Origin of the sequence: Prevotella sp. E15-22, assembly GCF_023204875.1 — a bacterium.
Lineage (GTDB): Bacteria > Bacteroidota > Bacteroidia > Bacteroidales > Bacteroidaceae > Prevotella.
In genome coordinates this window covers 3227948-3285618 of sequence record NZ_CP096247.1, presented here as the reverse complement: position 1 = coordinate 3285618, position 57671 = coordinate 3227948, and the positions used below count along the sequence as shown (strand labels likewise).

General features: G+C 49.3%; 44 protein-coding genes (2 of these 44 running past the window's edge). 22 read left to right on the top strand and 22 right to left on the bottom strand.

Annotated elements, in window-relative coordinates; translation table 11 throughout:
* On the bottom strand, positions 1-619 hold the 5' portion of the coding sequence (locus M1D30_RS13525; protein WP_248504860.1) for a YitT family protein. 383 nt of this gene lie to the left of the window's left edge; the window shows 619 of its 1002 coding nt (coding positions 1-619); the start codon lies at positions 617-619; its stop codon lies off the left edge, out of view.
* Positions 620-3466, bottom strand: a complete 2847-nt coding sequence (leuS, locus tag M1D30_RS13520) for a leucine--tRNA ligase (RefSeq protein ID WP_248504858.1) — start codon at positions 3464-3466, stop codon at positions 620-622. It abuts the gene before it with no gap.
* Positions 3467-3704: 238 nt separating this feature from the next.
* Between leuS and M1D30_RS13515 the strand changes: the two genes are divergently transcribed.
* Positions 3705-4961 carry an Ig-like domain-containing protein gene (locus M1D30_RS13515; protein WP_248504856.1) on the top strand — a complete coding sequence of 419 codons (1257 nt, stop codon included), beginning with the start codon at positions 3705-3707 and terminating at the stop codon, positions 4959-4961.
* 93 nt (positions 4962-5054) lie between these two features.
* Positions 5055-7676 carry a DNA mismatch repair protein MutS gene (mutS, locus tag M1D30_RS13510; protein ID WP_248504854.1) on the top strand — a complete coding sequence of 874 codons (2622 nt, stop codon included), beginning with the start codon at positions 5055-5057 and terminating at the stop codon, positions 7674-7676.
* A 15-nt stretch (positions 7677-7691) separates the two neighbouring features.
* Here the strand turns inward: mutS and lgt are convergent, their stop codons facing one another.
* Together lgt and ychF are read right to left on the bottom strand one after the other, a co-directional pair.
* Positions 7692-8540, bottom strand: coding sequence for a prolipoprotein diacylglyceryl transferase (gene lgt / locus M1D30_RS13505; protein WP_248504852.1), 849 nt, complete (start codon positions 8538-8540; stop codon positions 7692-7694).
* Positions 8541-8554: 14 nt separating this feature from the next.
* Positions 8555-9655: a redox-regulated ATPase YchF gene (gene ychF, locus M1D30_RS13500; protein WP_248504850.1), complete on the bottom strand. Its 1101-nt coding sequence runs from the start codon at positions 9653-9655 to the stop codon at positions 8555-8557.
* Between the two features lie 282 nt (positions 9656-9937).
* On the opposite strand from ychF, the gene M1D30_RS13495 reads away from it, so the two are divergent.
* Positions 9938-10660 carry a hypothetical protein gene (locus M1D30_RS13495; RefSeq protein WP_248504842.1) on the top strand — a complete coding sequence of 241 codons (723 nt, stop codon included), beginning with the start codon at positions 9938-9940 and terminating at the stop codon, positions 10658-10660.
* Between the two features lie 46 nt (positions 10661-10706).
* On the opposite strand, the gene polA is transcribed toward M1D30_RS13495, so the two are convergent.
* Positions 10707-13475 (bottom strand): DNA polymerase I, encoded by a 2769-nt coding sequence (gene polA / locus M1D30_RS13490; RefSeq protein WP_248504840.1) that lies wholly within the window; start codon positions 13473-13475, stop codon positions 10707-10709.
* A gap of 87 nt (positions 13476-13562) precedes the next feature.
* Between polA and M1D30_RS13485 the strand changes: the two genes are divergently transcribed.
* Entirely contained in the window at positions 13563-14543 is a 981-nt protein-coding gene (locus M1D30_RS13485; RefSeq protein ID WP_248504838.1) for a polyprenyl synthetase family protein, read from the top strand.
* Positions 14544-14546: 3 nt separating this feature from the next.
* Here the strand turns inward: M1D30_RS13485 and deoC are convergent, their stop codons facing one another.
* The 6 genes from deoC to mnmG form a co-directional block, all read right to left on the bottom strand.
* A complete protein-coding gene (deoC, locus tag M1D30_RS13480) occupies positions 14547-15437 on the bottom strand; it encodes a deoxyribose-phosphate aldolase (RefSeq protein WP_248504836.1) in 891 nt (296 codons plus the stop codon).
* A gap of 12 nt (positions 15438-15449) precedes the next feature.
* The gene (locus M1D30_RS13475) at positions 15450-15800 is read right to left on the bottom strand and encodes a nucleotide pyrophosphohydrolase (RefSeq protein WP_248504834.1); all 351 of its coding nucleotides are present in this window, start codon (positions 15798-15800) and stop codon (positions 15450-15452) included.
* 184 nt (positions 15801-15984) lie between these two features.
* Positions 15985-16437: a D-aminoacyl-tRNA deacylase gene (gene dtd / locus M1D30_RS13470; protein ID WP_248504833.1), complete on the bottom strand. Its 453-nt coding sequence runs from the start codon at positions 16435-16437 to the stop codon at positions 15985-15987.
* An 835-nt stretch (positions 16438-17272) separates the two neighbouring features.
* Positions 17273-19117, bottom strand: coding sequence for an excinuclease ABC subunit UvrC (gene uvrC / locus M1D30_RS13465; RefSeq protein ID WP_248504831.1), 1845 nt, complete (start codon positions 19115-19117; stop codon positions 17273-17275).
* A 65-nt stretch (positions 19118-19182) separates the two neighbouring features.
* The gene (locus M1D30_RS13460) at positions 19183-19710 is read right to left on the bottom strand and encodes an adenine phosphoribosyltransferase (RefSeq protein WP_248504829.1); all 528 of its coding nucleotides are present in this window, start codon (positions 19708-19710) and stop codon (positions 19183-19185) included.
* A gap of 104 nt (positions 19711-19814) precedes the next feature.
* Entirely contained in the window at positions 19815-21758 is a 1944-nt protein-coding gene (gene mnmG, locus M1D30_RS13455; RefSeq protein WP_248504828.1) for a tRNA uridine-5-carboxymethylaminomethyl(34) synthesis enzyme MnmG, read from the bottom strand.
* 117 nt (positions 21759-21875) lie between these two features.
* On the opposite strand from mnmG, the gene M1D30_RS13450 reads away from it, so the two are divergent.
* From M1D30_RS13450 to M1D30_RS13435, 4 genes are all read left to right on the top strand, one after another.
* A complete protein-coding gene (locus M1D30_RS13450) occupies positions 21876-23288 on the top strand; it encodes a leucine-rich repeat domain-containing protein (RefSeq protein WP_248504825.1) in 1413 nt (470 codons plus the stop codon).
* 209 nt (positions 23289-23497) lie between these two features.
* A complete protein-coding gene (locus M1D30_RS13445) occupies positions 23498-24211 on the top strand; it encodes a succinate dehydrogenase/fumarate reductase cytochrome b subunit (RefSeq protein ID WP_248504823.1) in 714 nt (237 codons plus the stop codon).
* Positions 24212-24250: 39 nt separating this feature from the next.
* The gene (locus M1D30_RS13440; protein ID WP_248504821.1) at positions 24251-26230 is read left to right on the top strand and encodes a fumarate reductase/succinate dehydrogenase flavoprotein subunit; all 1980 of its coding nucleotides are present in this window, start codon (positions 24251-24253) and stop codon (positions 26228-26230) included.
* Positions 26231-26235: 5 nt separating this feature from the next.
* On the top strand, positions 26236-26994 hold the full coding sequence (locus M1D30_RS13435; protein WP_248504812.1) for a succinate dehydrogenase/fumarate reductase iron-sulfur subunit: 759 nt from the start codon (positions 26236-26238) through the stop codon (positions 26992-26994).
* A gap of 132 nt (positions 26995-27126) precedes the next feature.
* Here M1D30_RS13435 and M1D30_RS13430 read toward each other — a convergent pair whose 3' ends face one another.
* A complete protein-coding gene (locus M1D30_RS13430) occupies positions 27127-27810 on the bottom strand; it encodes a four helix bundle suffix domain-containing protein (protein ID WP_248504811.1) in 684 nt (227 codons plus the stop codon).
* Between the two features lie 127 nt (positions 27811-27937).
* Here M1D30_RS13430 and M1D30_RS13425 point away from each other — a divergent pair, with 127 nt between their 5' ends.
* Entirely contained in the window at positions 27938-29278 is a 1341-nt protein-coding gene (locus tag M1D30_RS13425; RefSeq protein ID WP_248504809.1) for a fibronectin type III domain-containing protein, read from the top strand.
* 260 nt (positions 29279-29538) lie between these two features.
* Positions 29539-31530 (top strand): sensor histidine kinase KdpD, encoded by a 1992-nt coding sequence (locus M1D30_RS13420; RefSeq protein ID WP_248504807.1) that lies wholly within the window; start codon positions 29539-29541, stop codon positions 31528-31530.
* Here the strand turns inward: M1D30_RS13420 and pgeF are convergent.
* Entirely contained in the window at positions 31519-32316 is a 798-nt protein-coding gene (pgeF, locus tag M1D30_RS13415) for a peptidoglycan editing factor PgeF (protein WP_248504805.1), read from the bottom strand. The two genes, M1D30_RS13420 and pgeF, sit on opposite strands and share 12 nt — an antisense overlap.
* A 59-nt stretch (positions 32317-32375) precedes the next feature.
* On the opposite strand from pgeF, the gene M1D30_RS13410 reads away from it, so the two are divergent.
* Entirely contained in the window at positions 32376-33221 is an 846-nt protein-coding gene (locus M1D30_RS13410; protein WP_371874107.1) for a family 16 glycosylhydrolase, read from the top strand.
* Positions 33222-33227: 6 nt separating this feature from the next.
* Entirely contained in the window at positions 33228-34031 is an 804-nt protein-coding gene (gene murQ / locus M1D30_RS13405) for an N-acetylmuramic acid 6-phosphate etherase (protein ID WP_256466172.1), read from the top strand.
* A gap of 6 nt (positions 34032-34037) precedes the next feature.
* Here the strand turns inward: murQ and M1D30_RS13400 are convergent, their stop codons facing one another.
* The 3 genes from M1D30_RS13400 to M1D30_RS13390 are packed head-to-tail and all read right to left on the bottom strand — an operon-like array spanning position 34038 to position 36642.
* Positions 34038-35423 (bottom strand): hypothetical protein, encoded by a 1386-nt coding sequence (locus M1D30_RS13400; RefSeq protein WP_248504803.1) that lies wholly within the window; start codon positions 35421-35423, stop codon positions 34038-34040.
* A gap of 11 nt (positions 35424-35434) precedes the next feature.
* Positions 35435-36094, bottom strand: coding sequence for a hypothetical protein (locus tag M1D30_RS13395; RefSeq protein WP_248504801.1), 660 nt, complete (start codon positions 36092-36094; stop codon positions 35435-35437).
* Positions 36091-36642 (bottom strand): RNA polymerase sigma factor, encoded by a 552-nt coding sequence (locus tag M1D30_RS13390; RefSeq protein ID WP_248504799.1) that lies wholly within the window; start codon positions 36640-36642, stop codon positions 36091-36093. The genes M1D30_RS13395 and M1D30_RS13390 overlap by 4 nt, the downstream gene beginning before the upstream one ends.
* A 188-nt stretch (positions 36643-36830) precedes the next feature.
* Here M1D30_RS13390 and M1D30_RS13385 point away from each other — a divergent pair, with 188 nt between their 5' ends.
* Both M1D30_RS13385 and M1D30_RS13380 read left to right on the top strand, forming a co-directional pair.
* Positions 36831-37748, top strand: a complete 918-nt coding sequence (locus M1D30_RS13385) for a DMT family transporter (RefSeq protein WP_248504797.1) — start codon at positions 36831-36833, stop codon at positions 37746-37748.
* A gap of 66 nt (positions 37749-37814) precedes the next feature.
* Entirely contained in the window at positions 37815-38711 is an 897-nt protein-coding gene (locus M1D30_RS13380; protein ID WP_248504795.1) for a prohibitin family protein, read from the top strand.
* Positions 38712-38780: 69 nt separating this feature from the next.
* On the opposite strand, the gene M1D30_RS13375 is transcribed toward M1D30_RS13380, so the two are convergent.
* Positions 38781-39863, bottom strand: a complete 1083-nt coding sequence (locus M1D30_RS13375) for an AraC family transcriptional regulator (protein ID WP_248504793.1) — start codon at positions 39861-39863, stop codon at positions 38781-38783.
* Between the two features lie 191 nt (positions 39864-40054).
* On the opposite strand from M1D30_RS13375, the gene M1D30_RS13370 reads away from it, so the two are divergent.
* The gene (locus M1D30_RS13370; RefSeq protein ID WP_248504791.1) at positions 40055-41251 is read left to right on the top strand and encodes a GH3 auxin-responsive promoter family protein; all 1197 of its coding nucleotides are present in this window, start codon (positions 40055-40057) and stop codon (positions 41249-41251) included.
* Between the two features lie 130 nt (positions 41252-41381).
* On the opposite strand, the gene M1D30_RS13365 is transcribed toward M1D30_RS13370, so the two are convergent.
* From M1D30_RS13365 to M1D30_RS13350, 4 genes are all read right to left on the bottom strand, one after another.
* Positions 41382-41927 (bottom strand): hypothetical protein, encoded by a 546-nt coding sequence (locus M1D30_RS13365; RefSeq protein WP_248504789.1) that lies wholly within the window; start codon positions 41925-41927, stop codon positions 41382-41384.
* Between the two features lie 170 nt (positions 41928-42097).
* Positions 42098-42616 carry a DUF3237 domain-containing protein gene (locus tag M1D30_RS13360; RefSeq protein ID WP_248504787.1) on the bottom strand — a complete coding sequence of 173 codons (519 nt, stop codon included), beginning with the start codon at positions 42614-42616 and terminating at the stop codon, positions 42098-42100.
* A gap of 57 nt (positions 42617-42673) precedes the next feature.
* Positions 42674-44113 carry a pyruvate kinase gene (pyk, locus tag M1D30_RS13355; protein ID WP_248504785.1) on the bottom strand — a complete coding sequence of 480 codons (1440 nt, stop codon included), beginning with the start codon at positions 44111-44113 and terminating at the stop codon, positions 42674-42676.
* 154 nt (positions 44114-44267) lie between these two features.
* Positions 44268-46889 carry an endo-1,4-beta-xylanase gene (locus M1D30_RS13350; RefSeq protein WP_248504783.1) on the bottom strand — a complete coding sequence of 874 codons (2622 nt, stop codon included), beginning with the start codon at positions 46887-46889 and terminating at the stop codon, positions 44268-44270.
* A 160-nt stretch (positions 46890-47049) separates the two neighbouring features.
* Here M1D30_RS13350 and M1D30_RS13345 point away from each other — a divergent pair, with 160 nt between their 5' ends.
* The 7 genes from M1D30_RS13345 (at position 47050) to M1D30_RS13315 (ending at position 57249) form a co-directional block, all read left to right on the top strand.
* Positions 47050-48705 (top strand): endonuclease, encoded by a 1656-nt coding sequence (locus M1D30_RS13345; protein WP_248504780.1) that lies wholly within the window; start codon positions 47050-47052, stop codon positions 48703-48705.
* The gene (locus M1D30_RS13340; RefSeq protein ID WP_248504778.1) at positions 48706-49893 is read left to right on the top strand and encodes an SAM-dependent methyltransferase; all 1188 of its coding nucleotides are present in this window, start codon (positions 48706-48708) and stop codon (positions 49891-49893) included.
* Positions 49894-50008: 115 nt separating this feature from the next.
* Entirely contained in the window at positions 50009-51163 is a 1155-nt protein-coding gene (locus M1D30_RS13335) for an N-acetyltransferase (protein WP_248504777.1), read from the top strand.
* Entirely contained in the window at positions 51163-53145 is a 1983-nt protein-coding gene (locus tag M1D30_RS13330; protein ID WP_248504775.1) for a DNA topoisomerase IV subunit B, read from the top strand. The genes M1D30_RS13335 and M1D30_RS13330 overlap by 1 nt, the downstream gene beginning before the upstream one ends.
* Before the next feature lie 12 nt (positions 53146-53157).
* Positions 53158-54747 carry a S41 family peptidase gene (locus M1D30_RS13325; protein WP_371874106.1) on the top strand — a complete coding sequence of 530 codons (1590 nt, stop codon included), beginning with the start codon at positions 53158-53160 and terminating at the stop codon, positions 54745-54747.
* 202 nt (positions 54748-54949) lie between these two features.
* Positions 54950-55666, top strand: coding sequence for a phosphatase PAP2 family protein (locus M1D30_RS13320; protein ID WP_248504773.1), 717 nt, complete (start codon positions 54950-54952; stop codon positions 55664-55666).
* Positions 55663-57249 (top strand): sulfatase-like hydrolase/transferase, encoded by a 1587-nt coding sequence (locus M1D30_RS13315; protein WP_248504771.1) that lies wholly within the window; start codon positions 55663-55665, stop codon positions 57247-57249. The genes M1D30_RS13320 and M1D30_RS13315 overlap by 4 nt, the downstream gene beginning before the upstream one ends.
* A gap of 25 nt (positions 57250-57274) precedes the next feature.
* On the opposite strand, the gene ybeY is transcribed toward M1D30_RS13315, so the two are convergent.
* Positions 57275-57671: the 3' portion of an rRNA maturation RNase YbeY gene (gene ybeY, locus M1D30_RS13310; RefSeq protein WP_248504769.1), read on the bottom strand. It continues 14 nt past the right edge of the window; the window shows 397 of its 411 coding nt (coding positions 15-411); its start codon lies beyond the right edge, outside the window; the stop codon is at positions 57275-57277.

Genomic DNA, 57671 nt, shown 5'->3' with positions numbered 1-57671 from the left:
CGAAGTTCTCCAGCGCCATCACGCAGAAACCAAACATCACTTTGTGGGCTCGCTCAATATAGTCGCCAAACTGTGGGAAGAACATACACGAGCCGATGATGCAGAAGTCGACACTGATGAGCACAGAGCCCAGCGACACGTTGTGATACTTGTTCACAGAGGCCGCAATGATATCTGTACCACCCGTTGAGCCATTGTGAAGGAAGACCGTGGCCAGCGCAATACCTGTGATAACGCAGCCAATGATCATCGACATGAAGTCCTGACCATCGCCCAGAATCTTGATGGGCAACCCGTTATCTTGCTTTGGAATAATCTCCTGAGCAAACACCAGCAGGAAATAGAGGGCAAAGATGGCATAGATGGTCTTCATCATGAACTTAAAGCCCAGGATCTTCAGCGCCACCAACAGCAGGATGCCGTTGATGATGATGTAAGTGTTCTCCAAGTGGAAGCCTGTGGCATAATAGATGATGGCCGACAGACCCGTGACGCCGCCTGCCACAATCTGGTAGGGCATCAGGAACACGGTGAAGGCGATGGTGTAGAGCACCAGGCCGAGGGTGATGAAGAAATAGTCTTCTACCTCTTTGAGGATGAGTTTGTGATCTATTGTCATTTATTTGATAACGATGTTCACCATACGCTTCGGGACGATGATAACCTTTACTATCTGCTTGTCTTCCACATACTTAGCTGTACGCTCGTCACCACGAACCATTGCTTCGATTGAGGCGTTGTCGGCATCGGCAGCCACCTGGATCTCGAAGCGGGTCTTGCCGTTGAAAGCCACACCCATCTTCACGTTGCTCTCAACGAGGTACTGCTCATCCCATGTGGGCCACTGAGCGTCGCATACACTACCCTGCTCGCCCAGCATCTCCCACAGCTCTTCAGCGATATGGGGAGCGAAGGGAGCGATGAGGATAACGAGGTTCTTGATCATCTCCTTATTCTTGCACTTCTGCTGACCCAGTTCGTTCACGCAGATCATGAAGGCCGAGATAGAGGTGTTGTAAGAGAACTGCTCGATGTCCTGCGACACCTTCTTGATGAGCTTATGAACACTCTTCAGGTTTTCAGGTGTTGCGTCTGTTGCGATGCCATCGCAGCATACTGAACTGCAGAGGTTCCAGAACTTCTTGAGGAAGCGGTGACAGCCATCGATACCATTGGTATCCCAGGGCTTCGACTGCTCCACAGGGCCGAGGAACATCTCGTAGAGACGCAGGGTGTCGGCACCGTACTTCTCGACAATCATATCAGGGTTCACCACATTGAACATCGACTTCGACATCTTCTCGATAGCCCAGCCGCAGATGTACTTGCCGTCTTCAAGGATAAACTCAGCATTGTTATACTCAGGACGCCAAGCCTTGAAGGCCTCGATATCGAGCACATCGGCCGAAACAATGTTCACGTCGACGTGGATAGGTGTTGTCTCCTTATAGTCCTTACGCAGGTTCAGACTCACGAACTTACCCTTGTCGGCACCCTCGTCCTCAATACGATAGACGAAGTTTGAACGTCCCTGAATCATGCCTTGGTTAACGAGCTTCTTGAAGGGCTCGTCCTCGCAGGTATAGCCTGAGTCGAAGAGGAACTTATTCCAGAAACGAGAGTAGATCAGGTGACCAGTGGCGTGCTCAGAACCACCCACGTAGAGGTCTACATTACGCCAGTATTCATTGGCCTCCTTGCCCACGAGGGCCTTGTCGTTCTGGGGATCCATATAGCGCAGGTAGTAGGCTGAAGAACCAGCGAAGCCAGGCATTGTGTTGAGCTCCAGTGGGAAGACGGTCTTGTTGTCAACCAGGTCTTTGCTCACCACCTTGTTGGCTGTGGTGTCCCATGCCCACATCTTGGCACGTCCCAATGGGGGCTCGCCCGTCTCAGTGGGCTTATACTCGTTGATCTCAGGCAACTGCAGAGGCAGACACTCCTTGGGAATCATATAAGGCATATCGTCCTTGTAGTAGACAGGGAACGGCTCGCCCCAGTAGCGCTGACGACTGAAGATGGCGTCGCGCAGGCGATAGTTCACCTTGACACGTCCGAGGTTGTGCTCAGTAACAAACTTCTTCGTGGCAGCAATAGCCTCCTTCACGCTCAGTCCGTTGAGAGAGAAACCATCGAGTGTGGTCTTACCAGCTGCAGGCGAGTTCATCACCCTACCCTCCTTCGCATCGAAGCTCTCCTCAGACACGTCGGCACCCTCGATCAATGGGATGATGGGCAGATTGAAGTGCTTAGCGAAAGCATAGTCACGACTGTCGTGAGCAGGAACAGCCATGATGGCGCCTGTGCCGTAGCCAGCCAGCACATATTCAGAGATCCACACAGGAATCTTGTCGCCTGTGAAAGGATTAACGGCATAAGAACCAGAGAACACACCAGTAACGCTGTGGTCCATCTGACGCTCGCGCTCAGTACGCTTCTTCACGTAAGCCAGATATTCGTCAACGGCAGCCTTCTGGTCGGCCGTGGTCAACTCAGCCACGAGCTCGCTCTCAGGAGCCAGCACCATGAAGGTAACGCCGAAGATGGTATCGGCACGAGTGGTGAAGATGGTAAAGTGCTTCTCAGAGTCGGCCACCTGGAACTCCATCTCAGTACCCTCAGAGCGACCAATCCAGTTGCGCTGAGCTTCTTTGAGTGAGTCGGTCCAGTCGATGGTCTCCAGTCCGTCGAGCAGACGCTGTGCATAGGCCGAGGTACGCAAGCACCACTGGCGCATCTTCTTCTGCTCCACAGGATAGCCACCACGCTCAGACACACCATTGATCACCTCGTCGTTGGCCAGCACAGTGCCCAGCGCAGGACACCAGTTCACCATCGTCTCGGCCAGGTAGGCAATACGATAGTTCATCAGCACCTCCTGCTTCTTCTTCTCAGAGAAGGCGTTCCATTCGGCAGCAGTGAAGTGCAGCTCCTCAGAACCAAGTGCGTGACAGTCCTCAGTACCCATCAGTTCGAAGTGCTCAATCAGTTTGATAGTGGGCTGAGCCTTATGTGAAGCAGTGCTATAGTAGCTGTTGAACATCTGCTGGAAGGCCCACTGTGTCCAATGATAGTAGCCAGGCTCGCAGGTGCGCACTTCCCTACTCCAGTCGAAAGAGAAACCAATCTTGTCCAACTGCTCGCGATAGCGGTTGATATTCTGCTCTGTGGTGATAGCGGGATGCTGACCAGTCTGGATGGCATACTGCTCGGCAGGCAGTCCGTATGAGTCGTAACCCATGGGGTTCAGCACGTTATAGCCCTGCAAGCGCTTGTAGCGAGCGTAGATATCCGAGGCGATATAGCCCAGAGGGTGACCTACGTGCAGTCCTGCTCCTGATGGATAAGGGAACATGTTCAGCACATAGAACTTCTTCTTCTTGTCGTCCTCTACTACGCGATAGATGCCACTTTCCACCCATCGCTTCTGCCACTTTTTCTCAATGTCTCTGAAGTTGTATTCCATTTATTTTGTCGTTGTTATTGTTTCTTAACCTGCAAAATTACTATTATTCTGCGAGATAGCAAAAGAAAAAGATGAAAATCTTCTCGCGTACGCCCGATATAGCCGATATGATGCTCAAACACCCCTACCCCATTTTTAAGTATAAAGAATCTAAAAAACTTTGTATATTCAAATAATTTTTTTAATTTTGCACACAGATAATTATCAATTTAATCTTTAAATCAAAACAAAAACGCTTATGAAGAAAATTTTTACTCTACTCGTAGTAATGATGATGGGTATCTGCGGATGGGCAGAAGACATTATTTGGTCAGAGGACTTCTCTTCCGTTACAGACTTTACTGTAAACCCCAATACCATTAATGAGAATTATACCTTCACAGGATTTGTGTTGAAGGATGATGGTACGGTTAAAAGCGGCACAAAGTTCTATAATGAGAATTTAGCAGGTGGTACTGCGCCCGAATTGCTGCTTGCCAAGAATGGAGGCAGCTTTACTGCTACTGTTGCTATGAATGGCAAAAGCGGTGACATGACTCTTAGTTTTAAGTCAAATAAAGCATTGACTGTTACTGCAGAAAACGCAACACTTGGAGAGGCATCAAACACTGGTAACGACTATGTTTATCCTGTAACAGTAGCTGCTGGTACCAATACAATCAAGATTACATTTACGATGGCAGGTGATAAGAATGCCCGCATGGATAATATCAAGCTGTCTCAGGGACAAGGCAAGAAGCCTGCAGGTCTCTCTTGGGGCACTTCTGCCAGAACGGTGACTTTGGGCGCTAGTGACAATCAGTTCCCCCAGTTGTCTAATAAAAATAATCTGACAGTTACTTACTCTAGTTCTAAGGAAGATGTAGCCACTATTAATGCCGAGGGTTTTGTGACTCTGCTTACTGCTGGTAAGACTGATATTACGGCTGAATTTGCAGGCAATGACGAGTATGAGGCTGCTAAGGTTACTTACACACTGACTGTAAATGAGGCAAGTACTGATGTTCCTGAGTTGATTACTGTTGACCAGGCTCTTGCTATTATTGATACACTTGGAAACGGTAAGACCACAACGAAGGTTTACCAGGTAGAAGGCTTTATTGTAGGTACTCCTGACTTCCAGCGTAAAGACGATCAGACTCTGTATGGCAATGTGAACTTTGATATGGCTGCAGAGAAGAATGGCACCACAAAATTGACTGTTTTCCGTGCAAAGTCTTTCGAGAATAAGAACTTTACAGAAGAGACAATTTCTTTACTTAAGGATGGTGATAAGGTTGTGATCGAAGGTAAGCTTCAGAAATATGTGAAGAATGAAGTGGTTACTCCTGAATTAACAAACGGTAAGCTCATTAGTGTTAATGGTGTTGGCTCTGGCATCAACAACGTGAAGACCGATGCTACCAAGAACGCTATCTTCAACCTGCAGGGTCAGCGTGTGAACAACGCTGCCAAGGGTCTGTTCATTGTGAATGGCAAGAAGGTTGTGAAGTAAAAATCGAACCTAAATATAAAAACGAGACGCTTCTCTTTGGAGTGTCTCGTTTTTTTTGTATCTTTGTGCTCGAAATTTTAAAAATTAGAAGTAATGGCAAAGAAAGATGGGGAACTGACCCCAATGATGAAACAGTTTTTCGATTTGAAGGCGAAACATCCTGATGCAGTGATGCTGTTCAGGTGTGGCGACTTCTATGAGACCTACTGTGAGGATGCCATTACGGCCTCGCGCATTCTGGGCATCACGCTGACCCATCGTAACAATGGGGCAGGGGGCCAGGGCGACGAGATGGCTGGCTTTCCCCATCATGCGCTTGACACCTATCTGCCTAAGCTGATTCGTGCTGGCAAGCGCGTGGCCATCTGCGACCAGTTGGAAGACCCCAAGCTGACGAAGAAACTGGTGAAGCGAGGTATCACAGAGCTGGTGACCCCTGGTGTGGCCCTCTCTGACAACGTGCTGAACTATAAGGAGAACAACTTCCTGGCCAGCGTGCACTTTGGCAAGTCGTCCATGGGTGTGTCTTTCCTCGACATCTCAACGGGTGAGTTCCTCACAGGCGAGGGTACAGCCGACTATGTGGAAAAGCTTTTGGGCAACTTCTCGCCAAAGGAGGTGCTCTTCGAGCGTGGTCGCAAGCAGGATTTTGAATTGAAATTTGGCACGAAGTTCTTCACGTTTCAGTTGGACGACTGGGTATATACGGACCAGACGGCACGTCAGAAGCTGCTGAAACACTTCCGTGTAAAAAACCTGAAGGGCTTTGGTGTGGAGCACCTGCAGAGTGGTGTGATTGCCGCTGGTGCCATTCTGCAATATCTGGAGCAGACACAACACACGCAGATAGGCCATATCACGTCTATCTCGCGCATTGAGGAGGATAAGTACGTCCGACTGGATAAGTTCACCATCCGCTCGCTGGAGCTGGTCTATCCCATGCAGGAAGACGGTAAGAGTCTGCTGGACGTGATCGACAAGACGGTATCGCCCATGGGTGGCCGTTTGCTGCGCCGTTGGGTGGTCTTTCCCTTAAAAGACGAAAAACCCATCAACGAGCGTCTGGACATCGTTGACTACTATTATCGCGAGCCTGACTTCCGTGCTTGTATCGACGAGCAGATCCATCGTATAGGCGACCTGGAACGTATCATCTCGAAGGTGGCTGTGGGTCGTGTGTCGCCACGCGAGGTGGTGCAGTTGAAGACGGCTCTGCAGGCCATTCAGCCCATCAAGACGGCCTGTCTGTATGCCGACAACGAAGCGCTGAAAAGGGTAGGGGAACAGTTGAACCTCTGCGAGAGTCTGCGCGACAGAATAGAAAAGGAGATTCAGGACGATCCGCCACAGCTGGTGCAGAAGGGTGGGGTGATTCGCAATGGTGTGAATGCCGAGCTCGACGAACTGCGTCAGATTGCCTATAGTGGCAAGGACTACCTGCTGAAGATTCAGGAGCGCGAGGCTCAGGAAACAGGCATTTCGTCATTGAAGATTGGCTATAACAATGTGTTTGGCTATTACCTGGAGGTGCGCAACACGTATAAGGACCAGGTGCCTGCAGAATGGGTGCGCAAGCAGACGCTGGCGCAGGCCGAACGCTATATCACGCAGGAGTTGAAGGAGTATGAGGAGAAGATTCTGGGTGCCGAAGACCGTATCCTGTCGCTCGAGGCGAAGCTCTTCAACGACCTGATTCTGGGTATGCAGGAGTTTATTCCGCAGATTCAGATCAACGCCAATATCATTGCGCATCTGGACTGCCTGCTGTCGTTTGCCAAGGCGGCTGAGGAGAACCATTATATCCGTCCTGTGATCGACACTACGGAGGTGATCGACATCAAGCAGGGACGCCATCCTGTCATCGAGAAGGAACTGCCCATCGAGGAGCATTATGTGCCCAACGATATCCTGCTGGACAACGAGCGTCAGCAGATTATCATCATCACGGGTCCGAATATGGCTGGTAAATCGGCGCTGTTGCGTCAAACGGCCTTGATAGTACTGATGGCCCAGATGGGATGTTTCGTGCCCGCAGAGGCCGCGAGAATCGGTCTGGTGGACAAAATATTCACCCGTGTGGGTGCTTCAGATAATATTTCACTGGGTGAATCCACGTTTATGGTCGAGATGACGGAGGCTTCGAACATCCTGAATAACATCTCTTCGCGCTCGCTGGTGCTCTTCGACGAGTTGGGTAGGGGAACATCTACCTACGACGGCATCTCGATTGCCTGGGCCATCGTGGAGTATCTGCACGAGAATGCGAAGGGTCATCCACGTACGCTCTTTGCCACACACTACCACGAGCTCAACGAGATGGAGAAGAACTTCTCTCGCATCAAGAACTACAACGTCTCTGTGAAGGAGGTGGATGGCAAGGTGATCTTCCTGCGCAAACTGGAGCGAGGCGGCTCTGAACACTCGTTTGGTATCCACGTGGCCGAGATTGCTGGTATGCCACGCTCTATCGTGAAGCGTGCCAACGTCATTCTGAAGCAACTGGAGAGCGAGAACGCCCAGGTGGGTGGGGCAGGGAAGCCCACAGCCGAGATTGCCGCTTCTCGCGAGGGCATGCAACTGTCGTTCTTCCAACTCGACGACCCTGTGCTTTGTCAGGTGCGCGACGAGATTCTTGGTCTCGACGTCAATAACCTCACGCCACTCGAAGCGCTTAACAAACTTAATGATATCAAAAAAATAGTCTCAGGCAAATAACCTGAGACTAATTTTTTATGCTTTCTTCAAGCCTTTCACCATACAATAGACGCCTATGATGATGAAGGGAATAGAGAGTATCTGTCCCATGTCGAAGGGAAGACCCTCTTCGAAGGCTTCCTGCACCTCCTTAAAGTACTCGATGAAGAAGCGGAAGGTGAAGATATAAGCCAGGCAGAGGCCAAAATAAAAACCAGTTCCCACGCGCTGTGGCATCTTCTTATAAAGCCAGAACATCAGGGCGAAGAGTAGGGCATAGGCGATGGCCTCGTAGAGCTGGCCAGGATGGCGCAGAACAACGTTCTGTGGACCGTCGTTTTGGACGAACCAGAAGGCCCAGGGCAGACTCTCGTCTGTGATCTTTCCCACAATCTCTGAGTTCATCAGGTTGCCAATACGGATGCAGCAGGCCGTGATGCCTGTGGCAATGGCGATATTGTCGAGCACGGTCCATACGGGCACCTTGAAACGGCGCACATAGAGTAGGAGCGTGATGATCAGTCCCAGCGTGCCACCATGCGACGCAAGTCCTTGGTAACCAATCATATGCCATCCTCCCATCGCATCAATCTTGATGGGCAGCAGCATCTCGATAACACCCTTCCACGACGTGAGGAAATAGTCGGGCTGATAGAAGATGCAATGACCCAGACGGGCGCCAACGAGGATGCCCATGAAGCAGTAGATGAAGAGGGGCTCAAACTTCTCGTTGGCAATGCCCTGCTTCTTATACAGCCAGCGCACCATCAGATAGGCCAGGGCCAGTCCGATGAGCCACATCAGCGAGTACCAGCGCATGCTGAACGCACCAATGCTGAAAACCTCGAGCGACGGGTTCCAAGTGATAAAGAGTTCACAGTTCATAGTTCAGAACCAGCTTAAACATTGAAGCGGAAGTGCATGATATCACCATCCTGCACCACGTAGTCCTTACCTTCTACGCCCATCTTACCAGCCTCGCGAACAGCAGCCTCAGAGCCGTATTTGATATAGTCGTCGTACTTGATGACCTCGGCGCGGATGAAGCCCTTCTCGAAGTCGGTGTGGATAACGCCAGCACACTGGGGAGCCTTCCAACCCTTCTTATAGGTCCAGGCCTTCACCTCCATCTCGCCAGCAGTGATAAAGGTCTCGAGGTTCAGCAGGGCGTAGGCCTTCTTGATCAGACGGTTCACGCCACTCTCCTCCAGACCCAGCTCCTCGAGGAACATCTGCTTGTCCTCATAGCTCTCGAGCTCAGCGATATCCTCCTCTGTCTTGGCAGCGATGACCATGGCCTCGGCACCTTCTTCCTTGGCCAGTGCCTCAACTTTCTTGGTGAAGTCGTTACCACTCTTGGCGTCAGCCTCGCCTACGTTGCAGACGTAGAGCACGGGCTTTGAGGTCAGCAGGAACAGGTTGCGTGCGCAGTCCTGCTCGTCCTTGCTCTCGAACTCCACGATACGGGCGTTCTTACCCTGCTCCAGCACCTCCTTATAAGCCTTCAGCACAGTCACCTCTACCTTGGCGTCCTTGTTGCCTGCAGCAGCGGCTTTCTCTGTCTTAGCCAAGCGAGAATCGATGGTCTCGAGATCCTTCAGCTGGAGCTCAGTATCAATGATTTCCTTGTCGCGGATGGGGTCGATAGTACCATCAACGTGGGTGATGTTCTCGTCCTCGAAGCAACGCAGCACGTGGATGATAGCATCCGTCTCGCGGATGTTGCCAAGGAACTTGTTTCCAAGTCCTTCACCCTTCGAGGCACCCTTTACGAGGCCTGCAATATCAACAATCTCACAAGTAGCAGGAACAATGCGTCCTGGGTGTACTATCTCGGCCAGTTTGGTCAGTCGTTCATCAGGTACGGTGATAACGCCCACGTTGGGCTCAATCGTACAGAAAGGGAAGTTTGCTGCCTGTGCCTTTGCACTTGACAGGCAATTGAAAAGTGTAGACTTACCCACGTTGGGCAGTCCCACAATACCACATTTTAATGCCATTTTTCTATATAAACGTTTATAAACTGGGTGCAAAGGTACGACTAAGTGAGTAAAAAACCAAATATATTTGGATTTTTCTCTTTTGGTGTAAAACTTCTTTGTAATTTGTTTTCAAACGTACAAATTACTTTTTCATTTATATTAAAAAGCATTAAAAATGATGGTTTTAAGCGTTCTATTATAGAATAATTTGGTTATCTTTGCACACAAATCTATGAATTTCACTAGAAGATAACAATTTGTGTCCTAAGTAGTTGGACATAATACAGCTACAAAACTACGATGAATCAAATTAAAAAACTGAAGTTACGACTTAATGAATGTTTCAAGCACTACCCACAGGCTCATCATTTCTATGACGGACCCTATCATGGTGGTAAATCATTTTATTCTTATTATTTGGATGAGGAGGGGATGCGCGTTTTCGACGGCCCTTTTCACTACCAACTCTCTTGCGTGAGTTCCTATGGCAGCATATTACATAACGAGGCCCAGGGTCGCTTCCTGAATGGGCTGAAGAACGGCGTGTGGCACTATTATTATAAGAGTGGTACGCACACCATGAAACTCACAGTCAACTACGTGAAGGGCAGTATCGACGGACAGGTGTACTACGAGGAAATCACGACGAACATGATTAAGCGCAAGAGTGCCAAGACCAAGATTGCCTTCCATTCTTCGCAGCGCAAACCAACGGGTGCTGTCGAGGGCTTTATGCATGGCCATAAGATTAAGGCGCTGCTGGATGCCGAGGGACTGCCTCACGACGAGTGGTCGAGCGAAATCTTCGACAATGAGCACGGCGAGTGGAAGGTCGTGGAACTGTGGAACCACGGTCGTCTGGAGAAGGCAGAAAGAAACCTTTTCACCTATGGCAGAAAGGAGACGATAGCGCCTTATATGTGTCAGAAACTCAACGAGTTAATCGACGAGATAAACCACACAATGCTGCGCATTGTGCAACATGGTTCTCAGGGTGGCCTGTCGTATATTCCTTGTCTTTGAGATATAAAAAAATAGCGCGTTGGAAAGTTCCAGCGCGCTATTTTGTTTAATGGGCTTCCAGCCAGTTCTTACCAAACCCTGAGTCGGCCACCAGCGGCACGCTGAGGGGGAAGGCACGCTGCATCTCCTCGAGGACGATGCGTTCCACCTGCTCCTTCTCTTCTGGATAGACTGAGAAGTTCAATTCGTCGTGCACCTGCAGGATCATCTTCGAACGGATGCCCTCGGCCTTGAAGCGTTCGTAGATATGTATCATGGCCACCTTGATGATATCGGCAGCCGTGCCCTGGATGGGGGCGTTGATGGCGTTGCGCTCGGCAAAGCCACGTACAGTGGCGTTCTGCGAGTTGATATCGGGCAGGTAGCGGCGACGGCCGAAGAGGGTAGTGACGTAGCCTTGCTTGCGCGCCACCTCTTTCGACTGCTCCATGTAGTCGTGCACCTGTGGGAAGGTATCGAAGTAGCCGTCAATCAGCATCTTAGCCTCGTCGCGAGGGATGTCCAGGCGCTCGGCCAAGCCAAACACGGTGATGCCGTAGATGATGCCGAAGTTGGCACGTTTCGACTTCGTTCGCTCGTCGCGCGTCACCTCTTCAATGGGTTTTTTATAGATGTTGGCGGCCGTGGCAGCATGCAGGTCCTTACCTTCGCTGAACACGCGCACCATGTTCTCGTCTTGCGACAGATGGGCCATCACGCGCAGTTCAATCTGACTGTAGTCTGCTGAAAAGAACAGACATCCTGGCTCAGGAACGAAGGCTTTTCGTATTTCCTTGCCGTCCTCGCCACGGATGGGAATGTTTTGCAGGTTGGGGTCGCTCGACGACAGTCGGCCAGTGGCTGTGATGGTCTGATTAAACGAGGTGTGGATGTGACCTGTCTTGGGGTTTATCAACTTGGGCAGAGCATCGATATAGGTGCCAATGAGTTTCTTTAACCCTCTGTGTTCCAAGATGTCCGACACGATCTCGTGCTTGTTCTTCAGTTGCTGAAGTACCTCCTCGCTGGTCACATACTGACCCGTCTTGGTCTTCTTGGCCTTCTCCACAATCTTCAGTTTGTCGAACAGTATTTCGCCTACCTGCTTGGGCGAGGCAATGTTGAACGACTGGCCTGCCAACTCATAGATACGTGCCTCTATCTGGTTCATGCGCTCGGTTAGAATCTTTGACGTTTCGCTCAGTGATTCTGTATCCAGGCACACGCCGTTCATCTCCATCTCGGCCAGCACGGGCATCAGGGGCATCTCGATGTCGTAGAAGAGTTTTTCGCAGTCGTACTTCTTCAACTCGGGCTCCAACTTGTTTTTCAGTTGCAGGGTGATGTCGGCATCCTCGCACGCATACTCATACACCTGCTGGGGTGTGAGGTCGCGCATGGATTTTTGGTTCTTACCCTTCGGACCTATGAGTTCGTCAATGTGTATGGTCTGATAGTTCAGATAAATCTCGGCCATGTAGTCCATGTTGTGTCGCAACTCGGGTTGGATCAGGTAGTGGGCAATCATCGTGTCCCACATCTTACCTTTCAACTCGATGTCGTAATTTCTTAACACCTCGAGGTCGTACTTCAAATTCTGACCTACCTTCAGGATTTTAGGGTCCTCATAGAGCGGTTTAAAGAAATTAACAATTCGCAACGCTTCTTCACGATTGGCAGGAATGGGCACATAAAATGCCTTGTGTTCCTCCACCGAGAAGCTTAAACCCACCAATTCGGCGTCGATGGCCGAGGTTGAAGTGGTCTCTGTGTCTAGAACGAGAAAATCTTTTGTTAGAAAATAATCACGTAATTGTTTTATTTCTTCCTCATTTTCAACGAGTTTGTAGTCGTGAGTGGTCATTTTAAGGGTCTCAAAACTCGAAAATTTTGAGTCGACTGTGCCCACGGGCGCGAATTCTGCAAAGAGAGAGAGCTCTAAATTATCAGTTTTTGGCTTCTTTTCAGCTTTTTTAAGAACTCGGTTGGTGAGCGACTTAAATTCGAGTTCGGCGAAGAGGGCAGTGAGTTTTTCTTCATCGGGCGACTTCATCTCGAGATCGGCCAGGTTGAGGTCGATGGGTACCTCCGTACAGATGGTGGCCAGGTAGTACGACATGCGGATGTCCTCCACATGCTCCTCCACCTTTTTCTTCAAGGCACCCTTCAACTCGTCCGTGCGCTGAAGCAGTTCATCCACCGAGTTGAAGTCGGTGATGAGTTTTGTGGCCGTCTTCTCGCCCACACCAGGACAGCCAGGGAAGTTGTCGGCCGAGTCGCCCATCAATGCCAGCAGGTCGATGACCTGGAGTGGGGTGGTGATGCCATATTTCTCGCACACCTCCGTTGGACCCATCACCTCGTAGCCACCACCATGGCGAGGACGATATATTTTCACTTTCTCAGTGACCAACTGCCCATAGTCCTTGTCGGGCGTCAGCATAAACGTCTCTATTCCTTCGATGGAATCGGCCTTTTTTGCCAGTGTACCCACCACATCGTCGGCCTCGTAGCCATCCACCTGCAGCACAGGTATGCGATAGGCAGCCAGCAGTTCCTTGATGATGGGAACGGCCTTTTTGATGTCCTCAGGTGTGGCTTCGCGCTGGGCCTTGTAGGCAGGAAACTTCTCGCTGCGGAAGGTGGGGCCATGGGGGTCGAAGGCCACGCCAAGATACTTGGGTTGCTCCTTTTCGATCACCTCCTGCAGGGTGTTCACAAAGCCGATGATGGCACTTGTGTTGAGTCCCTTGGAGTTGATGCGAGGGTTCTTGATAAATGCGTAGTACGACCTGTAAATGAGGGCGTAAGCATCGAGCAAAAAGAGTTTATCCATATGATATTTCGTAATTTCGTGTAAAATTACTAAAAAAATTACCAATATCGAGATATTTTCTGTAATTTTGTGGCAAAATTCGTAAAAATGGACTATTTATCGCTTATCAAACAGCCAATTGCTCAGGAATTCAATGAGTTTACAGAACTTTTCAGTCAGTCGCTGACCTATGGTGACGGACTGGTATCGGATGTGCTTAGTCATATCCGGCAGCGTGGTGGTAAGCGTATGCGTCCTATTCTGATGCAGCTCATCGCCAAGAACTATGGGGGTGTGACCAAAGTGACGCAGAGTTCGGCCATTGGCTTGGAACTGCTCCACACAGCCTCGCTGGTGCACGATGATGTGGTGGACGAGAGCGAGGAGCGTCGCGGTCAGGCTTCTGTGAATGCTTCTTATAATAATAAGGTTGCCGTTCTGACGGGCGATTTTATCCTTTCTACGGCTCTTTTGCACGTGTCATATACCAATGATCGTCGCATCATCGAGAACCTGGCCGAGTTGGGCCGTACACTGGCTTCCGGCGAGCTGTTACAGTTGCAAAACATTAGTAATCAGGAGATTTCCGAGGAGATCTACTATGATGTTATCAGACAGAAAACAGCCGTTTTGTTCGAGTCGTGCGCCTCGATTGGTGCCATGTCGGCAGGGGCTACTGACGAGGAAGTGGCTCAGGCGGCTGAGTTTGGCCGTAACCTGGGTATCATGTTCCAGATACGCGATGACATCTTCGATTATTACGACTCGAAAGAGATAGGAAAACCTACTGGCAATGATATGGCTGAGGGAAAACTGACCTTGCCTGTGATCTATGCACTGAACCAAAATCCTCAGTACGAGTCGATGATGACCTTGGCTCGCAAAGTGAAGGCAGGCACGATTAATGCCGATGAAATCGCTGTTTTGGTAGAGTTTACGAAAGAGTGTGGCGGCATTGAATATGCTGAAAAGCGCATGAATGACTTCTATCTGAAGGCCCAGTCATACATAGAAAAAGCGGTAAACGACGAAGCTCTTCGTACGTCGCTTACCGCCTATATCGATTACGTGATCAAGCGCAAGAAGTAGTTCTTAGAAGAACTTCACTTCCTCACCGACCACCTCGCTCAACAGCAGGTTGGCCAGTCGTGATGTGCCCATGCGGAACCACTTGTTGGTGAGCCACTTCTCGCCCAGAACCTCTTTCACGATGGTGTAATAGATCAGGGCGTCCATCACGCTGTTCAGACCTCCAGCGGGCTTGAAACCAATCTGAACGCCCGTCTGCTCGTAGTACTCCTTGATGGCCTGACACATCACGTAGGCTGCCTCGGGTGTAGCTGCTGGCTCGAGCTTACCCGTAGAGGTCTTGATATAGTCGCCACCGGCATACATCGACAGGATAGAGGCAATCTTGATGTTCTTGGCGGTCTTCAGGCAACCGGTCTCCAGAATCACCTTCATATCGTGCTCGCCGCAGGCTTCCTTCTGTTGCTGAATCTCGTCGACCACGGTCTCGTAGTCGCCCTCCAGGAACTGTCCCACAGGCATCACGATATCAATCTCTGTGGCGCCGTCTTTGATGGCCAGTGAGGTCTCTACGGTCTTCACCTCAATCAGACTCTGAGAAGAGGGGAAACTGCCCGATACACAGGCCACTTCTACACCTTCCACCTCGAGGGTCTCGCTTACAATCTTGGCGAACTTAGGATACACGCAGATGGTAGCTACGTGTGGTAGGTTGGGGTAGGCCTCTTCAAACTGGTTGACCTTCTCGGTGAAAGCCAGCACTGAGGTATCGCTATCAGTTGTCTTCAGGGTGGTGAGTTCCACGCTGCCCATCAGGAATTTCTTCACCTCGGGGGTGTCGTTCTCGTGCACTTTCTCGGCAATGATCTTCTTCACTGCTTCCTTCACTTCCTCGTCGGTGATGTCGAGGTTGTACTTGCTGAGCACCTGCTCAATCTTACTCGTTTCTGCCATAGTTATTATGCTTTAAAGTTTCTTTAATTTGGGGTTGGAGATATGTCTTTCTGCGTCTCTTTTCGTCTTTTTATCGATGGATTTCTGCAGTTCTTCGGTCAGATCAACACCTGTCTGATTGGCCAGACAGAGCAATACCCACAGCACGTCGGCCATCTCTTCGCCCAGGGCTGCCTTACCATTATCGGCCTTCCTGGGGTCTGACTCCTTCCACGACTGCTCGCCGTAGCGCCGACTGATCACGCGGGCCAACTCACCCACTTCCTCAGTCAGCACGGCCATGTTGGTCAGCTCTGAAAAGTAGCGCACGCCGTACGACTTAATCCATTCATCTACAGTATTTTGTGCTTCTTGTATTGTCATTCTTAATGCCTTAATCTTCTGTATATATCTAATATGAAAATTACTATCAAAATGATCCAAGCAGGAATCAGCATCTTTTCTTTGCAGAAGTAGATTTCGGCAACCACAAGCAGTATGACGATGGGTAACATGCGTAGTTCCCATTTGTATTGCTGCTTCAGCTTCTCATTTCTTATCAGTTTCATTACTCCTTGTTCTTGGTGTCCATGCATATAGTGACAGGCCCGTCGTTAAGCAATTCTACCTTCATATCAGCGCCGAATTCACCCGTGCCTACAGGTTTACCCAGAGCCTCTGATAAATCGCGGCAGAAGGCCTCGTAGAGTGGGATAGAGTGCTCGTGAGAGCCGGCACGGAACCACGAGGGACGGTTGCCTTTCTTGTAACTGGCAAAGAGCGTGAACTGACTGACCACCAGCGCCTCTCCCTGTACGTCCAGGATCGAGCGGTTCATCACGTCGTTCTCGTCGCCAAACACCCTCAGATTGGCTATCTTCTTCACCAGCCAGTCCACGTCCTCCATGGTGTCCTCATCGCAGACGCCCAACAGGATCAAAAAACCCTGCTGGATGGCCGATTTCACGGTGCCGTTGATGGTGACGCTGGCGTGGGTGACGCGTTGTATAACTGCTCGCATTTCTTTCTTTTTTCGGCAAAGTTACAATAATTAATTGGTTTTTCCAAATTTTGATAATCCATTTTGTCTTATTATTAAGACAATACTCTCTGAATTTTGTGTACAAATGCCCCTCTGAGATTTAAAAATTCTCCACCAAAAATTTTTTGCGCGCGTACAGGCGAAATATGCGCAAATAACTAATATACTGATTGTTAGAGGCTTATAAAAAACCCTCCAAAAGTGTAAAGAATCAGAAAGCGTTCGCATATTCGTTTAGGGTGCAACGGAGGCTGAGTTACGGTGTAAAACAGCCTGAGTTGCATTGTAAAACAGGCTCCGTTAGGGTGTAACTCAGCCTCCGTTGCATCGTAAAATCGATAGGGGGCAAAAATGGGCGAAAATCAAGCCAAAAATACCCCAAAAACACCCCTTTCGCCACTCTAGTTTGTCCATTCTCAGACCCCTAATTTTTAGCACTTTTTCTTTACATGTATAATTAATTATGGCATATCGGCATATCGGCATAACGGCATACCATTTGGTTTTTTCACTTATATGATAGGGAGCGTGAAGAAGGGTAGTATAATAACTATATATAATATATATTATAATATATATTAAATATAGAATATATATATCTTTTCCGTCGATGCGCCATAAAAATATCGATTTCCCAAATGATATGCCGTTATGCCGTTATGCCGATATGCCATAAACCGAAAAACCACCCAATCGTTTTCTTGATTTATTCCTGACAACGAAGAGAAGTCTTGCGTCCCGTTGGTAGCAAGCGTCCTTCGGCCGAGCGCTCGACAGGCTCGAGATGACATTTCATTATTAATCAAGGGGAATATTAAGATTCGCCGGTTGTGTTTTCAGGGTGGAAATAGTCGTAGACGATTTGGGCTTTTGCGGCTCCAATGAGGTCGGTGAGCGTGTCGAGGTTGGCCTCACTAATCTTTTTAACCGATTTAAGGGCATTTAGAAGCCCGTCACGCGTTTTTGGGCCGATTCCCTTGATACTATCAAGCTCCGACTCTAAAGCGCGCTTAGAACGCTTCTCTCGATGGAATGTGATGGCGAAGCGATGCACCTCGTCCTGAATCTGGGTGAGCACGTGGAAGAGTTCTGAGTCGGTCTTCAGCTGCACCGACATGGGTGGGAAGCCGTAGAGCAGTTCGTTGGTACGGTGGCGGTCGTTCTTGGCCAGACCGGCGATGGGGATGTCCAGGTTCAACTCGTCCTGGATCACCTCGCGGATGACACCCATCTGACCTTTGCCACCGTCGGCAATGATGAGGTCGGGTAGGGGTTGTTCCTCTTCTAGGAGTCGACTGTAACGACGGTGAACCACCTCCTTCATCGACGCATAATCGTCGGGTCCCACCACCGTCTTGATATTGTATTTCTTGTAGTCCTTCTTACTGGGCTTCATACTCTTGAAGACCACGCAGGCGGCCACGGCGTCCGTACCAGAGATATTTGAGTTGTCGAAGCACTCTATCTGATAGGGCAGTTTGGGTAGTCCCAGCTTCTCCTGCAACTCCTTCATCAGGCGTACCTGCTTTTGCTCAGGATTCAATTTTTCGGCCTGTTTCAGACGATCGAACTTATACTGCTTGCCGTTCATCAACGACAGGTCGAGGAGGGTCTTCTTGTCGCCTCGCTGGGGCACTGTGAACACCACGTTTTCCAGTTCCATATCAGGTTCGAAAGGTACCACAATCTCCTTGGAATGACTGTTAAAACGCTCGCGCATCTCGATGATGCCCAACTGCAACAGCTCCTGTTCCGTCTCGTTCAGACGCTTCTTGTATTCGAACGTAAAGCTCTGATTAATAGAGCCATTCGACACGTGGATATAGTTCACGTAGGCCACTTTCTCGTCGTTGGTAATCGAGAAAACGTCCACGTTGTCGATAGTATGGCTCACCACCTCGCTCTTACTCACGAACGAGTCTATCAACAGGTATTTGCGCTTCACCTCCTCGGCCTCTTCAAAGCGCAGTTCCTCGGCCAACTGCTCCATCTCGGCACGCATGTCGCGCAGGATCTGGCGCGTGTTTCCCTTTAGAATCTCGCGTGCCTGCGCAATGTTTTTCTGATAGTCCTCGAAGCTCTGGCGCGCCACACAAGGGCCTAAGCAGTTCTTGATATGATACTCCAGGCACGTCTGGTATTTGCCTGCCTTAACGCCCTCCTTTGTCATGGGCTGACGACACGTTCTGGGCTTATAGAGCTTGTTGATGAGGTCCAGAACGGCATACATAGACGCAGCGTGAGAGTAGGGGCCGTAGTAGGTGCCCCATTTCTTGTTGATGGTGCGCGTTTTGAAGATGCGTGGGAAGGGTTCGTTAGTGATACAAATGCTGGGGTAGGTCTTACCGTCCTTCAAAAGCACGTTATACCGTGGATTGTACTTCTTGATGAGCGAATTTTCCAATAGAAGGGCGTCTTCCTCCGTATTCACCACCGTATAACTGATGTCGTGGATCTTAGATACCAGTACTTTGGTCTTAAAACGGTCCACTTCGGTGTGGAAGTAGGACGAGACGCGCGATTTCAGACTCTTAGCCTTACCCACGTATATGATGGTGTGCTCATCGTCATAAAACTGGTAACTGCCAGGTTTTTCTGGTAGTCGTGCCACGATGCTTTTTAAATACGCCAAGCGCTTCTCGTTCTCTTCCTTTGTCATATTGCTCTTTGTTTCACGTGAAACAGAAATGCGATATTCTCCTTTGTTTAAGGCACTTTGCCGAATCAGATGGTCATCAGCGTTGTCAGGTCGATATCCTTAAACTCGTCGCGTCCGTGCAGTCCCTCGTCAGTGATTTCGATAATGAAGTTCATGTACACCTTCTTGGGGTGGAAGTGCTGTACGAGTTTGTAGGCTGCCTTAGCCGTGCCGCCAGTGGCCAGCAGGTCGTCGTGAATCAGAACCACATCGTTTTCGTTGATAGAATCGATGTGCATCTCGATGGTATCCACGCCATATTCCTTAGAGAACGACTCCTTGATGACGGTAGAGGGGAGTTTGCCAGGCTTGCGTGCCAAAACAACTCCAGCACCCAGTCGGACGGCGAGGGCAGCGGCCATCACAAAACCACGACTTTCAATACCAACGATCTTGGTGATGCCTTTGTCTTTGTAAAGCTCGTACAACTCGTCGGTCATAATTTTCATGCATTCGGCATTCTTGTAGAGTGTTGTCACGTCTCTGAAGTTGATGCCTTTTTTGGGGAAATCTGGAATGCAACGCAGATTGTCCATCAATACTTTGTTGTTCATATTCAGTGAGTTATAATTGTTACACATATACAATTGTTTCACATGAAACATTGCTATTTTTCTTTGTACATCGGCTGCTGCGGCCGTCTGTCATTACAGAAAGCTTAGCGCCCCATCAGTACCAAAAGTACGTTGATGTCGCTGGGCGAAACGCCAGGAATGCGACTGGCCTGTGCCAGTGTCTCAGGATCGATGGCCGTGAGTTTTTGGCGGCACTCGGTGGAAAGTCCCTGCAACTTCTCGTAATCAAAGTGCCCTTTTATTCGGATGTTTTCCAAGCGGTGCATCTTGTCGGCCACCAAGCGTTCGCGCTCGATGTAACCTTTATACTTGATACGAATTTCTGCTGCTTCGCTGATTTCGGCCTTTCTGTTGGGCAGTTTGTCGATGAATTCGCGCAGTTCTGGAATAATGTCCATCAGATTGTTAAAGTTCAACTGCGGACGCGCAATCAGGTCTTCCAACTTCACGCCAAACTGGAGTGGGGTGGTGCCCAACTGCTCGAGGGCGCCATTAATTTCCTTCGCTTTTATCGGGAATGTTTTGCAGAATTCAACGATTTCTTCGATTTTCGCCTTCTTCTCCATCCACCAATCGAATCGGTCTTTTTTCGCCAATCCAATCTCGTAGGAGCGTTCTGTGAGTCGTGCGTCGGCATCATCCTGACGCAACAGAATGCGATATTCGGCACGCGAGGTGAACATACGGTAAGGCTCGTCGACACCCTTCGTCACCAGGTCGTCGATCAAAACACCGATATACGATTCATCGCGATGCATCACAAATTCCTTGTTTCCATCGCACTTCAGAGCTGCATTGATGCCAGCCACAAGCCCCTGTCCGGCCGCCTCTTCATAGCCTGTGGTGCCGTTCACCTGACCAGCAAAGAAGAGTCCTTCAATTTTCTTCGATTCCAACGTATGCTTTAACTGCGTAGGGTCGAAGAAATCGTATTCTATGGCATAGCCGGGGCGATACACCTTGGCCTGCTCTAAACCAGGAATCATTCGGAGGGCAGCGATTTGTACGTCCATGGGCAGTGACGACGAGAAGCCATTGAGATACATCTCGTTGGTCTCGCTGCCTTCAGGCTCGAGGAAAAGCAAGTGTTGTTCGCGATCAGGGAAGGTCACGAGCTTCGTTTCTATCGAAGGACAGTAGCGTGGTCCGATGGACTGTATCTGGCCGTTGTAGAGTGGGGAATCTGCCAGTCCTGAGCGTAGCATCTCGTGCACGGCAGGGCTGGTGTAGCATTCCCAGCAAGGGAGCTGGGGGAGCATGCCGGATTGTCCGGATATTCCGGATTTTCCGGATTTTCCGGATTTTCCGGGGAAATACGAAAAGCGATACGCACGCTGCTCGCCGTCCTGCTGGCGCATCTTCGAAAAATCCACGCTGCGCTTGTCGATGCGGACGGGCGTACCCGTCTTCATGCGGGCCGAGCGGATGCCGTGCTGTGCGATGCTCTCTGTGAGGTGCTCGGCAGCAGGTTCTGCGATGCGTCCGCCCTTTACCATCTTTCGGCCGATGTGCATCAAGCCGTTGAGGAAGGTGCCAGCCGTTATCACCACGCTCTTGGCGCGAATCTCGGCACCCCAGATGGTGCGCACGCCCACCACTTGCTTTGTAGGCTGCGACGCTGTCGCAGCGCACTGGGAAGGCTCGACAATTAATTCGTCCACCTGATCTTGCCATACGTCGAGATTATCGGTTTCATCGATGACACGACGCCATTCCCAGATGAATTTTCCACGGTCGCACTGGGCACGGGGACTCCAAACGGCAGGACCTTTGCCCACGTTCAGCATGCGAAACTGGATGGCGGTGGCGTCTGTCACGCGTCCCATCTGTCCGCCCAGGGCGTCAATCTCGCGCACAATCTGTCCTTTGGCAATGCCGCCTACGGCAGGATTGCACGACATCTGTGCAATCTTGTTCATGTCCATCGTCACCAGCAGCGTCTTTGCGCCCATGTTGGCGGCTGCACAGGCAGCCTCACAGCCGGCATGACCGCCGCCTACGACCACTACGTCATATTTCAGTATCATTCGTTCTAGAACTTTATTTTTCCGATGCAAAATTACAAAAAGTTCTGCAAAAAGACCCACACTTTCAGAAAAATACATTAAATTTGCACGCGTTAAACCGGTAAACCTGTTTTTTGTATGCTGAACGTAACAAGAAAGAGTGGCAAAGTAATTCTGCTGGGCATTATAACAGCGACGGCACTGGTGTCGTGCATGAAAGACCACAGTGACGGTGGAGGTGGCTATATCACCCGTCCTTATCAGGAAGATGGCTATTATTGCGATGGAAAACTGTTCTATTCGATGGATCACTCCACGGCTTGCGTAGTGGGGTCGGACGGTGGCACTTCGTCGATTGTGATACCCGATGCTATCCAGATTAACGAGATAACCTATCCTGTGGGCAGTATCAAGAACCTGGGCATCTATCAGTCGCCTGGCGAGAGCGGACAGTTTGGCCCCACGGTCAATAACGGCCTGTCCAGTATACAACTGGGTCCCAATGTGGCCTCTATCCAGTCGGACACCAAGGACGATGTGTTTTATGAGCGCGTGGTACTGACACCACGTGGCGAAGAGATCTATCTGCCACCCCTGGCCATCAGTGCGCCCCTGAAACGCCGCTATCCCATCAAAGACGTCGTTGTGAGATACGGCAACCCCATCTATGATTCTCGCGAGAACAGTAACTGCCTGATTCATTATGCCTCAGGACGCGTGGTGTTTGGCGGCGTGGCTGCAAAGGTGCCCCCTGCCATCAGCGAGATTGCCCCCTGCGCTTTCGTGGGGTGCGAGAGTCTGAAGAAAGACTGCACGTTGCCCAACGGACTGGTCTCGATTGGCTATTCCGCTTTCCAGAACTGCGCGCTGTCGAAGGTCGTTCTTCCACAGTCGTTAGAGGCCATTGGCGCTGGCGCCTTTTGGGGTAACCACCTGCGCGAGATTGCCATTCCTGCCAAGGTGAGTGAGATTGGCGACAATGCCTTCGCCGACAACGACCTCTTGGCCATCAGCGTTGACGAGGCCAACGAGATGTTCGACTCGCGCAACAACTGTAATGCCGTTATCCAGACCGATAGTAATGCGCTGGTGATTGGCTGCGACAACACCGTCTTCCCCAACGAGATCAGGTCTATCAACACGTGCGCCTTCTACGGCTGCACCCGCCTGAAGATCACGAGTCTGCCAGACAGTCTTGAGTCTATTGGCGACCACGCCTTCATGGATTGTGTCAACATCGATACGCTTGTGGTGCCCGAGCGGACGAAAAACATTGGAAAGGCGGCCTTCTATGGCTGTAAAAAACTAACGTATGTTGTTCTGCCTGAGGATGTTACGGTGGGCGAAGGTGCTTTTCGTAACTGTAACGGCCTGACGCGAGGAACGGTGAAGGTGATGTTCCACAATCCTGATGCCGTGGACCCTGCCGTCTTTGGCTTCAGTAATCCTGAGGAAAAGGCCTACCGACTGCTGGTGCCCGACGAGGCCGAGACACTTTTCCTGGAGTCAAAATGGCGCAACTATTTCCTGTCAATCGTGACCTATAAGTAGGCAGACAAAGACATCACGAAAAAAAATATCGCAAGATAAATGAGATTTCTGACTGAAAAAGTTTGAAATCTCATTATTTTATAGTACTTTTGTGGCCGCAACACATGTGTGCGTACTTACTTTTAAGTATAAACTCTTGCCCGTGAGGGTGGTCCTGATGCTGACAATAAATCTAAAATCAATATTAATTCATTAATTTACAATCATTTATGTGGTTATTTAATTCATCAATTGGTAGAAAGGTGGTGATGTCGCTCACTGGCATCGCGCTGATTCTGTTTTTGACGTTCCACTGCTGCATGAACTTGGTTGCGCTGTTCTCGGGCGAGGCTTACAACACTATTTGTGAGATGCTCGGCGCCAACTGGTATGCCGTAGCGGCAACTTTGGGACTGGCAGCTTTGGCTGTGCTTCACATCGTGTATGCTTTCATTCTGACTGCTCAGAACCGCAAGGCTCGTGGTAACAATCGCTACGAGGTGGCTACAACGGTGAACGCCGGCAAGGTGGAGTGGGCATCAAAGAACATGCTCGTGCTGGGTATCATCATCGCATTGGGTCTGATCCTGCACCTGTTCAACTTCTGGTACAACATGATGTTTGCCGAGCTGACTGGTATGACTGTGGCTCACAGTCCCGCTGATGGCTTCGCCTTCATTCAGGACACCTTCAGCAACATGACCTTCGTGGTGCTCTACATCATCTGGCTCGTGGCTATCTGGATGCACCTGACTCACGGCTTCTGGAGCTCTCTGCAGACCCTGGGCCTCAGTGGCAAGACTTGGTTCTGCCGTTGGAAGACCATCGGCTTCATCTACGTTACCCTGCTCATGCTGGGCTTCCTCGTAGTGGTATTGGCTTTCGCATTCGGTTGCGCTCCTTCACTCTGTGACGGCAGCTGCGCCTGCGGAATTTGCTGCTAATTTGCATTATGAATTAAGAATTAAGCATTAAAAGAAATTATGGCTAAAGTATTAGATTCAAAGATTCCAGCAGGACCAGTGCCTGAGAAATGGAAGGAATATAAAGCTCACCAGCGTCTGGTTAACCCCAAGAACAAGCTGAAGCTCGACGTGATCGTTGTTGGTACCGGTCTGGCTGGTGCTTCTGCAGCTGCTTCACTTGGCGAGATGGGCTTCAACGTGATTAACCTGTGTATTCAGGACTCTCCCCGTCGTGCTCACTCTATCGCTGCTCAGGGTGGTATCAACGCCGCTAAGTGCTATCAGAACGATGGTGACTCTGTTTACCGTCTGTTCTACGATACTGTAAAGGGTGGTGACTATCGTGCTCGCGAGGCTAACGTTTATCGTCTGGCTGAGGTGTCTAACAATATTATCGACCAGTGCGTGGCTCAGGGCGTTCCCTTCGCTCGTGAGTACGGTGGTATGCTGGCCAACCGTTCATTCGGTGGTGCTCAGGTTAGCCGTACCTTCTACGCTAAGGGTCAGACGGGTCAGCAGCTGCTGCTGGGTGCCTACAGCTCACTGAGCTGCCAGGTGAACGCTGGCAAGGTGAAGCTCTACACCCGTTACGAGATGGAGGATGTGGTGATCGTTGACGGTCGCGCTCGTGGTATTATCGCCAAGAACCTGGTTACTGGCGAGCTGGAGCGTTTCTCTGCTAACGCTGTGGTAATCGCTACTGGTGGTTATGGTAACACTTACTTCCTCTCTACCAACGCTATGGGTTGTAACTGTACTGCTGCTGTTCAGTGCTATCGTAAGGGTGCTTACTTCGCTAACCCCTCTTACGTTCAGATTCACCCCACCTGTATCCCCGTTCACGGCGACAAGCAGTCTAAGCTGACGCTGATGTCTGAGTCTCTGCGTAACGACGGTCGTATCTGGGTGCCCAAGAACATTGAGGACGCAAAGAAACTTCAGAAGGGCGAGATGCAGCCTTGGGAGATTGCCGAGGAGGATCGCGACTACTATCTGGAGCGCCGTTATCCTGCATTCGGTAACCTGGTTCCCCGTGACGTGGCTTCTCGTGCCGCTAAGGAGCGTTGCGACAAGGGCTTTGGTGTGAACAACACTGGTCTGGCCGTTTACCTCGACTTCTCTGAGTCTATCAACCGTCTGGGTATCGACGTGATCATGCAGCGCTATGGTAACCTGTTCGAGATGTACGAGGAGATCACTGACGTGTTCCCTGGCGAGCTGGCTAACGAGATCAATGGCGTGAAGTACTACAAGCCCATGATGATCTATCCTGCTATCCACTACACCATGGGTGGTATCTGGGTTGACTACGAGTTGCAGACCACTATCCCCGGTCTGTTCGCTATCGGTGAGTGTAACTTCTCTGACCACGGTGCTAACCGTCTGGGTGCTTCTGCTCTGATGCAGGGTCTGGCCGATGGTTACTTCGTGCTGCCTTACACCATCCAGAACTACCTGGCTGACCAGAGCATCTGGGGTAAGATTTCTACCGATCGTCCTGAGTTCGACGAGGCCGAGAAGGGCGTTAACGCTGAGATCGACCGTCTGCTCAACATCAAGGGTAAGCGTTCTGTTGACTCTATCCACAAGGAGCTGGGTCACATCATGTGGGAGTATGTTGGTATGGGTCGCACCGCTGAGGGCCTGAAAGAGGGCCTGAAGAAGATGCACGAGCTCGAGAAGGAGTTCGACACCAACCTCTTCGTTCCTGGTACTAAGGAGGGTCTCAACGTGGAGCTCGACAAGGCTATCCACCTGCGCGACTTCTTCACCATGGGTCAGCTCGTAGCATTCGACGCTCTCTCTCGTAACGAGTCTTGTGGTGGTCACTTCCGTGAGGAGTACCAGACCGAGGAAGGCGAGGCTAAGCGCGACGACGAGAACTACTTCTACGTTGGCTGCTGGGAGTACAAAGGCAAGGGCAACGAGCCTGAGCTCATCAAGGAGCCCCTGGAGTACGAAGCAATCAAGGTACAAACACGTAACTATAAGAATTAATTAGTATGGCAAGAAATATTTCATTTACTATAAAGTTCTGGCGCCAGAATGGCCCCAAGGACCAGGGACACTTCGATACCCACGAAATGAAGGATATCCCCGATGATACCTCTTTCCTTGAGATGCTCGACATCCTGAACGAGGAGCTCATCAACGAAGGCAAGGAGCCTTTCGTGTTCGACCACGACTGCCGCGAGGGTATCTGCGGTATGTGCTCACTCTACATCAACGGTACACCTCACGGTCGCACTGAGCGTGGCGCTACCACCTGTCAGCTCTACATGCGTCGTTTCAACGATGGCGACGTAATCACTGTGGAGCCCTGGCGCTCGGCTGCCTTCCCCGTGATCAAGGACTGTATGGTCGACCGCTATGCCTTCGATAAGATTATCCAGGCTGGTGGCTACACCTCTATCCGTACTGGTCAGGCTCAGGACGCTAACGCTATCCTGATTCCTAAGGAGGATGCCGACGAGGCTATGGACTGCGCTACATGTATTGGTTGCGGCGCTTGCGTTGCAGCATGTAAGAACGGTTCTGCCATGCTCTTCGTTTCGTCAAAGGTTTCTCAGCTGGCCCTGCTTCCCCAGGGTAAGATTGAGGCTGCCCGTCGTGTGAAGAACATGATCGCCAAGATGGACGAGCTGGGCTTTGGTAACTGTACCAACACCCGTGCTTGTGAGGCTGTATGTCCTAAGAATGAGACCATCGCTAACATCGCTCGCCTGAACCGCGAGATGATCAAGGCAAAGTTGGCTGATTAAGGATATCACCTGATATTTAATTAAAAGGGGCGATTCTATTGAAGAATCGCTCCTTTTAATTTTTCCGGAATTTCCGGAATTTCCGGACATTCCGGATTTTCTGGATTTTCTGGACATTCCGGATGTTCTGGGCTATCCGGCATCACCATCCAGAAGGGCCCTAAGGCGCTTCACTTCTGCCCTTAAAGTCTCTATTTCCTTCTGCTGCCGAGCAATGATTTGTTTCTGCGTCTCGCGTTGTTCCAGCCTTGCGGCAGTCATACGCTCACGAATACCACCTTCTGTTGTAAACTCTCGGTCTTTACGCTCAATATAGCTGGTTAGAGCCTTGTCCACTTGATGACATAAGCAGATAGCCATATTAGCTAACTCCTCATCGTTCATCTTGCTTAAGAGCGGCTGGTAGTCCTCATACTTACTGTGATATTTGCAGAAATCGTGCATACGCTCGAATCGCTGATTCTTTCCGAACCATTCCACTTTCCCCTTACGTTTTAAATAATCCTGATAGTCCTCCAAAAGTTCCTTGTTGCTACCACGAGCTATGCCCAGCAGTTTCATCTCTACCTCCATTGATGTCTGCCCATCACTACTTCCTTCTGCAATATTTTGCTTTGTACTACGCGCAGCCTGAACCATTTGATCCACAGTTCTATCACCGTACTGAGGCAAATAACGTTGACAGAATATCTGGGTTATCTGATAGAGTACATCGCTGCGCTGATAGAAACGCAATTCTGTAAACACGACAGCCTTGCGTAGCACACTTGTCGTCCCATCCTTGTAGTGGTTTACGTTGACCTGTTTATTATCCATACCAATTGAATTCGTTTTGCAAAAGTACAACTTTTTCCATTTATCGCTTCATAATTCGGAAAGTTTTCGTATATTTGCCGACAGAATATCTAATAACATAAAGTTAAACCCCTAAAACTAGATTTATATGAGAAAACAACTTTTATCCTTTTTCACCATCGCTTGGGTGACACTATTGATAAGTGCATTTGGTATCTCGTGTGGAGGTGACGATAGTTCTGATGGAGATACAGGCAAGGGCGGCTCCGAGCAGGTCTTTACTGGATCGGTGACTAATTTAACGGCATCTTCGGCTTCCATTTCTTGCAACTATACTTCTGGAAAAAGCGCAAGTTCCCTTCAACTTGGTGTGATGTATTCTACAGAAAGAAGTGTTGTGGATAATAGGCAGGGCGTATTATGCTTGTCAAGCAATATCTCTGGGAATGCCTATACAGTAGAACTTGCTAACCTGCAATCGAACACCATCTACTACTATCGTGCGTTCATGATAAGCGGTGGGAATACCTACTATGGAAGTGTTAACAGCTTTACGACCTCTCTGGGAGGACTTGTCAATACAGGTGATGCAACCAATATCACCTATAAATCGGCGACTATCTCTAGCAGTTTCAGGAATAGTGCTATTTTAAGCTATGAATCGTTGGGCGTACAATACTCAGAAAGCAAAGAGGGATTTGAGAGTGGCTATTACAATTGGGTCACTACCTCTGAAATTACAAGTGGCAATACGTTTACCGTTTCATTGAAAAATCTTAGTGAACAAACCACTTATTATTATCGAGCTTATGTCAAAGACTATAAGACGACCTACTATGGGGATATTAAGAATTTTACTACGCCCAAAAACACTATAAACTATTATGGTCACGAATATGTTGACCTCGGATTGCCGAGTGGCACGAAGTGGGCCACGATGAATGTTGGTGCAACTACTTCTGAGGAATCTGGTGATTACTATGCCTGGGGCGAGACGACGACAAAAACGAGTTACACCAAAGACAACTACAAGTGGAAAGGGCTCACTACCGATGAACTGGAATCGCGTGGCGTTGTTAAGAAGGTTTCAAATAGTGATTACACTTTAACAGCAAACTATGACGTAGCGACCTTGAAATGGGGAAGTGTCTGGCGCATGCCTACTTATAGTGAAATCAACGAATTAGAGAAATATACAAAGATTACAGCGACGACTCAGAACGGAGTGAATGGATTCCTTCTGACCAGCACGGTAAATAAGAAAACCATCTTCTTTCCTGGTGCATGGTATTGGAATGAAAACGGAATAAGAAGCAACTCTGATTTTTACAGATGTACCTGCTGGTCGTCGTCACTTAATAATTACTATGATGAATACTCAATAGCGCTTTGGATTGACAATGGAAGTAGTTATGGTATGAAGAATATTAGTTATACAGGTGCTGAGCGATACTATGGTTCGCCAGTCCGTCCTGTTACTAGTTATTAAGAACAAATGCGAGGGAGATAGATTCAAGGTCTATTTCCCTCGTTTATTTATGTTGCCTTCTTTTTGTTTTAAAATATACAATGACCTTTTAGAATTTACAAAAATGCTTGGGAATAGTTGAAAATAATGCATCATCTTTGCTGGTTAGACAGATATTTATTAACTTTGCAGACGGAAGAACATACCTGAACGTGTTCCCTAACCATTTTCCAATATTAAAATTCAAGGTAACTATGATATTAAGTTTTAAAAAGATTGTAATGACAGCTACTTTGCTGGTAGCAGGCGTTTCCCTTTATGCACAGCAGCAACCATCGATCGAGGAACAGAATGAGCAGGCGTTTGCACAGCGTATATACGAAGCACAGGTGAGTGGAAACGACACGGCTTTCTATGATGTTAATCAGTCTTTCTTGAACTATCTGGAACAGCATGAGGACTGGGAAAAGTTCTATCGTGCGTGGTTGAACCGTGCTATCTATGACGTCAACCAAAAGCACTTCCATCGTGCCTTCATCCAGATTCATCATATCATGGAGGATATTCGCGACCGTCGTCAGGAGCAATATCTCTATATTCCTAATATGGCTTTGGGGCTATATTATAATAGTCGTAACCTGCCAGAGATGGGTGAGGAGTATTTCCGTCGCGCGCTTCGTAGCATCGACACAGAGCACGAGACGACTGCAGTGTTCAACTGCTATCTCTCTCTGGCCCAGTCGCTCAGTTTTAAGCGTCCTTCCGAGGCCATGGCTTGTCTTGACAGTCTGCCCCAGCAGATGCTTCAGAACCCGATGTTTGAGAGTGGCGTGCTGGGCTATCGCTGTATCATTGCCAACATGATGGGCGATGAAGCGGCCTTTAATGGCTATTTTGAGAAGTACGACAGCATCCGTCAGAACAATCCCTCGCAGTTTAATGCTGCCAACCTCGAGCAGGTGATGGTTTGCCGATGCCTGATGCGTGATGATTATCAGGGTGCACTGGCCTGGTGCGACTCTGTCAAGGTGCTGGAGGTGGCTAACGAGTTGCGCATGAATGTCTATGAGAAGATGGGCGACTGGGAGCGTGCCTTCCGTTGTGCAGAACTGAAGGACAGTCTGTCGCATGCTGCCGACAGCGAGGTGCTGAGCGAGGAGCTTGTTGACCTGACCCACGACATCGACTTGCTGCAATCAGAGCGCGAGAAAGCCGAGCTTCGCCACATGCAACTGTGGATCGTCGGCGTGATGGCGCTCTTCATCATCGCTCTGCTTGTGTGCATGCTGATTTATCGCCACAGAAAGAATCGCCGACTCAAGGAACAGTTCCTGCAGTTGCAGGAGGCTCATCGCAGTACTGAGGCTGCTCAGGCCATCCGCCGTGCTTTCGTGAGCACCATCAAGGATAAGCTGAATTCGCCCATCAACGTGCTGCGTAACTATGCACGCGCTATCAATACGCCTGACTTCAATCTGAATCCAGAGGGACAAAACAAGCGCTATCGTGATATCATCAATTCTGCCCATCAGATTGAGTCGCTGATGGACTCTGTACTCGATTCCTATGCACGTGGAACGGCAAGTATCACTGAGGAGGAGAAGCGCATCTGTCTGGATGCGCTGCGTTCGCCCATCCAAACGTTGATAGGCACAGCGGAGTTTATCATTGAGGCCAACGCACAAATTCCTCAGGAGGAATATCTGAAGATGCGTCACGAGATATGTCGCGATGCTTATCATGTGGCTGTTTCCACCCACAAGCTTGTGCTGTATAGTCTCTATGGTGATGATATTCCAACGCCTAAACAGGATGTGGTGGGCTTGAACGAGATAGCCCATTCTATCCTGAACAGTTATGACCTGCACCAGGAGGCCTCACCACTTTCTGCAGACAGAAAGCGTACGCTGGAACTAGAGTTTAAGTCGGATGTGGCTGACGATGTGAAGGTCACTGTTAGTCCGTTGCTGCAGGAGCTGATGAATTGCCTGCTTGATAATGTTGATAAGTATGCCACCAGCGGCAAGGTGCTGATGACTTGTCATGCAGAGTCCAATGGCACTTACTCTATCTCTGTCAGCAATACGGGTCCTGTGATTCCTGCTGCTGATGCTGAGCGCATCTTCGAGCCGTTCGTACGTCTCTCACCCACAGAGCACACGCTTGGTATCGGACTGCCGCTGGCTCGTCGCCTCGCTAATTCGATGGGCTATAGTCTTACGCTCGACCTGGAATATACCACTGGTGCCCGTTTTGTTGTTTCAGGTATTTGATTCCTGAAGCAGGATGCCTGTGAAGATGCGGCCTGAGTTTATGCTCAGTTTGCGTGCAGAAAAGAAGGTGTCCGACTGCTGGAAGGTGCATACGGGCGAGACGGCAATATGCGTCTCTGGGATACCTGCTGCCACGAGTTGCAGACGGTTGCATTCTGGCAGGTCTATGTGCCACTTCTCATATTTCTTACTGATCAGTTCCATTGGAAAGCCTTCTTTCTCGAAGGTCTGATACACCTCATCGCCCACCTCGAAGCTTTCCAGATGGATGCCAGGACCAATCTGGGCGATGAGATTTTGGGGATCTGAGCCAAAAACCCCTGTCATTCGCGCTACGGCCTTTTCTACGATGCGCTGGACTGTTCCTCGCCAGCCGGCGTGAATGGCGCAGGAGGCGCGCTGTATGGGGTCGTAGAGCAACACAGGGATGCAGTCGGCAGTAGACACGCCGATACACACGCCAGCTTCGTTTGTCATCAAAGCGTCGATTCCATCGAGTTTTTGCTGTATTTCCTCAGTCGGAAGAGTCAGCATCTCACGGTCAACGACTGCAATTTCCGCCAGATGTACCTGATGCGGCATCAGCAGACTATGGTCTTCGATGCCCAACAGTTGGCACAAAGCCTCACGATTTTTCTGGATGGCTTCTTCGCTGTCGCCGCAATAGCGGTTGATGTTAAACTCGCCATAGCGTCCTTCGCTATAGCCGCCCTGTCGTGTGCTGCTGAAGGCTGTCACGCCCTCGCCCAGGGGATAGTATTGCAATACGGGTTTCTTTGTCATCATGGTGCAAAGTTACGAGTTTTCTTTGGTATTCTCACGTTTTTTCCGTATTTTTGCAGCGTATGAAAAAGAACGTCACGATATTAGGCATGCTGCTATGGGCTGCGATGCCGCTTATGGCACAGGATTGGAAGTTGGTGTGGAGCGATGAGTTCAACAAGGACGGTCGTCCAGACAGCACCGTGTGGAACTATGAGCAGGGCTTCGTGCGCAACCACGAGGACCAGTGGTATCAGTCTCAGAACGCTTATCAGCAGAACGGCCTGCTGATTATCGAGGCACGACGTGAACAGCGTCCTAACCCCACCTATCGTGAGCATGCCCATTACTGGGGACAGCAGCGCAAGACGATTGACTATACTTCGGCTTGCCTCACCACGCAGGGGAAGTATTCCTTCCTCTACGGACGCTTGGAGGTGCGTGCCCGTATTCCCGTGGCTGGCGGTTCGTGGCCTGCCATCTGGACGTTGGGCAGCGGCATGGAGTGGCCCTCGTGTGGCGAGATTGACCTCATGGAGTTCTATCGCATCAACGGCGTGCCTCATATCCTGGCTAATGTGGCGTGGGGCAACGACCAGCATTATCAGGCTGTGTGGAACAGTAAAAAGACGAAATTTACCCATTTCATCGAGCGTGATCCCAACTGGGAGCAGCATTTTCATACATGGCGTATGGACTGGGACGAAACTGCCATCCGCCTCTACCTGGATGATGAGTTGCTCAATGAGGTGCCTCTTGCCTCTACTGTCAATGGTTCCATCGGCCGCCATCAGAATCCCTTCAACAGTCCGCAGTATCTCCTGCTGAACCTGGCCCTTGGTGGTGATAATGGTGGTACTATCGACAATGCTGCCTTCCCCATGCGCTACGAAATAGATTATGTCCGTGTGTATCAGAGAGCAAAATAATATCACGTGGAAACAAATGATAAGATAACAGAACAGCCCTCACGCTATGATCATCTGGAAGAGATGACGGTAGGCGAGTTGCTGGTGCATATCAACGAGGAGGATGCGCTGGTGGCTGAGGCCGTGGGCAGGGCTCTGCCGCAGATAGAGGCGCTGGTAAAAGCCATTGAGCCGCGAATGAAGCATGGCGGACGCCTCTTTTATGTGGGTGCCGGCACCAGCGGACGACTGGGTGTGCTCGATGCCAGCGAACTGCCGCCTACGTTTGGCGTTTCGCCCGACAGGGTGGTGGGTATCATCGCTGGGGGCGATGAGGCCCTCAGACGGGCTGTAGAGCGTGCTGAGGATATTCCTGAGCAGGGATGGCAGGACCTTGAGGCCTTTCAGCCGACTGCCGACGACACCGTGATAGGCATTGCGGCCTCGGGCACCACACCTTATGTTCTTGGAGCCGTCAGCGAGGCCAGGCGTCGTGGTTTGCTGACGGGCTGCATCACCAGTAACCCTCAAACCCCTTTGGCCAATGCCTCTGAGTATCCTATCGAGACCATCGTGGGACCAGAGTTCGTGACGGGTAGCAGTCGTATGAAGAGTGGCACAGCCCAGAAGATGGTTCTGAACATGATTTCCACCTCGCTGATGATTCGCCTGGGGCGCGTAAGTGGCAATCGCATGGTGAAGATGCAACTCACCAACGCCAAACTCATAGACCGTGGCACACGCATGATTCAGGAGTCCCTCGGCCTGGACTATGAAGAAGCAAAACGCCGCCTGCTGGAGGCAGGCAGCGTGGATAGGGTGCTGAAATAAGAAAGCTTATTTGTATTTTGACATCAGCTTGGTCATCTCGTTCATATATTTCTCTGTGAGTTCAATGAGGTATTTCTGAGTCTTCTGGCCCGATTTGGGTAGCGTGCCCAACTGCTTGTTCATGTCTGTGAAGGCCTTGTTCTGCTCGGTATAGAACTTCAGGATTTCCTTATAGAGGTCGGCCTGAAGATTATTCCTTTCGTTTTCAGGGATGTTTTGGATCTTATTGAACGACTTGATGAAGTCTTGGTATTTCTTGTCCAACTCCTTGTTTTGCTTAAGAAGCTGCTCGAAGTTTGACGAGGTGTTGAGTCGTGCCTGATAGTTCTTTCCAATGGACTCGTAGGTGGCTTTGATGAAGTCTATATCATTTTTAATAAAGAAGACTTTTGCCTGCAAACGCCATTCTATCTCCTGTTTCCATTGTGGGGTGGTCTTTACGTCGATGCGCTGACGGTCGTTGGGGGTGTAGGGCAGGGGAGTGACGTTCCACCTGTTGCTGTTGTCTTCAGGAGGTGTTATGATGTGAACCTCATCGATGGTTTCACAGGGAATCGAATCAGGCACAAAATCGTCGATAACAACTGTATCAGGACGCACTTCGAAAACTTTTCTTGCCTGTTCTGCCTTCCTTGCTATTTCCACAGTGTCGACATCAATTATGCCCAGGTCGAAATTTCCTCTCATCTTTTCCGCCATCTTTGCTCGTTCGTACAGGTCAGGACGCTTTGAGGTAATCATATATACTGAGCCTGTGATGATTTTGCTTTCACGACCTTTTTCCCATACAATGGCATAGATATCGCGCAGTTCTGGATTCTCAGTATTCTTCACGCACATGAACCACATCTCTTGATTGTAGTTGCGTCGAACGGGGATATCAGGCACCACCTTGTTGTCGCTGTTCACCATATCGATGCTATAAAGCTGCGTATTGTGAGGTGCCACATGTATAAAAGAGTAACTCAAGGGCTCATCTTTCATAAAGGCTTTTTCTATCTGTTCTGGATAGAAGTTCTCTTTTGCAGAAAAAGATACGATTCTCTCGCTCGACTCGATCAGGTTGGTGTTGGGATTCCTTTTGACAGAGAATTGGTTGGCATCATTCAGTCCCCATGAGGAGATCACATCATTCAACACTTTGATAACGTTTGTTGGCTTCTTTGTAGTTGTGGTGGTCTTAGTCGACGCAGTCGTAGATGTGGTCTTCTGGGCAGACTTTCCCTGAGTTTTTTTGGTGGATTTGTCTTGATTTTGAAGAGCCTTCATTCTTTTCAAATGTCCATCTACCTCCTTCCTTATCATGCTTCGCATTTGAGGAGTTACTCTTTGGGCGTTGGTTGTGGCAATGGCGCTGCAGGTAATGAGCAGCATGATGAAAAATCGTTTCATAATCAATGATTTTATTGTTGAGCTGTTTGTTCTAAGTTATATTTTGAAATTTCGAGTTCCAACTGTACCCACTTCAGATAAGCCTCAGTGGCTTGCTGCTTCATCAGGGCTATCTCTTCAGGGGTGTACTTCAGGTTCTCGGGTCGCGTGATGGGGATGTCGCGCTCTGTCAGCGTCGCTGAGGCCGTTTCTTCTGTGTGAATGGGTATTTCCTCGGCATGAGCTGTTTCCGTTGTCTCTTGGGCCAGCAAAAGCTCTTTATCGACGACAACGGGCTGTTTTGATGCCACACGCTTGTGCTTGACGGGAGCGGCAGGCGCCTGCGGAGCGTCTTCAATTGTTTTCGCTGCGCTGAAATCAGAGAGTCTGCTCTCTTGACTATCCGCCATGGGCTCTTCCGCTTTCTGTTCTACCTTCGTCACGACATCCTGGTGGGGAATGACGTCTTTGGGTGGCGTCAGGTAGACGGCGATGAGAGCCGTGACACAGGCAGCGGCAATCCAGGGCCAGATGGTGCGATGCTTACGTACGTTCGTGTCGCTACCCACGCGCTGCATCAGTCGGGCGTTCAGGTCTGCCGGCATCTGGGGCAGCGCCTTATCTTCCTCTTGGATGGCGTCGCGCAGGTTGGTGTCCTGCTGGCGTAAAGTATTAAGTATATCCTCCTTCATGACTGTAACATTTTGATGATTCTACAAAGTTTCTTTCTCGTCCTACTCAGCTTCGAGGCGATGGTCGTTGGTAGCGACTCTGTGACAAAGGCGATATCCTTCAAGCTCATTTCCTCGTAATAGAACATGGTGATGAGGGCTCGCTCCTCGGGTGGCAGGTGTTTCAGCGCTGCTCGTATCAGTTGTACGGTCTCCTTGTTGGCCTGCCCGAAGGTCTCGTCCACCTCCTCGTCCGACAGGGCCTCGCCGTCGTAGTCCTCAAAGTAAATCATTGGTGTGCTTTTCTTTCTCAGAAAGCTGATGGCCTCGTTGTAGGCGATGCGCGATATCCATGTCTTGAGCGATGACCTTTCAGAGTTAAACTTGCCAATGTTGCTGAACACCTTGATGAACACATCCTGATAGACCTCCTCGGCGTTCTCGACGACGGGGATGAGTCGCACCACCTGTGCGAAGACATCGCGTCCGAAGCGGTCGAGCATCGTCTGCTGGGCTTTGGGATCACGTTTCAGTAATCCCTCTATCAGGTCTATGTCTGATTTTATCATTGCTTTATCTTGGATAATCTACTTATATATACGCACCAAAATGGTCAAACATTGCATTGCACTTCAAAAAAAATCGAAAATCCTACGATTTTCTTTGTAAAAAGCCGTAATTTAAGGAAAAAAGCGTACCTTTGCATAACAACATTACAAACAGAATGATAATACTTAAACAAACAAAAGACTAAACAATGACTTATTTAGGAGAAATGATTTCCATTGGTGTGGCCTTCTCATGGACGGCCACGGCCTTGCTGAGCGAGTTTGGCAGCAAGCGAATGGGTAACCTGACACTTAACGTGATGCGCATGTCGCTGGCATTAGTACTCTCGTTGGTGCTGTTTTATCTGACAACAGGAAGCCTCGTTCCAGGAGGTGTCACTGGCGAGGCCTGCGGATGGATGCTACTATCGGGTTTTGTGGGCTATGTCATAGGCGACTTCTGCCTGTTTCAGTGCTACATCATCATTGGTTCCCGCTTTGGACAGTTGTTCATGACCCTTGCCCCCGTATCGGCAGCACTGATGGCCTGGGTCACCTTAGGACAGCGACTCACTCTGATGAGTATAATAGCTATGTTGATAACCCTCTCAGGCATCGGCATCTCTGTTCTGGGGCGTGGCGAACATCACCGTGTGTCGCTCAAATTGCCTCTCAATGGTGTGCTCTATGCTGTGGGAGCAGCAATGTGCCAGGGTGTTGGACTCGTGTTGAGTAAGATAGGTATGGACCATTACGAATATTCGCCTGATATGCCAGGATGGCTGGTACCGTTCAGTGCCAACTTCTATCGCTGTGTGGCTGGTATCATAGGCTTCTCGATATTACTGTATCTGCGTGGCGAAGTCACCCATTTCCGTTCAGCCGTACGCGACAGAAAAGGCTTTGCTGTGGCTCTGGCCACTACGCTCTTTGGCCCTTTCATTGGTGTTGGCTTCTCGCTGATGGCCGTTCAATATACGGCTGCAGGCATAGCTTCTACGCTAATGGCCATGACGCCCATCATCATCCTATTGCCCTCCTATTGGCTCTTCCATGAGAAGATTACCTGGCGGGCTGTTGTGGGTGCCATCATCTCAGTGGCAGGTGTCAGTCTGTTCTTTCAATGATAAGGACGTGTGGCTGATGCAGTCTGGAAACGAATAATCATCCAATCAAATTAAACCCATAAAACAATGAAAACAACAAACAATTCAGGTTATTCCTTTGACATGAAGAATCCTGTCTTCCGTACATTTGCCATTGTGGCAGGTAGTATTCTTTTCCTGTTGATTGTCTTTGCCACCTGTTGCACCGTGGTCGACTCGGGCGAGGTTGGCATTCGCTTTCACAAGTGGTCGCTCAATGAGCAAGATTATGGTGGCGTAGAAGGCACCTGCAAGGGTTGGGTATTCTACAATCCCATCACCACTAGCGTGTTTACCTATCCCACCTTCACACAGCGTAAGCAATACGAAACGTTCTCAGTGAATGCTAAGGACGCTTCGCTCTTCGAGATGGACCCAACCATCGCCTATCGTATCAACCCTGATAAGGCCTGCGACATCTTCACAAAATATCGTGTAGGCGTGAAGGAACTGGAGGAAGGCTATATCCGTACCTGTATTTATGAGGCCTATCGCACCTGTGCAAACCAATATACCTCGGATTCGCTGATGTCAAACCGTGCCAACTTCGAGCGTGATGTGCGCCAGCGTCTGGAGAAGTCGCTGATGAGCGAGGGTTTCCTGGTGGAGGAGTTTACGAGTAAGATTACGCCTCCATCATCATTGCTTTCGATGATCGACGCCAAGAACACCGCCATCCAGAGCGCGCTGAAGGCTGAGAACGAGGTGAAGGAGGCCGAGGCCAATGCCAAAATTGCCGTTGCCAAGGCCGAGGGTAACGCTAAGGCCATGAAGATCAAGGCTGATGCTGAGGCTTACTACAACCGCACTATTGCTGCATCGCTTTCGCCAATGATTGTTCAGGAGGACATGATTGAGAAATGGGATGGCAAGATGCCCCAGATTATGGGTGGTAACGGTAGCATGATGCTCGACGTTTCAAAGATTGTGGGAACAGGAAAATAATTATTTTACTGCTTTCTAATCATAAAAAGGTCTCTGCGCCCATTTGGTGCAGGGACTTTTTTATAATGATTATGATTGTTCTTTCATCCACTCAGTTACGGTGGTGCCCATATATTTCTTAAAGGCAACACTGAAAGTGACGTAACTATGGAAGCCGCTTTGTTGTGCTATCGTCTTGGCTGTCGTGATGTGCGATGAGGCTGCAACTTTACTATAGAGTTGCATAAAATGATCAATACGTAAGCGGTTGATATATGCGTTATATGTGATGTCCTGTTGGGCGAAATAGGCACTCAGATATGTGCGGTTGGTGCCAATAGCAGTGGCCAACTGTTGTAGAGAGAGGTCGTGCTGTAGATATAGCTGCGTGTTCTTGCAGTGCTGTTCCAATAGTGTGCCAATATTAACGGCGTTATTCTCTTTTGGTCCCTCCTCATTATAGACTTCCTCTGTCGTGGGGCTCAGCAGTTGTAATGTCTCTACGCGCCACAATACAAAAGCAATGATGATCAGTGTGTTAATCTGTGACAGGTATTCCGTGGCGAGTGCTCCCTCGTTGGTAGCATACGCAGCATAGATGAGCACAATGCAGGCTAGTAGCATTAAGCTCTGCCACACCTCTTTGTTTTGCAGGTCGGCGTAGTTATCACGAAGCCAATGACTGTAGTTCCTTACTTCCAGGATATAATAGAGAGTAAATGCCACACAAAGAATGATGCTATACAGTTTTGTATACCATTCAAAGGTCTCGCTGCGTGTGATGAAACTGATGACCGATATTACTGCTAAGGGTACCATTGCCGCAAAGATGGGCCACAGCGGGCGACGTCGGTCTTGCAACATACGCAGAAAGATAACCATCATCAAGGGCACGAACGTCAGTCGGTCTAAAGTGATGGCAATGATATGACGCATCTGTCTGTCGTCTTTCAGAAGGTAGATGCTTAAGATCACCCACCATGCATGACTTGCTGCTACAGCGGCCATAAAGGCGGCTGTCCATCGGCGTAAACTCTTTGACGGGTTGACAGATGTCAGGAACATGTTTCCTTGAGTGAATAGCAGGTAAAGGCAAGCCACAACAGCAAACAGGGTGGCTCCACCGTAAAGCATCATGAAGAAGATATCTTGCAGTCCTTGATGTTCGTACATATGCTGAATTTGATTTTGCAAAGATAGTCAAAAAAAATAAAACAGACACCATTTCTCTTTTAGAATTTACAATTATGTTTTAGAATTTACAAAAATTGAGGTTATATGACCTATAAGTCATTGCCACCTATCAAAAAATACATATCTTTGTACAACAAAACACAACACATATATCACGGAACACACCATTCATGGGCGAAAATACAATTAAGATGGTTAACGAGGCTCGTTGGGCTGATGGTCAGCGAGTCAGAAACAGGCTCGACGACATTACCTACGACCCGATGCGCAGTCAGGAGGAGTTTGTGATGAGGCTGATGCGCGAAAACGATAAGTCCGACTATGGTCGTAAATACGGTTTCGAACATATTCGTAATTTGGATGATTTCAAGAAGAGCCTGCCCTTGACCACCTATGATGATTATGCTCCCTATATATCTCGCATCATGAACGGCGAGCGCAATGTGCTAACGGCATATCTCACCGAGAATATTTCTTGTTTGCCTGATGGAAAGGTTATTCCGCAGTCGCGTTGGGGAGTACAGGTGTGTTATGATTATGGGTTTTGTGCCGGCTTTTATATAGCAGCCAACTATGGTTATCTCACAGAAGGAAAAACGCTGAATCTGTTGTCCAGCAGGGTTGAGCGCCGATCTTCAGGGTTGACTGTTGGTAATCTGCTAGGACGTCTGTTGGTGAAGCGCGAGTTTGACAATGAACGCGTCTATGCCATTCCTCTTGATGTGGCCGATGCGTCGGACAAAGAGGAGATTCTTCATCTGCAGGCGTTATATGCTCTGAGTCAGCGTGATATCTCGCTGGCCATTTGTAAGAAATACGAGAATCTGTTGAAGTTGCTGCGTTATATTGAAAAGACGTGGCCGCGTCTGACAGAGGAAATAGAAAGTGGTAGCAATGTGGTGGAAGCGAATGCTGTCAGGGCGAATGCTATCCGCGAAATCATGGAAGACCACCATATTGGCACGCAGTTGCTCACCAGCCTATGGCCTGGTCTCCGTTGCGTGATGGTGTACGATGTCGACCAGCTAAGTGCCAGTTTCGAGTTGTTGCGCACCTATTGTGGCAGCAGTGTCCACTTTATCTTTATGGGCATCACCTCGTCGCTAGGTATTTTCTCTACAGCTATCAACCTCGACGATCCACAGACCGTGCTCATTCCTGATGGCATGTTCTATGAGTTTAAACCGAAGAATGCTCCGATTGGACAGGGCCGAAATCTGTTGACTCTTGACCAACTTGAGATAGGACGCAGCTACGAACTGGTGATTACGACGCTGTCAGGTTTCTATCGCTATCAGACACAAAAGACCTTCCTTGTGGTGGGTCGTTATCATGACACTCCGACTGTGCTAATAGATAAAGATTAAATCAATTTAAATCAATTCAAGTAATTTCCTAGAGTGTCTTTTACCATCTAAAACACACGCAAAAAAGCTCCCCTGAACCACTTGTGTCACAGGGGAGCCTTGTTTATATTATATGTGTTCCTATTGAAGCTTATTTTGCAAACTTACCGCTGGCCATCACTTTCTCGTTGGTGGTGGTGCCGTTGGCTCTGCGTGCGCAGTTGCGCGTGTTCCAATAGCCCCAGTCAAAGCGGTTGTCATAAGTCAGGCGGAAGAGTATATCTTTCGATGTGCCATCGTCCATATAGCCCTCGAAGCGATTGCTATTCAGGCGATAGTCATTAATATACACGTCGTTCCAACTGTCGGCATAGCGAATGCGGATGCTTCCTTTGTAGATATCCCACTCGAACTCGCAGTAGTAATAGTCGTTATAGCGGCTGTTCAGGTCGTAGTCAACCTCGTAGCCCCATCCGCTATAGGCACTCTCACGCTCGAAGTACATCGTGGTACGATAACTGTCGCCCGTCAATCCCCAACGATCGTAATAGTAAGTGTCTATATAGCCCGTCCATGTACCATCCAGCGTACGAGCCTCGTTACGGTCTTCCATGTCCTCCCAGAACTCTCTGTCACAACTGGTGAACAACGTCATCATCATCATGAACATTGCGGTGTAAGTAAAAATCTGCTTCATAGTCGTATCTTTTTAAAGGGTTCCGCTCGGCCCCTAGGGACGCTTGCCAGAGCAAGAACTTCTGTTTGATGTTGCAAAGATACAAACTACGGCGCAACGCCGCAAGGTGTTTTTCCTATTCGTGTATAGGGAAACTCCTAAACGTTGGGGGGAAATTGGTTCAGGCGTTTTTATTTCACGCGCCAGACATTAAGCACAATGCCGTTGAAACCGCTTGAGAACGAGGGAGCACAGAGAAACAGCGAGTTGTTCAGCCAACCATATTTGCTGTCGGCAGGAGCCTCAAACTGTGGTGCACAGCGGAAGTAGAACGAGGGCTTGCCATCGGCATCCTTACTGTTGCAGATAATGCCACGATTACGCACGTGGATATACACGCCGTCGTCGGTCTTGATGCAGTAGATGGCCTCTACCTCTGAGCGTCCGTCAGCGTTGGCCAACTGATAGTCGGCGCCACCGCTGATGATGGTTCCCTTGATGTTGGGACCTTCAAAGGTGCCACCTGTGATGGGAATCACCGTGCGGCGTCCGTGTTGCGTGTTGTCGATGCCAAAGGTGCCGCCGAGTGTTACCTTCAGTTGCAGGGCAAACTCCAGTTGTGGGGTGTCCTTCGGCGTTTCTACTTGTGCGCTGATGTTCATGGTGAACAGGGTCAGCAGCAGGGTGAAGAATAACTTCATAGCTTTCATTGTCTTGATTAAATAGTTAATAATTATAATTTAATGATAGGTTTTCTATGCTATGGGTCATGCTTTGGGCAGGTGGAAGCGGTATTTGTTGCTAAAGAGCTCCTTCACGGTGTTTATCTCAAGGAACTTCGGACCGCCGCCTTCGCCCACGTTGCCACTCAGATAGGCAATCTTGTCGTCTTCCTCTAAATAGCCCTTTTGTCGCAACATGCGTACGGCAGCCGTAAAGAGCTCCTCGCAGTCAATGTGCTCTTTCTGATATACAGGAATAACGCCGTAGCTCAAAGCCAGCAGTCGCTGCACCTTCTCGATATAGCAGATGGCTAGCACGGGGTTGGGACCACGGAAAGCTGCCAGAGAACGGGCCGTGTAACCAGTGGTTGAGTCGGTGATAATACCTTTCACGCCCAACTTCTCTGTTGCCTCGATGGCGCTATGCGACATAAACTCACGAATATCGCAGTTGGGCGACATGGGAATCTCGATGTCGTTCTCGCGCAACTTATCGCGTTCGGCCTGCTCGGCAATCTGTGCCATTGTGGTAACGGCCTCTACAGGATACTTACCGCTGGCGGTCTCGCCCGAGAGCATCAGGGCATCTGTGCGATAGTAGATGGCGTTGGCAATATCGGTAACCTCGGCACGGGTGGGGCGGGGGTTCTGAATCATGGAGTGTAGCATCTGTGTGGCCACGATAACGGGCTTTTTTGCCTGAACACACTTACGGATGATGCGGCGCTGGATGCCAGGAATACGCTCGATGGGCACCTCAATACCCAGGTCACCACGGGCAATCATAATACCATATGAAGCTTCGATAATCTCATCAATGTTGTCCACACCCTCCTGATTCTCAATCTTCGAGATAATCTTAATATCTGAGTTATAGGCGTCGAGGATGGCCTGTACGGCTCTCACGTCGGCAGCCGAACGCACAAACGAGTGGGCAATGAAGTCGATATCGAGTTCAATGGCCAGCATGATGTTCTTGCGGTCTTTCTCGGTGAGGGCAGGCAGGTCAATGTGGATGCCAGGCACGTTAACACTCTTACGAGAGCCCAGTACGCCGTCATTCTTCACCTGAGCGGTAATCTGTGGACCGTTGATGCCGATGACCTGCATGTCAAGAGCACCGTCGTCAAACAGGATATGGCAACCTTCGTGCAGGTCGGCAGCGAAGTTCTTGTATGTCACGTTCACAATGTCGTGGGTGGTCTCCACCTCAGGACGGCCGAAGATCTTCACCACATCGCCCGTCTTATACTGGATGGGCTCTGCGCAAGCGGTGGTACGCACCTCTGGGCCTTTTGTGTCGATGAGGATGCCTATGTGATGACTCACCTCTCGCACATTCTTTACTATCTGTCGGATACCTTCCTCGGGGGCATGGGCTGTGTTCATACGCACCACGTTCATACCTGCGTTGAAAAGAGCGCGTATGAACTCGGTGTCACATCGTCTGTCGCTAATCGATGCAACGATTTTCGTCTGCTTCATATTCCTGTGTTTACTAATACCTTATTATTCTCGGGTGCAAAGTTACGCATAATTTCTGAAATATTCTGCGATTTAAGATTATTTTCAATAATAAGGAAAGCAAAACGGCAGTTCCTAACGCAGGAACTGCCGTTTTCTCAGGTATGATATGGCATTATCGTCTCATCACTTTCTTACCGTTGATGATCACGATACCCTTATAGTTGTCGTCCACCTTCTGTCCCTTCAGGTTGTAGGTGACAACACGCTTGGGTTCTGGCGTAATGATGCTTTCGATGCCAGTGTTCAGTGTGCAGATGAACTTCACCTTGTCAATGTTACAGTTGCCGTCGGTGATGGTGAAGCGCAGGATCTGTTGACCCTCAGCCAGGTTCTTGGTCAATGTGCCTTTCATAACCTTGTAGGTGTCCCATCCGCCAGTAGACGTCACTTTGACGGTGCCAATCTGGGTCACGGTGCTGCCCTTTACCAGACTAATCTTAAAGCCACCGTTAGAGCTTGAGCCATTAGAGCAGGTAGCCTCGAACGAGTATTCGCCAGGTTCGGTCACGTTGACAGAGTATTCTGTCCATTCGTCCTTAGAGGTGTAGCCGATAGCCGTGCCGTTGTTGCCCTTCACAAGGTCCAGACCCTCGTTGTCGTTGCGGTAGTTGGCATTGCCCTCGTCGTTGGCATCCTTGTCGTGGAAGGTAAAGCCCTCGCCACCCTTGTCGAAGTTCTCAGCCTCTATCGTGCCAGGAATGGTGATGGTGCTCTTATAAGGCAGGCGCTTGCCGTTGACCTTCAGGGTCTTCTTGGCCGATGTCTTGGTCTTGCCCTCCGAGTTGGTAACGATGGCCGTAATGGTGTAAGAACCCTTGTCGGCGGGACTGTAGGTTATGCTATAGGGAGCCTCTGTCACAGTGCCAATCAGCAGATCGTTCGAGTAGAAGTCAATCTTCTCGATGGTGGCAGAATTCTTTGATGTGGCTGTGACAGCAACAGTTGTCGAATCGCCGGCAAAGATGGTTGCAGGCTTCAAGGTAGGTGTGCCCACAGCGATGTTGGTCTTATCCTCGTTCAGAAGCTTAAAGGTGAGGTTCTTGATATAGAAGCCACCCGTATTAATCATCAGTGTCAGCACGTGACGGCCTTTGTCCAAAGGCATCACCATGTTGGTGTGTAGGGGCTTGTAAACGCTGATGCCACCTGTCTTGGGCACCTCAATGTACTCAGTCAGATAATTGATGTTGTCGAGGGTGTATTCTGCGATGTGGAAGAGACCACCAGCCTTCGATGAAGCCACCTCGGCGTCGATGGTATACAAGCCTGAGTCGGCCACCTCTACGGTGTACTCCATCCACTGGCCGTTCTTGGTAGCCACGTTGCTGCGTGAGGCACTGTTATATGACACGCCAGAGGCACCCTTGTCATATTCAGTCACGTTGATGGTGCCAGGCAGCTGAGGTATAATCTCGTTGTAAGGCTCGCGCTTGGTGGTTGAGCTGAGCACATTGACACGCGACAGACGTTCGTAGGTCTCGCTGTCGGTGGTAGTAACCACGGCCTTGAGGGTCTTCCAGCCAGCTGCTGTCGTGCTTGGCACCTGATACTCTGTGATATAGGGAGCCTCGGTCATTGTGGCAATCAGGTCGTTGCCAAAATACAGTTCAATCTTCTCGATGGTCTTGGTAGCCATTCTGGCGCGCACCTTGATGGGCAGTACATCGCCCTTAGCCACCTTTTGTGCGGCAGGACGGATATACACGGAGGCCTCTTTCTTTGTACCAGGGAACGGACCTACGGCATTCTTTGCAGCATCGGTCTGCATGTATTCTTTCAACCACGTCATGGCAGGGCGTTCGACGCCATTTTTATAGATTCCGGAGTAGCCTTTTCCATCATCAGTCCATGTCTTGCCATAGATATAGCCCCAAAGGGTAACACCGGCACAATATGGGGCCTCCCACATGATGGGAATCTGTTCTTGGTAGTATTTCTTTTGGTCAGCATCGTCAGTAGACGAAATGTCATACTCTGTAATAAACATCGGCATTTTTAAATTGTCCTGCTGTTTTTTTAGATTGTTACTTAGCTCACTTTTGCTGATGCCTTTCAATTCATGTGCTTGGTTTCCATAGGCGTCGATAGGAGCTCCAGCATCTCGTAGAGCACGAACTAGGTCGATATAATTGTCAAGATCCCAACGAATGGAGTTATAGTCGTTGTAAATCAGGATGGCGTCAGGCCAGCGCTCGTAGGCCATTTCGAAAGCTTTAATCAGCCAGTCGTAACCCGTCTTACCGCCACCGCCAAGGGTCTCTTTTATCATGGGGTTGCCCTGCTGATGCATACCAACAGCTTCGTTTACCACGTCAATCATGGGTAGGGTCTTATACTTGGCTTTTGCTTTGTCAAACCAATTGGTGAGTGCCGAGAAACGCTCCTTGGCCGAAAGTTTTTCCAGCCAGCTGGGATACTGGGCACCCCATACCAGAGCATGGAATTTGTAAGTGAAGTTGTGGTTTTTGGCATAGTTGAAGGCGTTGTCGGCTCCACCCCAGTTGAAATTGCCACGGCTACCTTCTACTGATGCCCACTTTGACTCGTTTTCACAAGTCACCTGATTCCAAAGTTGATAGAACTTTGGCACGCCGCCACCTGCATCCATCTGATAGCTGGTTGTAATGTTACCTAGAAACTTGTAAGGATTCTCTGATATCTGCGCATTGGCACGCTGAGGCATAAATAATGCTGTCAGCATCAGTAATCCTGCAAAAGAGTAATGTTTAAGCATAAATACTTGTTGTTAGTTATTGATTTTCGGTGCAAAGTTATCGCTTTTTCTTATATTTTGCTTTTCTGCATGTTTCATATACGTTATTTTTTTGTATAAAATCGCTGTAAATTCGAAATAAATACGTAATTTTGCATGCATAAACATTAAAACTAATTCAATGAAAAAGTTATACTGTACAATTACTTTTGTCATGTGCCTTGTGACGTCTGCTGTCTTGGCACAGGGCCCCAATAACTCGGGTGTCTATTACCAGCAGGCCAACGGAAAGAAAGGCGCTGCCTTAAAGACAGCCTTCTTTAATATCATAAAAAATCCCGATGTGGTCAGCTATAACGGACTGATAGAAGCTTATCATAAAACAGACACCCGTCCTGATGGATACATACGCGACTGGTACTCAAACAGTACGAGCTATACTTGGAACGACCGCAACGGCAATTCGCGTGAAGGCGCAGGTTGGAACAGAGAGCATAGTGTTCCTCAGAGTTGGTTCTCTAAGTCAAGTCCGATGGTTTCAGATATCGTTCACGTGTTGCCAACAGACTGCTATGTGAACAACCGTCGTAGCAGCTATCCCTTTGGCGAGGTGGGTAGCACCACTTACGTCTCGAACAATAGCTACTCAAAACTCGGTTCTTGTAAGACAGCTGGCTACTCTGGCACGGTCTTTGAACCCAACGACGAAATCAAGGGCGATATTGCTCGCATCTATTTCTACATGGTGACCTGCTATGAGGATCGTTTCACCAACTGGTCTGCTGGCAGTGCTAAGCAGGTCTTCTCTTCAGACAAGTATCAGGGTCTGAAGACATGGTGCATGGACATGATGATGCGCTGGTCAAAACAAGACCCTGTGGATGCCACTGAGATAGCACGCAACAATGCGGTTCAGGAGGTGCAAGGCAACCGTAACCCCTTTGTCGACTACCCAGGACTGGAGCAATATGTGTGGGGCGATAAGAAGGATGTGGCGTTCAGCTATGATAACTATGGCGGAGTCGTTATTCCTGATCCTGATGAGGTGGCAACGCCCGTGTTCTTGCTGGAACCAGGCACCTATAAGGAGCCGGTCAATGTAAAACTCTCATGCAGCACACCAGGTGCCAGCATCTACTATAAGACAGACCTGACAGCTGTGGTGCCCTCAATTCACAATACACTTTATACAGACGAGGGCATCGATGTCTCAACAACCACCACCATTCAGGCTATAGCTTATCTCAATGGTAAGTATAGTCCTATGGCCACAGCAACATACGTAATCAATGCAGGTGGTGGCCATACAGACTCTACGACGACAGAGATTGCCTTGAACAACGCATTCTTCAACGTTAATTGGAATGGCTCAAGACATTCTAATGATGAAGATGTGCTGACGGGTCGTGAGAATGGTATCACCATCACTTATTCTAAGGGCTCAAGTGGCAATATGTATTGTAATGGTGAGCAGATACGTTTGTATGGTGGCAACGAGTTGAAGGTTGAGTCGAGTGTCGGCGAGATGGTGAAGTTGGAGTTTGTCACTAAGGATAGCAGCAAGGAACTGCTGCTTCAGTCAGGTGGTGGCGCTATCGATGGCTACACCTGGAACGGTTTGGCAGATGGCGTGACATTCGGCGCAGAAAGCGGAAGTGGTCATATCAAGATGCTTTCTGTAAAGGTGACACTTGCTATTTATGATCCTACAGGTATAGCTAACGTTGTGCCCTCTGCTCCCAATTCCACTGCCATCTACGACCTGCAAGGCCGTCGTGTGCTGAATCCCAAAAAGGGCCTTTATATTGTTAATGGCCGAAAAATAAACATGAAGTAAATGAACGATAAGACCCGCAAATTCATTGAGCAGAATCTCCATGCCGACATCCGCCAGTTAGCCTTACAGGGATGTCGCGACAAGGAGGTAGACATGCCTCTGGCCTTGAGTCAGATTGCGGGCAGACAGACAGCCCGTCGAAAACTGCTCTCATGGGCGGCTCTCGACGGGCTTCTTTATCCTCCCCACCTGAATATGGAGCAGTGCAGTAGCGAACAGACGGCGCGCTATAAGGCCACTATTGCCAAGCGACTGCTTTCTTCTTATGCTACTCCCACGTCGTTGGTCGACCTGACGGGTGGTTTTGGCGTTGATTTTGCCTTTATGAGAGAGGCTTTTGATGAGGCTACATATGTGGAACGTGATGCACAATTATTTGCCATTTCATCGGAGAATTTCAAGATTCTTGTGAAAAATGTGAAAACTGTGAACGGCGATGGAATCGACTTCTTGCATGCTCTCTCTCATGCTACGATGATCTTTATGGATCCAGCTCGTCGCGATAACCATGGCGGACGTACCTATGGGATAGGCGATTGCACCCCAAATGTGCTCGAGATAAAGGATGAACTGCTCCAGAAAGCGGATGTGGTGATGCTGAAACTCTCGCCCATGCTCGATTGGCGTAAGGCTGTGAGCGACCTGGGTGAACAGTATGTCAGCGAGGTGCATATTGTCTCTGTACAGAACGAGTGCAAGGAACTGCTTATCGTGATGCAACAACAGCCAGCAGAACCTTTCCCTGTTTATTGTGTCAACGACGATGCCGTATTTATATACCATCCGTCGTCCGCCAGTTCTAACGATATTGCTCATCTCTCGTCTTTCACTTTCCTCTACGAACCTCATGCTTCCATCATGAAAGCAGGCTGTTTCGATGCCGTATGCAGCGCGTTCTCATTACGTCAGCTGGCGCATAACAGTCATCTGTTCGTATCAGACCAGTTCGTGGCCGACTTCCCTGGTCGCAGCTTCCATGTTCTGTCCATTTCATCGATGAACAAACAGGAACTGAAGAAACTCTCCCAGACCGTGAGTCAGGCAAACATTACTGTGCGCAATTTCCCAATGACGGTGGCCGAACTGCGCAAGAAACTGAAGATGGGCGACGGAGGAGAAACCTATATTTTTGCCACGACCCTTGCCGATGGACAGCGTGTGCTTGTTGTTTGTGAAAAGGCGCGTTAGACCACTAAATTCCTAAAAATAGCCTAAAAATCTTGTATTTATGTCGTTATCTGCAAAAAAATCAGTATCTTTGTACGATTTTATAGAGAATATAACGACATAATAACTAAGAAGGATGTCTGTAGTAGAGATTAAACGAGTGGCCGACAAGCAAGGACTTGAGGCTTTCATTCAATTTCGTTATGACCTGTATAGGGGCAACAAATATGATGCGCCCAACTTGTATAGCGATGAGGTGAACACCTTGTCGCGCGAGAAGAATCCTGCCTGCGATTTCTGCGATGTAGAATATTTCCTGGCCTATCGTGATGGTAAGGTGGTGGGTCGTGTGGCTGCCATCATCAACCGTCGCTATAATGAGCAGTGGAAACGCCCTGCCGTACGTTTTGGCTGGTTTGACTTCATTGACGATGTGGAGGTGAGTCGTGCGCTGCTGAAAGCGGTTGAGGACTATGGTCGCGAGCATGGCATGAACGAAATTATCGGTCCGTTGGGCTTTACAGACATGGACCCAGAAGGCATGCTCACCATGGGCTTCGAGGAACTGGGCACCATGGCCACGCTTTATAACTACGAATACTATCCCCGTCACATGGAACAGATGGAGGGTTACGAGAAGGACAATGACTATGTGGAATATAAGGTTTTTGTGCCGGAGAACGGTATGCCTGCCAAGATGCAGCGTATTGCAGAACTGTGTATGACGCGCTATAACCTCCATGTGCCTCGCCTCAAGCGCAGTCAGGTGTTTGGTCCTGAGCAGTATGGCCAGAAGGTACTCGATGTGGTCAACAAGACTTTCGGACATCTCTATGGCTATTCGCAGATGACCCAGCACCAGATTGATGTTTACGTAGAGCAGTATTTCAAGTTCTTCGACATGGACATGCTCTGCGTCATTGAGGACTGGAACCTTCCCGATCATCCTGTGGTGGGTGTTGGCATCACCATCCCCTCATTGTCCAAGGCGCTTCAGAAATGCCATAATGGTCGACTGTTCCCCTTCGGCTGGTGGCATATTATTCGTGCCTTGAAGTTCCACAAAACCGACATTGTCGACCTGCTGTTGGTGGGCATCCTGCCCGAATATAGAGCCAAGGGCGCCAACGCCCTGCTTTTCCACTATCTCATTCCCACCTATCAGAAGTATGGCATCAAATGGGGTGAGACGCATGTCGAGATGGAGACAAATGACAAGGTGCAGAGTCAGTGGGCCTATTTCGACCACGAGTTGCATAAACGTAGAAGATGTTATAAAAAACAACTGTAATGGCAGAAGAGAATATCAAAGAACAGCAGCAAACAGCCGTTGATTATAACGACGACAACATCCGTACCCTGACAGGTACGGAGCACATCCGTCTGCGTCCAGGTATGTACATTGGTCGTCTGGGCGATGGCTCGCTCCCAGAGGACGGTATCTATGTGTTGTTAAAGGAGGTCATCGACAACTCTATCGACGAGTTCAAGATGAAGGCTGGTAACCGCATCGAGATTAATGTCGACAACAACCTTTGCGTCAGTGTGCGAGACTTTGGCCGTGGCATTCCGCAGGGCAAGATGATTGAGGCCGTTAGTGTGCTGAACACTGGTGGTAAGTACGACTCGAAAGCCTTTAAGAAGTCTATTGGTTTGAACGGTGTTGGTGTCAAGGCCGTTAATGCGTTGAGTACACATTTTGAGGTGCATTCCTATCGCGATGGCGTGGTGCGTAAAGCCACGTTCGAGAAAGGTAAGCTCACCAACGATGTCACAGAGAATACTGACGACGAGAATGGTACGTATATCTTCTTCGAGCCTGACAACACGCTGTTCCAGAACTATAAGTTCCACGATGACATCGTGGAGAACATGCTTCGCAACTATACTTATCTGAATACAGGTCTGACCATTATGTACAATGGCCGACGCATCCTCTCGCGTCATGGCTTGGAAGATTTGCTGAAAGACCGAATGAGTGCCGATGCGCTCTATCCGATCATCCACCTGCAGGGCGAGGATATCGAGATTGCCTTCACCCATGCCAACCAATATGGCGAGGAGTATTACTCCTTTGTCAACGGTCAGCACACCACGCAGGGTGGTACCCATCAGAGTGCCTTTAAGGAACATATTGCCAAGACCATCAAGGAGTTCTTCCAGAAGAACTTTGAGTATGGCGACATCCGTACAGGTATCGTGGCTGCCATTGCCCTGAATGTAGAAGAGCCCATGTTCGAAAGTCAGACCAAGATCAAGCTTGGTTCGCTGACCATGGCACCCATGCCTACCACCGTCGATGCCAACCATCCTGCACCCCCATCTATCAACAAGTATGTGGGCGACTTCATCAAGACGGAGGTTGACAACTACTTGCATAAGAACCCTGACACGGCCGAGGTGATGATGCAGAAGATTCAGGAGAGCGAGAAGGAACGTAAGGCTATGGCTGGTGTCACCAAGCTGGCTCGCGAGCGTGCCAAGAAAGCTAATCTTCATAACCGCAAGTTGCGCGACTGCCGCATCCACTATAGTGATATCAAGAACGACCGCAAGGAAGAGTCGTGCATCTTTATTACTGAGGGCGACTCAGCCAGTGGCTCTATTACGAAGAGTCGTGACGTGAACACGCAGGCGGTCTTCTCATTAAGAGGAAAGCCCCTGAACACCTTTGGACTCACCAAGAAGGTTGTCTACGAGAACGAGGAGTTCAACCTCCTGCAGGCGGCCCTCGACATAGAGGAGGGTATGGATACCCTACGTTACAACAAGGTGATTGTGGCCACCGATGCCGATGTCGACGGTATGCATATCCGCTTGCTGATCATCACCTTCTTCCTCCAGTTCTTCCCTGAACTCATTCGCGAAGGCCATGTCTATGTGCTGCAGACCCCGTTGTTCCGCGTGCGCAACCGTCGCACCAAGATTCGTAACAAGGAGGTGATTGCTGCCGAGGATGCAAAAGGTGGGAAAAAGAGCGATTTCATCGTGCGCTATTGCTATAGCGATGAGGAGCGTCTGAAGGCTATCCACGATTTAGGACCTGATCCAGAGATCACCCGATTCAAAGGTCTTGGCGAGATTTCTCCTGAGGAATTCGCTGGTTTCATCGGTCCTGATATCCGTTTAGAGCAGGTCACCCTTCATAAGACCGACCAGGTGCAGAAGCTCCTTGAGTATTACATGGGTAAGAACACCATGGAGCGCCAGAACTTCATCATCGACAACCTGGTGATTGAGGAAGACCGTCCTGACGAAGAAGAAGACGAATAATAAATCAACAGTATGAAGACCATTAATAAATTCCTGGCAGTGATGGCCCTGTCGCTGATGGGACAGACGGTATCGGCACAGATGGTTGTCACCAACAACCGCGCTAATGCCGAGAGTCAGTTGCGCAAGCTCTCTATTGCCGAGATGGCCATCAAGGCCCTTTATGTAGACGAGGTCGACGAGCAGAAGCTCGTAGAGGACGCCATCCGCGGCATGCTCGAGAAGTTGGACCCACACTCCACTTATACCACTCCCAAAGAGACCAAGGCCATGACCGAGCCCCTGAACGGCTCGTTCGAGGGTATTGGCGTGCAGTTTAATATGGTGGAGGACACGCTCATCGTTGTCCAGCCCGTTATCAATGGCCCTTCCGAGAAGGTGGGTATCCTGGCTGGCGACCGTATCGTGATGGTCAACGACACAGCTATTGCTGGTGTTAAGATGTCGAAGGAGGAGATTATGCGCCGTCTGCGTGGCCCCAAGGGCACCATTGCCGACCTGCGCGTTGTCCGTACAGGAATCAAGGATCTGCTCACGTTCAAGGTGAAGCGCGATAAGATACCTGTTCATACCGTCGATGCAGCTTATATGCTGCGTCCAGGCATCGGATATATCCGTGTGGGCAGCTTTGGTGCTACCACCTACGATGAGTTTATGGAACGTATGGCTCTGTTGAAGGAGCAGGGTATGAAAGATCTTGTGCTTGACCTCCAGGAGAACGGTGGAGGCTATCTTCAGGCTGCTGCTGACATGGCTGGCGAGTTCCTCAATCCTGGCGATTTGATTGTCTATACTGAGGGCCGCGAGGTGCCTCGCCGCGAATATAAGGCTGCGCGTAATGGTTCGTTCCGCGATGGTCGTCTGGTGGTGTTGGTCGACCAGTTTACGGCTTCTGCTTCCGAGATTGTCACTGGCGCCATCCAAGACCACGACCGTGGCATGGTTGTTGGCCGTCGTACCTACGGCAAGGGACTCGTTCAGCGTCCCATCGAACTCCCCGACGGCTCGATGATCCGCCTCACCATCGCACACTACTACACCCCCTCTGGTCGTTGTATCCAGAAGCCATACGAGAAGGGCGACAAGAAGAGTTATGAAAAGGATCTCCTGAACCGATTGAACAGTGGCGAACTGACCAATGCCGACAGCATCCATTATGCCGACTCGCTGAAGTTCCAGACACTGAAGGAGCATCGCACTGTCTATGGTGGTGGTGGCATCATGCCCGACTACTTTATTCCGCTCGATACCACCCGCTATACCAAGTATCATCGTGAGTTGGCTGCCAAGAGCATTATTATCCAACAGAACCTGCGCTATGTCGACAAGAATCGCAAGGCGCTCAAGAAGCAGTATCCTGACTTCGCATCGTTCAAGGCTAACTACGAAATTCCCCAGACCTTCATCGATGCCATTGTGAAGGAGGGCGAGAAACAGAAAATAAAGCCCAAGGACGCCGCCGAACTAGAGAAGACGATGCCTTACCTCAAACTGCAGCTGAAAGCCCTTGTAGCCCGCGATTTGTGGGATATGAACGAATATTTCTCTGTGTTCAACGAAGACAGTGAGGCTGTAAAGAAGGCATTAGAGCTTTTACAATAAAAGAAACTCATTCTAAAATAATGAAAAAGCGTTGGTGCTATTTCCGTAGTTCCAACGCTTTTCTTTTAAAATTTACTAAAATGTTTTAATAATCACAAAATTATCACCAACAAGTGACTTATCTTTGTTGGAGTTGTAGATTATTTGTAATTTTAAAGCCTGAAAAACTTAAAATACCTAAAAACATAAAATAATAATTGCCATGAAAGAGAAACAGGTTCAAGGAATAAAGAGTAGGCAAACGTTATTTAAAAGAATATTCATCTATATTGCCCTATATCTCGTATTGCTTATGGTAGTACTCGGATTAATGTATGCGTATCCGAAGCCAGAGCTTCACATGCTGCTAAACTCTCATCACTCTAGCCTCCAGGATACATTTTTCAAATACTATACCCTGTTGGCAGAGTGGCCGCTATATCTTCTTGCCCTGCTTCCTTTGCTTTGGAAGAAGTTTAAGTTAACAGTCTTTTTTGCCATGTGTGAGGTGACAGGAGGGGCTCTATTACAGCTGTTGAAGCACACCATCAATACCGACCGTCCTGTCAGTGTGTTCGAACATTACCATCATCTGGTGTTGCCTCTAGTACAGGGAGTGGATATGCATCATAGTAATTCCTTTCCTTCGGGCCACGCCTCCACGTTCTTTATGTTTTGCACCTGCATGGTTATCATTCAGGCATATTACTATTGTCGGAGAAAGCGAGCATACCCCCTTAAGACTCAGCTCCTGTTTAACACGGCGTTATTCTTGTTGTTGGTTCTTGCTGCTATGGGCGCATATTCACGCGTCTATCTGTCTCAGCACTTCCTGTCGGATGTATGTGTAGGCAGCATCATAGGTTTTGTTACACCGTTTCTGATGTTTTTCTTATGCAGGAAAAAATTACTGAAACTAAATAATGAAGAAACAAAATGATACGTTTATTAAGTAAGGCAAAAAAAGCGCTTCTGCGTCCTATTTCGCTTTTTTCTTTCTCGTGTTTTGTTAGTATAGGCACCTTGTTGCTTTATAACATACCCTTTTTTCAGTTTATTATTGACAACAGTAATGAAAGTTCGATAGGTGTTGTGTGGCTGACGTTGTCATTGGTAATCATCATGTTGGTGTTGAACTTCATGATGACCTGTCTGGCCATGTTCTGCATGCGAATTGTTGGCCGCATTTTACTGGCCATTCTGTCGATTATTAATGCCACCGCTGTCTATTTCATCCTGACCTACAGCGTGTACATTAATGCCACCACCATCGAGAACGTGTTCAACACCAGATATTCCGAGGCTTCAGGCTTCTTCAGTTGGTCGCTATGGCTTTTTATCCTGGTCTTTGGTGTCCTTCCTGCTTTGTTCTGCCTGTTAAAACCAGTGGTAATTGGCAAGGCAAAAAAACTGGGTATTTATTGCGGCAGCTCGCTGGCCGTCATTCTTGTGGTAGGACTACTGAATATCAATCAGACGCTTTTCATCAGCGAGCACGACACAGAACTGGGTGGATTGCTGCAGCCCTGGTCGTATATTGCCAATACTTATCGTGTTATTAGCTTCAGTTTTGACAAGCAAGCCGAGGAAATTAAACTGCCCGATGGCCAGATTACCGACGATGAGAAAGCGGTTGTGGTGCTCGTCATCGGCGAGTCGGCCAGAAAAGCCAACTTCCAACTCTATGGTTACAAGCGCGATACCAACCCACTACTTTCGAAACAAAAGGATCTGAAAGTCTTTCAGGCCACTTCTTGTGCCACCTATACCACTGCTGGCACTAAGGCCATCCTTGAGCCGAAAGACTGTGGCGACCTCTATGAACTGTTGCCCAACTATGCTTTCCGTACAGGTGTTGACGTATCTTGGCGCACCTCTAATTGGGGCGAGCCGCCTATCCATATCGATGAATATCTGACAGGTTCGGAGTTGGCCGACCAATATCCCGATGTGGGAGATACTTATGACGATATCCTCTTCGCTGGACTACGTCAGCGCATAGAATCCAGTACCAAGAATAAGGTTTTGATTATCCTGCACACCAGTACCAGTCACGGCCCTCAGTATGCCAGTAAGTATCCCAAGGCATTCGAAGTCTATAAGCCTGTGGCCAGAAACGTGGAGGAAGGAGAGAAGAATGTGGGCATGCTGGTTAATGCCTACGACAATACCATTCGCTATACCGACTATCTGCTTGACAGTCTGATTAACACCCTACGCACCATGACAGACTGGAAGAGTGCTATGATATTCATTTCCGATCATGGAGAATCGCTTGGCGAGAATAAGATGTTCATGCATGGCCTGCCTATGCAGTTGGCACCCAAAGAGCAGTACGAGATACCTTTCCTGGTATGGACCTCAGAGGGCTACAGAACCTATAAGCGTAATTTGCCTACGGTGTTAGAGCAGCATTACATCTTCCACTCTGTCCTCAACCTGCTGTCTATCCAGTCGCCTGCTTACGATGAAGATTATGATATATTTCAGGTTACGTCAAGTCATGTTGGTCATAGGCGTTAGCATCTGTGGACAACTGATGGCGCAGTTATCGTAGTTCCAGCGCTTTGTTTTCTGCCGCTTCCATGATCTCTCGTTCTCCAGGTCCTTTGTCGTTGATGCCGCAAAGGTGGAGGATGCCGTGGATGATGACGCGATGCAACTCCTCTTCATAGGTCTTGTGAAAGAGTTCGGCGTTCGAACGTACTGTGTCGAGCGAGATGACCAGGTCGCCGTTCAGCACATTATCCTCGCAATAGTCGAAGGTGATGATATCCGTGTAGTAGTCGTGACCCAGATAGTCGCGGTTTACCTGCAGGATATGCTCATCGTCGCAGAACAGGTAGCCCACCTCGCCCACTTTTTTCTTATAGGTGGCAGCCACGGCACGAATCCATGCTGTGGTCTCGCGTTTCTTGATGGCAGGCATCTTCACGTTTTCACAA

Excerpts from the sequence above, each read along its gene's own strand:
- leuS (WP_248504858.1), bottom strand. The coding sequence starts at position 3,466 with ATGGAATACAACTTCAGAGACATTGAGAAAAAGTGGCAGAAGCGATGG.
- M1D30_RS13515 (WP_248504856.1), top strand. The coding sequence starts at position 3,705 with ATGAAGAAAATTTTTACTCTACTCGTAGTAATGATGATGGGTATCTGC.
- mutS (WP_248504854.1), top strand. The coding sequence starts at position 5,055 with ATGGCAAAGAAAGATGGGGAACTGACCCCAATGATGAAACAGTTTTTC.
- lgt (WP_248504852.1), bottom strand. The coding sequence starts at position 8,540 with ATGAACTGTGAACTCTTTATCACTTGGAACCCGTCGCTCGAGGTTTTC.
- ychF (WP_248504850.1), bottom strand. The coding sequence starts at position 9,655 with ATGGCATTAAAATGTGGTATTGTGGGACTGCCCAACGTGGGTAAGTCT.
- M1D30_RS13495 (WP_248504842.1), top strand. The coding sequence starts at position 9,938 with ATGAATCAAATTAAAAAACTGAAGTTACGACTTAATGAATGTTTCAAG.
- polA (WP_248504840.1), bottom strand. The coding sequence starts at position 13,475 with ATGGATAAACTCTTTTTGCTCGATGCTTACGCCCTCATTTACAGGTCG.
- M1D30_RS13485 (WP_248504838.1), top strand. The coding sequence starts at position 13,563 with ATGGACTATTTATCGCTTATCAAACAGCCAATTGCTCAGGAATTCAAT.
- deoC (WP_248504836.1), bottom strand. The coding sequence starts at position 15,437 with ATGGCAGAAACGAGTAAGATTGAGCAGGTGCTCAGCAAGTACAACCTC.
- M1D30_RS13475 (WP_248504834.1), bottom strand. The coding sequence starts at position 15,800 with ATGACAATACAAGAAGCACAAAATACTGTAGATGAATGGATTAAGTCG.
- dtd (WP_248504833.1), bottom strand. The coding sequence starts at position 16,437 with ATGCGAGCAGTTATACAACGCGTCACCCACGCCAGCGTCACCATCAAC.
- uvrC (WP_248504831.1), bottom strand. The coding sequence starts at position 19,117 with ATGACAAAGGAAGAGAACGAGAAGCGCTTGGCGTATTTAAAAAGCATC.
- M1D30_RS13460 (WP_248504829.1), bottom strand. The coding sequence starts at position 19,710 with ATGAACAACAAAGTATTGATGGACAATCTGCGTTGCATTCCAGATTTC.
- mnmG (WP_248504828.1), bottom strand. The coding sequence starts at position 21,758 with ATGATACTGAAATATGACGTAGTGGTCGTAGGCGGCGGTCATGCCGGC.
- M1D30_RS13450 (WP_248504825.1), top strand. The coding sequence starts at position 21,876 with ATGCTGAACGTAACAAGAAAGAGTGGCAAAGTAATTCTGCTGGGCATT.
- M1D30_RS13445 (WP_248504823.1), top strand. The coding sequence starts at position 23,498 with ATGTGGTTATTTAATTCATCAATTGGTAGAAAGGTGGTGATGTCGCTC.
- M1D30_RS13440 (WP_248504821.1), top strand. The coding sequence starts at position 24,251 with ATGGCTAAAGTATTAGATTCAAAGATTCCAGCAGGACCAGTGCCTGAG.
- M1D30_RS13435 (WP_248504812.1), top strand. The coding sequence starts at position 26,236 with ATGGCAAGAAATATTTCATTTACTATAAAGTTCTGGCGCCAGAATGGC.
- M1D30_RS13430 (WP_248504811.1), bottom strand. The coding sequence starts at position 27,810 with ATGGATAATAAACAGGTCAACGTAAACCACTACAAGGATGGGACGACA.
- M1D30_RS13425 (WP_248504809.1), top strand. The coding sequence starts at position 27,938 with ATGAGAAAACAACTTTTATCCTTTTTCACCATCGCTTGGGTGACACTA.
- M1D30_RS13420 (WP_248504807.1), top strand. The coding sequence starts at position 29,539 with ATGACAGCTACTTTGCTGGTAGCAGGCGTTTCCCTTTATGCACAGCAG.
- pgeF (WP_248504805.1), bottom strand. The coding sequence starts at position 32,316 with ATGATGACAAAGAAACCCGTATTGCAATACTATCCCCTGGGCGAGGGC.
- M1D30_RS13410 (WP_371874107.1), top strand. The coding sequence starts at position 32,376 with ATGAAAAAGAACGTCACGATATTAGGCATGCTGCTATGGGCTGCGATG.
- M1D30_RS13400 (WP_248504803.1), bottom strand. The coding sequence starts at position 35,423 with ATGAAACGATTTTTCATCATGCTGCTCATTACCTGCAGCGCCATTGCC.
- M1D30_RS13395 (WP_248504801.1), bottom strand. The coding sequence starts at position 36,094 with ATGAAGGAGGATATACTTAATACTTTACGCCAGCAGGACACCAACCTG.
- M1D30_RS13390 (WP_248504799.1), bottom strand. The coding sequence starts at position 36,642 with ATGATAAAATCAGACATAGACCTGATAGAGGGATTACTGAAACGTGAT.
- M1D30_RS13385 (WP_248504797.1), top strand. The coding sequence starts at position 36,831 with ATGACTTATTTAGGAGAAATGATTTCCATTGGTGTGGCCTTCTCATGG.
- M1D30_RS13380 (WP_248504795.1), top strand. The coding sequence starts at position 37,815 with ATGAAAACAACAAACAATTCAGGTTATTCCTTTGACATGAAGAATCCT.
- M1D30_RS13375 (WP_248504793.1), bottom strand. The coding sequence starts at position 39,863 with ATGTACGAACATCAAGGACTGCAAGATATCTTCTTCATGATGCTTTAC.
- M1D30_RS13370 (WP_248504791.1), top strand. The coding sequence starts at position 40,055 with ATGGGCGAAAATACAATTAAGATGGTTAACGAGGCTCGTTGGGCTGAT.
- M1D30_RS13365 (WP_248504789.1), bottom strand. The coding sequence starts at position 41,927 with ATGAAGCAGATTTTTACTTACACCGCAATGTTCATGATGATGATGACG.
- M1D30_RS13360 (WP_248504787.1), bottom strand. The coding sequence starts at position 42,616 with ATGAAAGCTATGAAGTTATTCTTCACCCTGCTGCTGACCCTGTTCACC.
- pyk (WP_248504785.1), bottom strand. The coding sequence starts at position 44,113 with ATGAAGCAGACGAAAATCGTTGCATCGATTAGCGACAGACGATGTGAC.
- M1D30_RS13350 (WP_248504783.1), bottom strand. The coding sequence starts at position 46,889 with ATGCTTAAACATTACTCTTTTGCAGGATTACTGATGCTGACAGCATTA.
- M1D30_RS13345 (WP_248504780.1), top strand. The coding sequence starts at position 47,050 with ATGAAAAAGTTATACTGTACAATTACTTTTGTCATGTGCCTTGTGACG.
- M1D30_RS13340 (WP_248504778.1), top strand. The coding sequence starts at position 48,706 with ATGAACGATAAGACCCGCAAATTCATTGAGCAGAATCTCCATGCCGAC.
- M1D30_RS13335 (WP_248504777.1), top strand. The coding sequence starts at position 50,009 with ATGTCTGTAGTAGAGATTAAACGAGTGGCCGACAAGCAAGGACTTGAG.
- M1D30_RS13330 (WP_248504775.1), top strand. The coding sequence starts at position 51,163 with ATGGCAGAAGAGAATATCAAAGAACAGCAGCAAACAGCCGTTGATTAT.
- M1D30_RS13325 (WP_371874106.1), top strand. The coding sequence starts at position 53,158 with ATGAAGACCATTAATAAATTCCTGGCAGTGATGGCCCTGTCGCTGATG.
- M1D30_RS13320 (WP_248504773.1), top strand. The coding sequence starts at position 54,950 with ATGAAAGAGAAACAGGTTCAAGGAATAAAGAGTAGGCAAACGTTATTT.
- M1D30_RS13315 (WP_248504771.1), top strand. The coding sequence starts at position 55,663 with ATGATACGTTTATTAAGTAAGGCAAAAAAAGCGCTTCTGCGTCCTATT.